We start from the raw sequence: 55,694 nt of genomic DNA, 5'->3' as shown, positions 1-55,694 counted from the left end.
TCTGGTGCTGCTGGTGTAGCGTTTTGGGAAGGTGATGTGTCCGACGACCCGGAAACCCGCGGCCTTCCAAGCTGCATAAAACTCATCGGTTTTGCTCCATCCATAAAACGACACACAAAGGGTGTCAGGTTTGAGAGCACGAAACATCTGTCTGAAAGCCGGTCTGAGCCATTCGCCGGATCGGTCACCCGCAAGGCTGCGGCCGCTGCGGTCTTCATAGTTCACCAGATAAGGCGGGTCGGTGAGAATGAAATCAACGGACGCGGCCGGTAAGGCCTGCATGAGTTCGCAACAGTCGCCTAGATGAATTTGATTGAACATAACAACTCCTGAGATGCCTGCGGCGGAGCCTTAAGGCGTGTCCACCGTGCGCCCGCTGCCGGCGGGAAGTGATTGAGCGCACCCCCGGAGTAGCCCCAGCCCTTCAGGGACGGGGAAACCGTGGAATAAAAAGCGAGTGGGGCCCCAAAGACGTGAGTCTGGGGACGACAGGAGCGGCTTTATGCCGCGAAAGTCCCCTGAGGCGCCGGTGACATGGCGTTGAGCGTCGAAAGGAATTGGTAATGATGGCCATGCCATCCAATTCCGAGCGCCGCGCATCGACGTGACGCGCGTGGTGGAACCATGCGCACCGGTAGGCCGACTAAACTCCGTTTTGTCGGCCACGCGCCGTGCCCGCAAAGGGATGGGGACAATTCGGGGGTGCGCTCTCGGCGGAGTACTACAAACATCACACCTGCGCCGGTGGCGGAGACACAGGGCGCATACCTGAACAACTTTGGCGATCAGCCAAAGTCATTGCACAGCGCATGCGCGCAAGCGCACAGCACCATCCCTTGAAGGCAAGGCCTTCAATCAATTTGCGAGCTGGCCAACTCCACGGCAGCACGCAGTGCCTTGCCTGGTTTGAAATGGATTGAACTTCTAGGCGGCACACGAACAGCCGCACCGGTGCGTGGATTGCGACCTGTGCGAGCGAGATGCTCCCGAATCTTGAATGTCCCGAATCCACGCAACTCTACGCGGTGTCTGCGTGCTGCAGCGGCGCCTATCGCCTCCAGAATGACATCGGTCGCATGTTCGACGTCTTTGAGCAAGAGTTGCGGGAATCGTTCTGCGAGGCTAGCGACAATGTCAGATCGGTTCATGTAACACTCGATGCGAAAAAAATCAAGAAAAAAGCCCTGACTTTTGAAGATCAGGGCTTAAAGGGAGGAGCGAAGCGTATGAAAGACGCTTCACATGCCAGGTTGGAGCTGGCGTGCAAATTTTATCAATCCCGCAATGGATTTGGCAACCATCCTGTACCTGCCAGTGCTTCGGCGGCGAAGGCCACGGCCTCCTGCTTCTTCATCTTAGGCAAGTCTTTGGCCCAATCAGGACCCTTGGCCTCCGTAACCGCTTCAACGAGCTTGGCTTTAGGTACCAGATCCAAATAGTTCTCGGGAGTGGGTTCCCACCATGTTTTCATATCCAGATCGAGCCCCTTCGCCAGAGCCGCTCCTACATCACGGCCCTCGTGTCGACCTCGCACAGCGTTCACTGTTTCGGCAGTACTGAAGACCAACATCGAGAGCGATGTCTCCAGAGGCTGATCAATGAACCATTGCAACCATACTTTTTTGTCTTGGGGCAGTAAGGACTCCCACCGGGTACGTTCATCTCCCATCACCCCGGCTGCTCGGCTGGTTCCGACAGTAGGCGAAGCTTTCTCAAGCGAATGCCACGCGTTAACGCGGCTGATCTTTATGGCCTCATCGCCTCCGAGATAATCATTAAAGGCTGCCATTGCCAAACGGTGCGCCAATGCTGCCAATGCCACTTTCTGGTTGGTGATCATGCAGGCCTGAATGGCGGCTGTACGCTGAGCAGTCAGATTCATCATCAGTCGCTCGGGGATAGTGGCGTCATTCTTTACATGCGTTTCATCACCTGCAGGTTCTTCAGTGGGCTTGCCGCCAGCGTCAGATCCGCCATCTATTTCCTGATGTCTTTTTTGACGCGCCGCAATCTCAGCCATTATTTGTTTACGCTCAGAGACTCGCGCTTGGTTTTCGATTCGCTTGATCTTTCCGTCCTCGAGCGTCAACACCACACCGATCAGGTCTTTGTCGTGCCCAGCCGAACTCACCAGTTCGCCTGACAGTGCTGCGAGCTTCTCGTCCACAGCATCAATTTTTGTCTGCAGTTCCTCAAGTTCTGAATCATCATCACAAGCGTCGAATTGCGCTTCCAACGCCTCTTGCTCAGCTTCCAAGGTCATTCGCTTCGCCTTATGAATCGGAGACTCCGGCAGAGTCACCGCAGGTAACGTGAAATACAACTGGCGTTCCGTGTAAGTCCACTCCGCATGGACATCGATAAAGCGCAATCCTTGTTCACGCAGTTCTGCCGCATGGACTTCAAACGCTTCCCCCACCAGCATTTCCAGCAACAAGGGGTCTGTCAGAAAACGCTCATTCTTTTCTGCAAACAAGTCTGCACGGATACCGCCACCGGCATTCAAATACGTCGTCAAACCGACAACCTTCACACGGGGATCACTCGCTGGCACCTCGTCTTGGGCGATCAATCGGCGAATCGTGCTCGCACTGCGGTTGTGGGTCGACAGTCCTTTCCACAGCGCCACTTGACGCGTTTGATCATCCAGTTGAACCAAGGCCATGACCTGGTCAAGTTGGATTTCACCCTTGCGGTACAACACCATCAAAGCTGGGGCGAGACTGGCGAGCTTGAGCCGACGTTGTACATGCAACGGAGTGACACCAAATTGGGTGGCAATACTGTCGATGCTTCGTCCTTGATCCGTCAAAGTTTTGAAGGCCTCAAATTGATCCGCTGGATGCATGGCTTCCTGACTGATGTTTTCTGTCAAGCCGATTGCAGTGGCGTCCTGGTCATCCACCTCTTTGCACTCCACTGGAAAATCCGGCATGATTTTTCCGTCAGATGCCAGCTTTTGGAAGCCACGCAAGCGTCGACCACCGGCATGCACCGCGTACAAACCAGTGTCACGATCATGGGACACCTGCAATGCATGGAGTTGCCCTTGCGCCAAGAGCATCGCGGCCATTTCACTGATGCCCTGCTCAGTAGGTGGTGTTTTACGAACCTGATCTTCTGCCAGTACGAGCTTGTTCAGGGGAACAAAAATTGAGTTGCGGACTTGCGGCATAACCATTGCATTGGCAATGTCTGCTGTTTGCTGACTCACTGTAGCTTTCATATGTAGCTTTCATATTGCGGCCTGAAAGGCCATCCGGTAACCGACCGGCTCGGACGTAATCGCTGCCGATTACATGCCCATATTATAGTCCGGTTTCCGGTCTATATGCAAGCATTATTTGCAACGTATCCAAACAAAATTACGTCGATTTCGGTGGTGTATCTCTAGGGGGTATGGGGGCCGTGGCCCCCATGATGGCCACGGTCCATGCCTTCCATTCATTCCACCCACGTGCTATTCCCCCAGCACTCCAGTTGCGCCTCTTCCGCGCTCTGAAAGACAAGCCAGCGTGGCAGTTAGCCACGCTACGGGCAACGCCCGTTCCCTCCCCTGCCCTACGGGTGCTTTGCACCCGTCTGTCATTGCCCCCGCATCCACCGCAAGCGTCAGCGTGCAGCGCCGCCAGGCGCGAAGGCGTCAGGCCCGAAGGGTGGCGAAGCCAGATCGTTAGCCCGCAAGGGGCGAGACAAGCGCAGCGCAGGCTCGATGCGCAGCACCAGAGCCCGGCCCCGAAGAGGAGATGCACTGCTACTTGTCGCCAAGCTGATTTTCTTTACGAAAACGCTCTAACCGAGCTGAACCCAGAGATTCCCAAACAAGCTCACGAGGGGGCGCCTTTTTATCGAACTCTAGAACTTGAATGCCACCGCGGACCATGCAAACCATGGTGAATTTCCCTTGAGGCAATACAGCACCTTCACTGTACGACTCACCGGCGTAGATGCACGCAGGAGAAGAAGATACGTAAACAGCATCAGACGGCACGGTCTGAGCAAAAGCAATCGATGGGGCAACGCCAAGACAGACCAGAAGACAGGACCAAACGTCGATTTTCATATAGCTCTCCCAAATAACGGAACATTGCTTTTAATATAAAACTTCAAACAGAATCGCTCTAAATGTTCCTAGAGAAACAAAAGGTAAAACAATAAAATTTGATAGCGAACCTAAGAAGTGGCGATGGAGTGGATTAAATCTATGAATGTCGAACGACCAATCGTTCTTCGGTATACCCTGGCGCACGCCGACACAAAACATGCGATGCGCTGTAACTGTTATGTGCTCGTGATAGATTTATCAGCGGAGACACCACCCACTAAAAGTAAAAAGGTACGCATGGAGTGGAGCGAGCGGTAAAATTCATTCATGACTCAAGCCAAAAAATCAGAGGTTTCAGGTGATGGTTTGCGCTTTAAACACAAAGCAAAGACTGGCTCGCCGTTTACTGCACCACAGTCCTTCAGCGATGCTTCGAGAACTTGTTTTTTATGCGGCAAAAGAAGCGCTCAATCCGACATGACCACTCGGAAAATTTTAGGACGCGCTCACCTAGTGTGTTCACCCAGTTGCAAATAGCATAAGCATTTGTGAGCTGGCATTACATATACGTAACCAGAGAGGATAGTGCGAATAGCCGCGTCGGGATTAACAGCCTTTCGCCGAGGAAAACATCATCCTATTCACTTGATTGGATTGGATTGTTGTGTTTCTCCTACCGACTGTGACCCAATGCACTAGCGATGCCTTGTGCTGATCCAAGGTGAAGCTATCTAACTAAGCCCGAGTGACGAGGTAAGTTCTCTATCCCAACAGCGGACAAAACAAATACTCCTGCCCCAAGAATTGGACTATCACGTATGAAAACGCCTAAAAAGAAGGCCGGAGTAGCTTGGTATCGTGCAGAGCAATACGAGAGAATCCGCAGGACCTTCCTTGATGGACACAAATTGCCCGTTCAATATGCTGACTGGCTCGCCTCAACACATAGCGTATGCGATCAGATCATCGAGGAAGGTCGAGAGGTCATCCGCGTTGAGATAGATCCTGATAAATTTTTAGATTGGTGCCGTACCAACCATTTCAGGGCCGATAGTCGTGGCCGCGAGTGCTATGTGAAACTTATGACCTTCCGAATTGCAACGGAGCAGGCAATGCCGTTTTCTGATTCTCTTGATTAAACATTAATGCCTGTCGGCAGAATCACGTCATGTGTCGTTACCTGCGGCACAAGCCGTCTGGCAGCAGCCTCAAGGTCCGACATCGAAAAGTTATCCGGCAGTGGCTCCGCCGCCAGGATAACACCTTGCCTCCCGGAAACCTCACTGTAAGAAACGATGACTGCCACCATAGGCGTCCTGCGCCGTTTAACAGTGAGCATAGCTTTAGGCTTCATGAGGCCTCCCAACCCATATGTCCACTATCAACGTGAATACCATGGCAGCAAAGGGGCAGACAACCCAACCGAAAGCCCCCAAGAACATAGATCATTCCGAAATACAGTGGTCGTTGCATGTATCTTCTTTCCCTGCAGTAATAAATCTATTTTTCATTCCAGGGCCGAATGCCGCGCTCGATGGCTGCACAGGCCAACGCTGTTCGCAGATCTATACGAGATTTGTGACGTGGATTGTTTACATTGTCTGCAATCATGGCGGAGTACGAAGAACGCGCCATACCTAGGGCAGCCGCAGCTGTGTCATAGGTAAATCCCATTCGTTCTTGCCAGGCGCGCAACGCCCTCGGGTCACCCACGAACTTTGTTTCAACGCTCATCCGTCTTCTCCAAGATCTGCTGCTCCAAGTGTCTCAGGCCTTCTTCCAACAAGTCCTCCGGGTCAAACGCCTCGGGAACATGATCGATCCAGGCAATCACCAACTGGCGATAGCCAGTGCGTTCATCCATCAAAAATACCGGCATATCTGTTTTCTTGAACCGCCATTGCTCCGGATGCAGCTCAACATCAAACGCACGTCCCACAAAACGTGGCCACTCATTGTGATGAATGGTGCACGCACGACCAGGGCCTTGGTTAACTACCGTCCACCGTGGAATCTCCAATAGCCGTGTTGCAGCCCAGCTGCTGCGATTTAGGAATTCATAAACGCGCAGCACTGAACCTTTTACTGGACGATGTCCGGTTTCGAACTCCCTAACAATCTGCATAGCATTGGGACCCTCAATACCCAGGATCTCTGCCATTTGTTCCGTGGATAGATCTCTTTTTTCTCGTTCCTCAAGAGCGACCCCCTGGTTGATCGTTGATTTTTTGATCATCAAAATACGGTCGTAGACCGCCTCGGTTAAAGCCATATTGGCCAAATAAATTCGTTGTTGGCACGTAATAGCAACCGAAGTTTAGATTCATATCGCTCCTCGCAAAATCCAACCAAGAATAAATGCGAGTACGGTTATGCAGGCAGTCCGAGCAAAGCGAGAACCCAGTATTTTCTTCTTTGTTGGTGGCCGGGTGGCATGCAATTCTGCGTAGTAAAGGGAATGTGCACTCATGGGCCTTATCCTTCAATAGCTGGGATGCTGCCGGTACTAGCATCTTGTTTGAAGAATTCAAGGATCTCGCGCCACATAACCACCGTGACAACTAAACAGTCGTCGCAGCAAAGACCCTGCGACAGAAGCGACAAAACAGACACAAAGTGTTGTGCTTGTTGTGCCGCCTTGTGAGCTCTCAAATAAGTGGAACTATTTTCAAGAGCCAAGCTTTTATCTGTAGCTCTGAAGAAGCTCACTCGATTGGCACGCGCTTTGGCCATTGCTTGAGCGATTGGAAGTAAGGCATTTGCTTTTTCGAGAATGACTCCATTGACAACAAGAGCTGCGTTTTGATGGAGCCCATCTGATGGCCCCAAGGTTTCAACTGCAAATATGCAGCCATCTTCCAAAATGACTGAACTACGAACGTTATCAGGCATGGGAACTCCATGTAAGTGGCGCCCAAAAGGGCTATCCAGTAACCGACTGGCTCGGATGCACCTAGCATTGGATACATGTGCAAATTATAAACCGGAATCCGGTTCATTGCAAATCTTTTTTTAAACGGCTCTTTGCGCTGACGCCGTTCGCTCAAAGTCCACGTCCAAAGCCTTTTTCCTTCTGCTGAACAGTGCCCGCGGTTCTTTGGAGTGCCATCGCCGTCTGTTCCACAGCGAGCCGAGCCTGCGCGAGTCTGGTGTCAATGTTCGTAACCTGTCCAGCATCGACGCCTACTCGCTGTACGGCATAGTCTTTGATTGTCGTAAGCGCGTTTAAGTATTGGACGCTCTCGGAATGGCTCAGCGGACGATTTCTTTCCGTTGTTAACGCATCAGAGGCTTTAGGGGCACGTTCCCATTGCGCATTGACTTGCCTGTTTTGGTAGATCACCGTATGCATTGCATTGAAGACCTTGATGGAGTCCACCAGTTTGAGTTTCTCAATTGCCACTACCGAATCAACGACTCCAGCATAGGCCTTGTCATGCTGTTCGGCATTGACGAAGCGCCCCACGCCCCTGGCCGCCATTTCGGTTTCAAAGCGCAGTTGCGCCCTTATCATTGAGATCACTGGGTTGACGGCAAGCACGCGCGCCTCTGTTTTGTAGCCGTTGGCCGTGAGCTGCTGTGCGATTGAGCGCAAGTTATCGGCGCTGCGTAGAGTTCCATCGATGATGAGGTTGCGACGGTTCTCGATAGCGCTGTCACGCAACCGGACTGCCCATTCGACTGCAAGGCTGTGCGTGCTGTCGGCAGCGCTTTTAGGGTCTATCCTGCTGAGAATGTTGTACTGCGGGTTTTGCTCGCGCATGCGGTCAGCATCGATGTGGACCGCACCGCCAGCATCCTTGAATTCTCGATGGGCCATACCGGCGAGGACTGATTTTCCAGATCCTGGTTGCCCACCAAGAAAAATAGCCCGTGGGGCCGCTTGCTGGACAGTAGTACCGATCTCCATTTTTTCGATAGCCCGATATATTCTGTCCAAATCGGTGTCCAGCTGTTGTGGCCGGGTCCGCTGTACCCCCCCGGGATCGATGATCACAAGCTTGCCTTGCATCCGGCCGAGGTTGTCGGTTGCGGCATCGCTCCATTCATAGCCTTGCGCCTTCAACGAAGCCGCTACTGCAGCGACATCTGCCTGGGAAATTCCGCTGGTTTGCACCATGGGAAGAACCTCGTAGCGCAGATGTCCAACACCACCATGCGTTTCTGGTTGCAGCATCTCTGGAATACTTGGCCGTGTCGTATCCTCTCCCACGCCAATTCGAACAACCTTATCCCCGGCCTGCAGAACGACAGAAGATGCGCCACCATTTAAGGGGGTTAAGCCGCGAATCCCCAGATCAGTAAGCTTCTTTTCGAGCGCAACCAGACTGCGTGAGCCCAGTATGTCCCGGGCAACCGGATCGGGGACATGTCCAACAAGTCGTGTGTACCTGGTCGAGGCCTTCAACGCAGCGGTCAGCCCTGAAACTTCTTCTTTCGCCATAGCCAAGCCGGGGTCTACAAGTCGGAGCTTGCGCCTGCCTGCTGTGGTCGCCCGTATTTCAGAATGATCCCATCGATACCCTGGCGGTCGTCCGGACTCAAATCGTTTCGCAGACGCCAAAGGCTTTTGAGCAACATGCTGGCCATGAGTATGGTCTCTGGAGTATTGCTGGTGTCACCCTCTATTGCGAATTGCTCGGCAATGCTTGCACCCAGGATCTGCAGCGCCACTTCATAGCGGATGTGGTTCTCGTTAAACAAGGTACTGTGACTCATGTCGGTTCCGTAGATCGGCATACCTCTGACTGGTAAAACGAACATCTCCGTAAAGGACTGACTGAGATATTCAACAGGGTCGGGGTGGTTCGAAGTGGGCAGTGTGCGCATTCTATTTGTTATGTTGGTCTGGTTGTGATGAAGGGTGTATCTGGTTCGGGGTATGGGGGCGATTGCCCCCATGGTGACAAAGGTCCATAGGCACCCAACGCAATCGACGCGAGCTAAGGAGTTGAAGATCCATCAACGTCTCTTTCGCGCCCTGTAAAACAGCCCCTGGCGGCGGCTAGCCGCTCAACGCATTGGGTCCCATAGCGACGGTGCACCAGCGGTTGCAAGGCACGGAACCCAAAAGTGCCAAAATGCGCAACTGAACCATCAAAGGTCATTGAATCCGGATACCCAAAAATTAAACACGGGTTTCACGCGACTCGGCCATGGCTTGTGCGGATGGAAGTAGCGCGTTTGCTTTTTTGTCGTATGGCTTCGTTGAAGGCTATTGCCATGTTGACTTAATCAGAGCCGAATAAACGGATGGATTCCACTTCAAATACAGTGCCGTCATCCAGGGTGACAAGTTTTCTGTTTGGATTTTCCATGAGTAACTCCATGTAAGCGGGTCCGTGTAGACCATCCAGTAACCGACTGGCTCGGAGGTGCAATTGAATTACACGTGTTAATTATAGACCGGAAAACGGACTAAAGGCAACTGGTCTTTAAATTTCAATTTATTGAAAGGAAGCCGCGGGGGTCCCGCTTGCGGGGGGCCGGCTACAGGCCCTCTTCAGCTTGTCCCCATTGAGCGCGCGGATGCGCATACCCCGAAGGGGGCGATTGGGGTCAAGGTGCGGATGCTACAAATGCCCCCACTCTTTTTGTAGAGTTTCATCAGCTTCAGCTTTAGCAATCCGTTGAAGGATTGCCCTGCAACCGACCTCGTCACTAGCGTAGTACCCGACATCGAGGCCGTACGGGTTGCTGACCCACAAAGTATTGTCATCCGCAGTGATAGACCATCCTGCTATCCGCACACGTCGCTCGACGCGCACTAGTTCAATAAGCCCAACCGGCGTGATAGCGTAAATATCGATGTTCAACTTTCAGATCTCACAATTGCATCCACAATGAAGTTTTGAATGCTTGGCCAAGCTCCGGAATTGACAACCAGGAGCAGTACAAACAGTGTCAGAAGACAAGCAGCGAGTCTACCGATCGACATATGTATCGTCCCCCAGCATATATTGCCATTTCCGCATAGAACCTCCAAGTAACCAGAAACTATTGCTGGTGCGAGTTTGATCAAACTGATAAAGTTGAATTCAGCCGATTTGTACCCAAAAATACAATGTTAGTGACATCAAGTCGCGCGAAATACTGGAGGAAAGTCCAACGTGAGAAAGCTGAGAATTTCTTGCTTTCGACATGGGACTGCTACGGAACGGAACAGACCACGCCGGAATTGGGGCATCAAGGTGCGAATCGGCGTGGAAGTGCTGAAATGGGCATTGATTGACCGACACTTACATCAGAGGATGCTGTTAACTCAGGACAGGTTGATAAAGCAAAGGGTGAAGTCGGGCAACTCTGAAGCGCTTGCAATCGTCTTCGCGATGTACAAGGCTTTAATTCGGTACAAATCTTGTATCCAGCATGCTCCCAATGCATCAATGAGCCCGAAATTGCTTGCCCAGCAAAAAAATCTTCAGGCGTTATGCAAACGACTGGAATTAGCTTGCCAGCACGTAACCTTATCAAGGAGAGACAGAGATAAAGCCTTGAAAGTGCTGAGACTTTATGTAGTGCTTGAAGAGTGGGCACTATTGCGTGCTGTTGAAACTCTATAGCTATATCAACGGACGATTCACACAGCAAACATTGCACTCTCTGCGGTGCATACGTTAAATCGTTGCGTTTTAATTCTTTGTCAAATGGGGATAAATGTACGCAATGCTGCCGAGTATTGGAATAGTTGAAGCGACCCACGTAAGCCAGGAATTGCCAAAAACGACGTAATAAACCGACCATCCAATAATCGCACTCAACAAAGTTAGAGGCGCATGTATCCGCCAAAATTGTTTGCGCATTTTCTGCAATAGAACTTTATTCTGCATCTGTGTGCTTTCCTCGGCTTAGCGCAAGATCAATACAAAAGCCGATCCAGTGATAACCGCAGCGCTGATGAATCGCACCACTTTCGAGGACACCGTATCTACCTGTATGCTACGAAAGCCCGTCAAAACACTACCAAGAATTGCAAATGCCAAGATAAATGAGCTGGGCAACAGGGTTTGCACATAAAACACCTTCCCTAATAATAGCGGTGCCGTAACGATGATAAATGTCATTACTGCTGGGTAAAGCCATGGTGAATTTCGGTCCAAGTACGAATCGTCTTTTGCAACAAAAGTTCGGGTGTTCATATATGAAATCCTTTATTAAATAGCGTTCGCAATATCATCCAGAGACGCAAGTAGCCCTTGCAATCGAATTTGATCATTGATTAGCTGGTCGTATTTTTCGGTTGACGGGTCTTGGGCGTCCAGCTGGTGCATAACTGCAATCAGCTTGTACTTTAATGCTTTAAAAAAGAAATCATAGGCCTGTTGTTTCATGAAGGTTTCCTTGGTCAGTGGTGTGCCGGCGTATAAGGGTGAATGTCACTCATGTTGACACCGCGAATGAAGTCAATAGCCCGTTCTTTTGGGTAGCTCATCTTGGCGTCCTCCATTACTGCCAAGCCGTTCAGGATGAAAGCTGCACTCAACGCCGCCGCGTCAACGACCTTTCCGTCAAATGCCTTATGGATCGCTCCCATCAAGACGTCAGTTATGTCGTGGAGAGTATCCAGTGACACTTCCTCTCCAGTGTGCTCAATTTGAACCATGTGATGATTTCCTTCGTTCATTTATGATGGAGTCTCTATAACTTGGTCGGAAGGTCTACATGCATCACCGCGTCAGGCAAGTACAATTTAGTAAATTTTGCGATAGCGTCGATGCCCGAAAATGTGGCTTTTTCGAGAGAGATGCCGCTAGGTGTTTTTTGAAGGGCCTGCCCGGTAAATGCATTCGTAATTTGGAGGCCTCCAGTTGAGACCAACTCAACATCAACAAACCCATCTGTTACCTCTGAGATAACCAACACTCTACAAATTGGGCAAAAACCATCTTCTCTTTCTTTACCTCCCGGTACGCCCATCCCGCGAACGCGAGTTTGTAGACGAACAGCACAATTCGGGCATTCAGCTTGATTCCAGCGCATGACGGCTCTTTCAGTTTGTTTGCACCTTGTGTTGTTGTGCGCCAGAATTTTTTTTCGTAGTCATAGGTTTCCTAAAAGTCCGCTGACAAAAGCAAGCCTCTGCCCGCTGCAATCCGCACTGGCAATTTGACTCGCGCAACTGCTTCAATTGCTGTACGGTTGGCTTTGAAGGCACGAATCAGCTCGGTACCGGCCTGCGTGGTTGCTCCAAAATGATCTTGAAGTGCCTCGGCTGAGATTTCACTTGATATCAAAACGCCGTCCACCACCGCCTCAAAGGCAACGGTGGTAGATGGCGTGTACAAGGGCTCCGACTGTGGGAAGTGGATAGTTGACATGATTTCCTTGATGTTTCAGCCTACGTGATTCGTTTCATTTGGCAACACCCACTGTTTAATGGCATCCAACGAATAGGCAGCGTCTTCACGAATGGTCGACGCTGACGCCATCGCAATAGCTGCAAATATCAGTTGCCCAACAATTGCCGATTCAAAAAATAATGCAACACATGAAAACACGCAAATGAGTGTTGATAACAGTAGTGAAATTAGACGCTCGCCCAATGGCCAAAGTTTTAAAGAGATGGACTGGTAATGCATCGCTCTTTTGTTGACCGACAAAATAGTTTGACACATGCTTCCCTCTGGGCACTACCAATTTTCATACTAGCGCCCCATAATAAAGTTCGACACAAGCACCTCAATTTGCAGAACTTGCCGCCAAACGTGAGACAAAAAAGATTGACACAAGGTTTGCAACAAGCCGTTGGGCTGATTATAGATGCACATGTGCATATTCGCAAGCCCTGCAACTCCGTCTTTTGATGCCCCCAGTTCTGCCATTCTTCCCTGAGTCCCACCCAGATGAAACCTTTCTGTCGAGGGTGTCGCGGTATCACCTGCTGTCCGGCAACGCGATCAAGGCGGTGACGGACCAGGAACTGTTTGGCAAGCGCGTGGTGCTGGACTTCGTTCTACCGGCCCAAGCGCTCGGTTCGTTGGTGGCCAGGTTGCCCGGAGATCCTGAGCTGGTGATGCAGGCCCTTGTGCAGGAAAACACCCTTTTGCCCGCATTCTCCCCATTCCTGGGGACGGAAGCCGACCCAGCAAGGCAAGAAATCCCACTTGGCCAGCATTACAGCGGACTGGGCCGCCTACCGCAGCGAGCCGCAAGGATGTTCGATGGACACAGCCTGTGCGTTGAATGCTTACGGGAGGATGTTTCTGGTCGCGGTACGGGGTACTGGCACCGTGGGCATCAACTCCCCGGTGTGCAGGCCTGCTGGCGGCACCAAAGGCCATTGCTGCAGGGATGCCCGGTATGCCGCCGTCCCTTTGCGCGTGCTCAACACCTGTTGTCCCTGCCTTGGTCAAATTGCCCGTGTGGATGGCGACCAGCGGAGCACGCCAGTCCGGTTAAGGCCAAGGACCTCGAAGTGCGCTATGCAGAGTTCGCGGCCAAGCTGCTCGAATCCAATTTACCGCCGCTCAAGCCGGGGCAGTTGATCCGGGCCTACCGTCAAAAGATAGCTGCCCACGGCTTGGTGCGCAAGACATCGATTTCTTGGGCTGCCGTGCTGGAGGCACTGCAGACTGAGTTTGGCGAGGAATTTCTGACCTCCACTGATGCTGCCTACCGGGCTGGCCAGCTCCGGTGGTGGTTGCGATTGAGCCTTCTTGAAGGGCAACTTGAACTGCCCTTCACCAGGCATGTGATCTTGGCCATGTACCTGTTCGGTGACTTCGAGAGTTTCAAGGCCTCCCTGCTGGCCCAGAGCGGGGAGCCCGTGGACAAGCTCCGCGTGCCCAAAAAGGACACCGCGCAGGAAGAAGCGAACCCGAAGCTGCAGGCGATGCGCAACAAGGTTCGGCACCTGCAAGCGCAGTGGCCCACGCTCACACTGAATGACCTCTGGAAGAAGTCCTACGCCACGGCAGACTGGCTGTACCAGAAAGATCGGGCCTGGTTGCTGCAGACGCTTCAGGCGCAACCCACGCAAGCAGTTGATGTCGAAGGCTATGCTGAGCAGGATGCAGCGTTTGTGGAGGCCATCTCTGCCGGACTGGATGGCCTGTACGAGGCAAATGGCAAACCCCGGCGCGTGACCAAAGATAGGTTGCGCGGCCTGCTGCCAAAGGTGATCCCAATCGCCCAAATGAAGGAGCGCTATCCACGGTCGTCTGACCTGGTGGACTCATCGAAGGAGTCCTATTGGCATTTCATTCTGCGCAGGGTGGTCTTTGGGGTAGTGGAAACCAGGCGGTTGCAGGCATCTCCCGCCAATACGGCCATCCGCAAACTGAGTGGCGTTCACTCCGTGGCCTTTGATGCGGTTTTGTCGCATTTCAATTGGGAGCCGGAGCAGATGGTGCTGCCATCGTTCGATGCCCGGTCGGAGCTCGTGCGGCTCGGTGTCAACCGGCAATGGGCCGGGCCGGTCAATCAGGAGCAGTACCTGAGTGGGCGACGGTACAAAAAGCGTGCGTCTAAAGCCTGAGTGCGGTCAAACCACGTTCACGGTTTTGCTTGTCATTCGCAAGTCTTTGGATCTCACTGAGGTAACACTTCGCAATACACGCGGCTCAAAAAATCTCCATATCCAGTGGCGTTCCATGCGGGGCCAGGAAGAAGCCAATCGACGTGCACGATTCGGGTTCGCTTGGATGTTTGAACTATCGAAGTCACCACAGCAACCTGATCGCTTGGGCCTCCTTTAAATGGAGACCACATGTGATACGTGCGCCCAACAGCGATCTCTTTGGGCTTCTTTGGACTCATTGCCGATTACCCGAACCAACCAACTGATCGAACTGAGCCCAGTCTGCCTTCTTGCCCTGGTTGAGCTGCTGCATCAAAAAGTCAAATTCTGGTTGTGGCAATTGGAAATGCAAAACACTTTGCCCACGCGCACAGCAATCATCAGGCATTTGACAGTAGCCTTTTATGAGCCTCCCTGGAGTCTTAGATAGCGCGTTTAAAAGCCTTTTCGTTGTCCAAGGGCCTCCACGCTCCCAACCAAGACGTTCAGCGATTTCGTGACACAAACCCTCATCACCGTACATGACGGACGGGTTGCTGGTTTCCTTCAAAACCTGAATAGCCGCATCGCATGCACGCATTGTTTTCGTCATTTTTCGGCTGGCTGGGTATAGCAATTAGCTTTGGTTGTGACACTGACGCCATTCGCAGCGGCCTCCTGCAGATTCACCGGATTTCCAGCCAGGTCTCGCGGATCGCATCGTTGCTCCGGGTTGTCTGCCCCATCTTTCACGAAGATTACGATCAACCATACACTGACCATCAACAAGATTGCCATGGCGATCCAGCCGATAGCGCTAATCCGTTCATGCGCTAGATTTTTGACCATTCAGGCGCTTCCCTTCACAGAACCTGTTTTTACCCACCGCAGAATTCCAATGTGGCAAGCTGTCGTTAGACATACGCCATTGGCCATTCCCTTGTGTGTACGCTTGCCTTCGCAGCCACACCAGCACTTCTTGCGGGACTTTGGAACGATGGGTTCCGCATATCGGACATGTTCGGCTGCAGAGCCTACCCGGCCCCAGGCAGCCGTGCCACCTTGCATTGCAGCCTTTAGCGCCGTGGGGGACAGATTATTCAGGTCAGTCATGGCTTCGGCGTTGATGACACGTAGTCTTTTGGCACCAGCCAGATTGACCGCATTGGCCAGTATGTGCCGCACCGCACAAGGGCCATGTCAGTACCTTCCGGTTCCACCTCCAGCGGACTGCCGCATGCTTTCCATAGCGCGGTCAGATCATTGGCATTTGCAGGCGCAGCGCTCACGAGCCAACGCGGATAGCTTTGTCGTGCGTTATGCCACCAAAGCAGCTCGCCGATACATATACCTGCAATGACCAAAATGACGGCAAGAATGATGAGTTGAAATGGATGTTTTGACTTCAGCATGACTCCACCTCGCCATCAAGTATCCTGCGGATCATCGGCGGGGGAAGCCAGCCTCCAAGCTGCGCCAAGCAGCAGACACCAAAAGCGGCCACTGCGAGAACCAATAAAAATACCAGTCCAACGCCGCACAACATTGGCAGTGAGTCTGAGGCAAAAAGCCACGCCGTCGCTGGAGTAGGTTGGTCAGCAGCGTAACTCAGTGGCATACCAAACATGAGACTCGTACCCGCATCATGCTTTGGCTTAACCGAGTACAGGCACCACCCAAGTCCGTACAACATTTGAAGGACGGAAAGACATACCGCCGCAACCCCTGTGTAATCATTGAGCCCTTGAATAGAGCTGTGAGAAACGTTGGTTTTGATTGATGAGATTCCATGCTTTCCTTGAGTTCAGTTTGAGTCCTGCGACTCTGTTTGCAATTGCGCCAACATGGGTGTGCCTTCGTACCAGCCGCCGCCCTTATGAACAACCAGGCCCAGTTCCGCTAACCGCTTCATCACCGGTTTTGGAACGTCATAGCCCTCACCGTCTTCGCACGTCTCACAGAAGCGCAATGCTGCCTTCTTTTCTTCATCAGTAAGAGCTAGTGCAACAGCCCCTTTTAGGTGGGGAACGCCATCACGATCTGCCGCTGAGAGAAACTCTTTAATGAGCTGATTCGACATTGATGCTTGCCTTTACTTATTTGAAGGCAGAAGAATTGCCAACAAGGTTTTCCCGCCGTACCACAGTAAGGCAATCAATCCAAGCAGATCGATCACGAGAGGCCCATTACAAACCTCTCTGAATACGCGCAATATCAACGCGATTGCAATACCAAGAACCAAGTGACGCAATGGGCTTGCAGCCCAAAGCACTCGGCAAGCCTTCCATTCTTCACAAGCCAAGCGCGCCGTCGCGAATTGATCACCACGTCGAAAGGCGGCGATAAACGCTTCCTTGCGTAGCTCATCTTCATTGAAATCCGGGTTGCTCAAAACGTTGAGTTCCTTAATGATTTGGAGGCCGCTTAGGCGGCTTCCTTGAGGATGATTCTGGTGTTGGCATTTGAGATGATGGTTTGCGCCGATTCCCGGCTTGTCGCAGCCAGTACATCTGCCGCTGTTGCCGTCGAGCCAACCATCAATGAGATTCCCAACTTCCGCCCTTTTCGAGCGGCAAATTTCACAGCAGCGAGTTGGCCAGCATCAAGCTGCTTGCGATCGCCTTGCAAGGTTCGCAATACTTGACGCGGGTAGAAGTTTCTGATTTTCATGGCAATGATTTCCTTTACGTCGACAATAGTTTCCGTATGCATTGCTTCGGCAAAAAGGCAACGCCTCGGCGATGAAGTTCGATTGCGATAGTCTGTTTCATTGCAAGCAACCGCTCAGGCCCACGGGCAGCGCATTCAGCGCTGAAAAATATGCCACCGACAGAATCACCCCCACTGCGAATGTATGAAGTTCCTAACATCCGCTTCCCGCAGCAGTTGCAATTTGTGGCGTATAACGTGAATTCTTCATAGTGAACCGTCATGTGAATTCGACTCCACTCAAAAACTCGCGAGCCGCTTTGTCAGCAGCCTGTTGCTCGGCATGACTGCGGCAACCATTAAGCACTTTTTCGAGGTGAGCGCAGGCCACACGCAATGTCGCCTCAAAACGGTCTGCCGGATGCATGTGCGCGGGAAAATTCGGCAGTGTTCGGTTGTCAAGCGCCGCAGCAGTCGCGTCGTCGGAAATAGCGACAAGGGTCATAAAGCCTTCCATTGAAGAACGTTACGGTCATCATAGTCAAGGCCAAAACAGACCTTCACGCGATTGCAGATGGTCTCGGATTCCCCATTGATCACGATGGAGCCCTTCCCAATAAACTGTCCAAACAAAGAACGCTGTTCAACGGCGCTCAATTTGCCAGCCCAATTACCAAGGACGGTGCCGGTCTTCTCCAGGAGAAATAGGGCGAGATTTGCTGAATAATCCATGACTGCAATTATATATGCACATGTGCACAGTGTCAATGAATTATGCCGAGGGTCTTTAGTCTCGCTGTGAGGACCGTGATCGCCCAGTCCGGGCATGCCCTGGAGCTACCCAATTCAGGATCGGCCAGCCACGCCTGCACTGTGCGCCAACTGCACGGGCGCTTGGTTTCATCAGCGATGTGTTGAGCTGCCTCGGCGCGAGTAATGTTTGCCCGCTTGATCAAGGCTGCCAGCTTATCTCTATTCGTCACGAATTGGCCATGGTGAATTGCACATGTGCATATTTTATCAGGCGATGCGACTTCGGTACACCGTTTTGCGAACCTCTACGACCAAGACGCCTGTGTCTGTGGCAGTGCATTGCCCGGATCAAAAACTTCTAATTTGTCTGACGAAGACAGCATCTGGCTAAATATCACAAGGTTGGTTCCACCCTTTGCCAAGCGTGATGGAAATAGAATGCCCTTCGCGCCAGAGGCGATCACCACGTCTCCAATGACCCAACTCGGCGGCTCAATACGCTGGTTGAACCAGAGTTCCCGCCAGTCGCAGTAGAAGTCCTCCCAAATAGGCTCCCATTCTGATGCGCTGTACCCGAGAGTGAAATCAACCACCGGGCCTACCGTTAATTGGTAGCTGGTCAATGTACCGGGTGGAAGAAGCGTTGATACCTGCTGGTATTCGTGAATGGCGGTAGCAGTTTCCATGGCCAGATAAAGCGCCTCAACCCCCTGGCGGTTTGCTCTCCCGCCATGTTTTCCAGCACCGGCCCCACTGGTTGGCGCTACAGCCCAACGCGGCACATGCATCCGGTACGCCGTGGCATCGGTCAGTGCGGTCAACTTCATCCTGCGGCACCCGCTTCTAGCGAGCTTACATAGCGCAGTACATCTTCGGTGCGCCCTTCAGTTACCAATTGCTCAGCGGTTTTGTAGCCGAACGGCGGCAATGGTTCGTTGCGATACCAAAAAATGGCACGACCGACATCGCCCGATAGATCATGAGCAGCTCGCATTACGCGCAAGGCTTCCCGCAAGAATTTCTGGACACTCTCAGACGCAGGAGCACGACTGATAGTGTTTCGGTGAACGTGAGCCTGGGTGGCAAGTGTCTGGACATCGATGCTCAGCACGTCGCCGAATCGCTTGGGCGAAAGCGTGGATGCCCCCGCGTCCTGGTCACGCAGGTAATCAATAAAGCCATCAAAGCCGTGGCTCAACGCAGGGGAAAATTGAAGAGTGGCTGTTTGCATATATTGGCTTCCAGACGAAAAGGAATGCACTAATTATGCACCATCAGCGCACATTATGCGCACCTGCAATTTATCCTCGCAGACGGTATGTCGGAGAAAACTCCAATGCATCCACTGTCAGCCACCCTGCCTGGTCAAGTGCCTGCAAAGGGTTGTCCTGGCTGGCCAGATCCTTTGCTTGCTGACGTTGCTCCGTGGGAACCCTCCGCAATTCAGTCTCCGTCGCCTCGAAAGGTTCTATGCGTGCTACGGATGGTGCCGCCACAGGCGCATTCGCCGGGGCCCGCAGTTCCCGTAGGAATGACACCTCCGCCGTGGCACCAGACATCCGCATCATGGCTCCCAGATGTTCCTCGGACGGGAGAAGGTCATCAAAGTTGCGCATAACCTTGGGATCGCCACTGCGCAAGGCCGCCAGTGCGGGCTGCAGCAACTGCATCTTGGTGTTGGCCACATGGCGCAAGACAGTTTCTGTCAGCCGCTCAGTTCCAGACTGGATGGCGTACCGCTGTCCCAGGATAAGCAGCTTGGCCAGAAAGTCCGTCACCCCTTGCGTCAGCTCGTACAGGAGGTCGCGCATCTCTTGGGTCAGGGGATCGACGTTCCTTACCCACTGATACCTCCACAGGGCATCCACCAGCAGCGTCCAAGCCGCGTCCGTCGATGCAGGCTGGCGGAAGTTGTACAGGCCAACCCCACAGGCCCGACGCGCATTGCGCAGTACATCTGCAAACAGATCGATCATGGAATTTGTGCCGATGAACACCACGGGCACGCCGATGCTGTTGAGCAGGTTCACGAAGAAATTCAGCATGTTGTCCTTGCCGCCCGTCTTGGCGACTCGCAGGTGCTGCAATTCATCAATGAAGAGCGCACCCACATAGTAGGTGCTGGCCAACTGCTCCATCCTGTGGATGAGTCCCGCCACACCGCCACGCAAAGGCCCGCGATCACCATACCGGCGCTGGCCGATGGCCTGGTCTACCGCGCTGAAAAACGCATGGCAGAGACCGCTCAATGAACCGTCAAACGGGCATTCCAGCTTCAACCAGACAATCTGCGTCTGAACAAACTCCCTGCCCCGGTAGTTCCGGTGGATGATGGTTTGCGGATACAGCCGCAGGATGGCTTCCAGCGCGGTCGATTTTCCGATGCCACTCAGGCCCACCAGGCTGAAAGTCGTGGCGGTAGAGGTGAACCCTTCGGTCTTCTGCACGCCCGTGGACAGCCCATGCAGGTGCCGCACGGTCGCCGGTTGCATGGGATTGCGGCCCACATACCCACCGCGCAGGACAAGGGACACGGCTGCTTCCAGCTCCAGGTGGATGGGCAGCGGCTGGATTACGCTGCGCATGCGGTCAATGCAATGCAGGCGCACTGAGCCGTCCATGGTCTGGGCGCCAACGGGTTCTTCCGGGTAGCGTGCAATGGCCTCGGCTGCTGATCGCTCTGTCAATATGGGCGGCAAGGCCTCGATCAGGGGGTTGCCACGGTATTCCTCGACCGGAGAATCCTGGTAGGCCGCCGTGGCGATGGTGCCGGGGTTCATTTGCGTGCTCCTGGTCGAAGATGACCCAGCAGATCAATGACTTCTGCACTGCGTTCACCAGCGTACTCAGCCGCAGATCGAGAGGGCGCGGTAGAGGCGGCAGGCGTTGCGATGGGAGTTACTGTGGCCGAAACTGGCCGCACAGGTGTACTTTCGCGCTCGCGGGCCCGGTTTTCGCGGATGTTGCCGATGCGCTGGACCTTACTTGCCGGCTCGAAATTCGCCTTCTTCTCAGCGGACGCGGTCTGGATCTTGGCCTCAATAGTGGCATCCAGGCGCACCTTGCTGGTCAGATCCGCGTGTTGGATCTTGGGCGATGGCGTATCGATGATGGCCAGCATGTCCTCCACCTCCTCAAACCGCCGCCCCACGTAGCGCGATTCCGACTTGCGCAGGTGACAGGTCTCAAAGGAGCCATCCGCACTGCGCACCCAGACATTAGCAGTCGTATTGGGGTCATACCAGAGTGAAATGTCAGAACGTCCGTTCTTTCTGGCCCTGGCAAACCAGCGTTCGACCTCGGCCCGCTCACAGACGTAGAACATGCCTTTGAAATAAATGCCGCCCGCCTGGACCGTCCCCTGCCCAGTGGTCAGCAGATGGCGGTACACCGCTTCGACTGGCGGATTCTTGGGCTCTGCAATGCCAGTGGCAAAACCCCAGTTCCACAGCTCAATCGGCGTTGCGTTCACCACGCCCGACGCAATCATGTCGGCACTGAGGCGATCAGACTGCCGGTGGTGATGGTTGTAGTGGATGATGCTGGCCAGGATGATGTGAGTGAACTCAGCCAGATCCAGCGTGGCATCCAGTCGGTAGTCCCGCTCTCCGCGTTCTTTGTTGCGCTGGCGTACAGCACCAGGTGTCCAGTGGACCTGGGCAGTCCGGTTCAGCACCCGAAAACGGCTCTCCACAATGGATTTCCAGTCGGGTCGAAATGGCGGGGCAATCGCCAGCGTCACGCCCAGGCCGGAAACCATGGCATCTTCGGCACCTTGGCCGATCATCTCGCCACGGTCACACATGACTTCTTGTGCCAAGTAGTGGCTGGGCCAGTCCTCTGGGCTGATGTTCAGTCCATAGCCTGCGCAAAATGACACCTTGTCCATCGTGGCATTGAATAAGGCCTGCCGCGCACCGCTCCAGCTCGGGCCATCCAAACCTACATAGACCCCCACAATGAGCGCCGTAAACACGTCCACCACGACGTAGACCACCGGGCGACCTATGATCCAGTTGCGGTTGTATCGACTGACCAAGTAGATGTCGGCAATTGTGGCATCGATCTCGAAGCGATGACATGGGCCCCGCACGCCATCACTAACGCGTCCTACCAGGGCGCGATGGTCCTTGTTCCACTTTGTTTCGCCCTTGCGCCCACGCAGCACGTCCAGTTCGTCGAAGGCTTTCTGGCCCCAGTAGGTGAACTGACGTAGGGTGGGCAGCTCATGCAGAGGGCGCAACTCGATGTCGTCGTCACTGATGCCCGCTATCTTGCGTTCCGTGGCGTAGAACCGGCGCAAGGTCTTGATGTAGGCATCGGCTATGGATTCCACCGCATTTTTCTTGTAGAGGGCATATCCGAGCTTGATGCAGGACTTGTCGGCCTCGGTCAGCGCCTGGGGTGGCGTTTCCGGCGTGTGCTCCAGCAGCGGGGACCGCCGTCCGTTGCGCCTACCTTCCGCAAATTGCTTCACCTTTCCCGGTGCCCCGCTTTGCTCATAGTTGGGCAGAAGCGCATCGCGGACCTGACCGTTCATCCAGAAGCGGTAGAGGATGCGGTACAGCGACTTGCGGGGAATCTCCAGCTCAACAGCCCGCTTGGACACCATGCCACCCATAGCTTCCGGCTCGAAGATGGCTCCCGTGGCCACCAGAGGTGCAATCCGCTCCCAGTTGGCATCCCGGCTGGCCTTGGCCGCGTCAGGAAGTTCGGTGCGCAACATGTAGGCTGGCGGCTTGAGCTGGGTCTTGCGTGCTGTTCCTGCTTGAAGCCAACCTTCCAGAACAGACAGTTGCTTTGGAAATGGCTGCTTCGGTGCGGCCTCCATCACCATGAGCACCACCCTGTCATTGGCCCGGTCCACCCAAAGCACTCGGCACAGGCCTTCAAGGTCTGGCGGGTCTGTCAGCGACTCCACCAGGTCATTGATGGCCAACAGGGTTGTCATGCCGCTGCTCGCTCAAACGAGGTATCCAACCCTGTGAACTGGAACTGCTGCACCATCCCGGTGAGGCGCAGTGGCGCGGACTTGAGATCGAGGAGGATGCTTTTGTGCCAAACCAGATGCTTGAATAGCTGAATGGCGTCCTTGTAGTGCAAGCTGGCGGCCTGGCCTGCCATCCGAATGTTGGCCGACAAGACGCGATCCGCAGGGTTCAGGCGGTCCAGGGCATCCATGAAACGCTGCTGGATGCCTGGTTGCAGTAAGCCATTGTCCACCACCGCCGACTGGCGCAACCACTGGAGGTTTTCTGAGAGGGCCGCAGGGATGGCCCGTTCGGTCACGATGCCCCAATCCACACCCTGCTCCAGCCAGAAGCAGCGCTCGATCTCCAGCTTCTGCAGCGTGCGCTCCAGTGAGGTGGACGGCTGCAGCGCATCGCTGTATTTCACCGTCCTGGCCGCGAGCTGGGTGGTGCCGTTGGAGGCCTTGTAGGTAATCAGGAAGTCCGTGGTCAGCACATAGGGCAGATCGGTCCCGGCAAACTTGGGGTAACGGATAGACCTGGCATGGGCGATCTGCTGCATATCGCTGGTCGGCATCAGCGGGTATTGCTCCCTGATGTCCACCACGTCCTCGGAGAATTCCAGCACTACGAAGTAGGCAAACTCCAGATCGGACAGCAGGTGGTAGTTCCGATTGACCTTCAGGCCGGAGACTTTCCGGGAGCGGCCTTGGGATGGGACATCTTGCACCCGCAGCCATGGCCGATAGTCAGCACCCTGGCCTTGCCCATAACCTTGGGCGATGTAACGCTCGATGTCAGCCTGGGTTTTGAAGCGGCGACCGCGCATAGGTGGCTATGCCTCGGTGCTGTGATTGGGTGCGGGGCGCACCGTTTTGACCCGTTGCAGGGCTTTCCGCTGGAATTTCATGTGCTTCCCTGCTAATGCCATATCGGCACGTTACAGGTGTGCACTAGGTTGTGTCAATCTTTTTTGTACTGTGTCCAACTTATTTGTCAGTCAACAATCGCAGCGTGCACCATTTCTTGAGTGACTTCCATTCCGTTGTTTTCCTTCAATTCCTCTGCATTCCCAACAGGTCTTCAATTGCTGCTTCGTATCCAACCCCATAGACCCCTTCACGCTCACGAACTTCATTCCAGCCAATGGAGTCTTTAGGAACTGGTTTGCCAGGACGCCACCCCATCACCTCGACGACGAACCACAACATGTCTAAAGTGATCGATTCACCCAGAGAGCAAACCAAGGACCATTCTTCATCTGTGAGCTTCGTCGGCCCCTCATAGGGGAATGCCCCAGCTATTACGTTTTCCGCCCAGTTAAAATCGACTGCCCATGGCATGGGCTCGCCGTACTTACTAAGCCACAGTTCGCCTGCAGCTACTCTGCCAAGGTCAAGGTATGAAAGGTTTCCTGTTGAGTCTGCCTCTTGCACAGTCGAGCGCCGTTTAGACTGCCCTTTCTCGTGAACCGTTTTCACGAAGCGACTGCCATCATCAGTCGCATAAATCCGCACGTCATAAAACTCAACATCAAACGTATCCTGATTGATCGCTGCAATCAGTTGCTCGCTAAATGATGTTGCGATTTCGGCTTCAGTCGGAACCACATCAGGCCAACCAGGCGTCGGGTGATCCAAAACAGCAAAAATGCGCCCGTCCTTATTTCGGACCTCAACCTCAATTGAGGGCGGTGTTCCTGCTATCGACGTAGTGAAGATGCACCCGTGCCCAGCACATATGAAGCTGCGGCCAACTTCATCCCAAACAACCTTCATACCATTGACAATTGCAGCCATGTTGATTTCCTTGATCAGTTTTCAATATAGTCGCCACCACTATTGCGCTGGTTGCGTCCGACATTGATTTGGACACGGCCTGGTTGAAGGCGGCCTGAGTTTCGCTGTTCATCTCCGAAGTTCACCGTCACAGCGATGGGCGCTTGAGATTGAGCTATCTCGCCCCGAATGGTCTCAAGCTCTGCCTCGCATTCGGCTTCTAATTCAGTGTTTTTAGTGAGCGTCGAGAACATTAAAATTGCATGCACAAAGTTGCTTCGGTGATGAAGCTCTTTTGCATTGGCGTATCCCAAAATTCCAAGTGCTTGCGCAAGTTGCGACACGATGGCTTCCTTCGTTTATGGTTTATGCAGTCGTGTTATTCGGTGTCAAAACGCTTGGTATAGCGATATGAAGGCCGTTTAGAGACGCCATCCACAATTTCTTCTTTTCCCACAGCCAGCACTGACTCGGAAACACGTTGAGACGCTGTGTTTGTGACGTCAACGACAGTTTCAATGTAGACGGCCGAGTGGCCGGCTTTGCCCGCCTTATCCACCTGGTCTTGGATCACGTCACGCAAGATCTGTTTTGCTAGCCCTTGGTTACGCATTTCTTCTGGAACTGCATAGCCGAACGCGATGCACGGCGACCCTTCTATTTGCCCGTTCATGACGCAAGAAAGGAACGCCGTAACGGTCTTTCCGTCTTTGCTGAGGCGCACATATGTCAGACGGCCGACGCCAGGCGCAGGAATATCAAAATGCGAATAGAGATCATTGTGTGGTTTGACCAATGCTACATCGAGAATGCCTTCCAACAGGCACTGCTGGAAAGACTCCATACCAGCGTGTGGGTCCGCCATCTGTGTACTCATCTGAATACCTCTACTGAGCAACTGGTTGAAAGACTTCGCCTGCCACGTGCCCACCGAAAATCAAAAAGTCAGCAACATCTTCTGCACCCTTGAACCATGGCACGTAAACAAGCCCATTGAACTGATCACGGAATTTCTTCCAATGATGAGCCGCAAAGCACCAACTGGCCTTTGTCGCTGATGGCCAGCGCATTGGCTGTATAGCGCGTGGGCTTTGTTTGCGCGTCAGCAAGTGCGAACACATCGTAAAGCAAAGTACCAGGCTCACTTGGCAACGTGTGTTCGCCAAAGTGTGTAAGGACGTCGCCATTGGCAGCAAAGGCGGCCAGAAACATTTTGTCATTTGCCTGCCCAGCCAGATAGACAATCCCCTCGGGATAGGCGGCAACGGCTTCCACATGCACACTTTGCAGGCTTTGATAGGTCTGGGTGCGCTTGCCGTTGCCGCTAAAGTCGGTGTCCGCCTCGCCCTGCAGGGTGTGGCGGGCTAAGGCCACGGTTTGGGGCATCTTCGTAGCATTACCGGCCAGGTAAATGCCTTCTGGACCCACGTGCAATGCCGAAATGGCCACGGCCACGTTGAATTCATCCAGTACCAAGCCCTGCTGGCCAAAGCTGCTATCCAGTTGGCCAGTAGCATCCAGCTTTGCCAGAAAGTAGCCAATCGAGCCGTCCTCTAGGCTGTGGCCAGCAATATATAGATTGCCACCGTAGGTCACCAACTTTTTCGGCACCAGCTGGGCTTTGGTTGGCATGGGAACGGTCACAATTTGCAGGTGCTTTCCCGCGCGCAGCAGTTGCAAACTGTTGGAATTGGTTTGGAGTGGCACACCGGCAATGGCTTCACCATTGGGTATCAGCGCAAGGCCATACAGGCGCGGCGCATGTTGCGCTCCCAAAACCACTCCGTTGTCGCCAAAGCGATGGTCCAACGCACCCCTGTCGTCTAGCCGCATCAGGACCGGTGGCTGCGGGCCGCCACCGGCCGGCCGTACACTGCCGGCCAGGGTAACGGCACCATCCACTTGTAAGCACAGGGCCGCCACGTCGTAAACCGACATGCTGGGGTCTGGCAGTGGCTGTACGCATAAGCCGGAGTTACCATATGGCCGGTGCTCGCTGCCGTTCCAGGCGTTGAGCTGTAGGGCGTAAAAGTTGTTCCGTGGGCTCTGGTCGTCTTGCTGCTGACCACCGATGCAAATCAAATCCGGAGACAGTGCAATGTGCTGACCCCAGGTTTGTCCAAGACTCGAACCCAAGGTAAAACCCTGACCTTTGTTGAAGGTCGGGTCCGCATGACCCAGCCAGTCCAGACGTGCGACGATGGCGCGGTGTATGTAGTTTTTTAGCGTGATGGGTTCTGACTGCATGGGTTTGCTTCAGTTCAAAACAAACTTGGAGCGCTTGACAGCTGCGGCCAAGATCAAATCCAGCTCAAAGGCTTCAGACATTTGGGTTCCTTTACTTGGCGTCTGTTGCTTCAAACAGCGCCTCAATCTCAAGTGCCTCTCCCCTTGTAATGGCATCCACAGAATACCCCTCGCGCCAAAGCTCTTGCCTGGAGGTGAACGAGCAGTCCATAACAATCTTCGGACGGACTGGCCATTGATATCCGATCAAAACGAGATCCATGCTCTATCTCCTATCTTCCGGCCGCGTAACAGAACTTCAATTTTATCTGCGGACGCCCCCGAAAAGGGATTGAAGGTCAATGACGTGTTCATGAATTCCTATTTGCTGCCTGGCTGTGAAAACTTAGGCACATCGCCTGGCCCGGGCGCAACACCGCCGGGGGCCCCGCTTTCGCCATCGCCTGTCATCATCTTGTGATAATTGGGATTCAACCCTGTTGAGAGGGCAGGAGCAATTTGGCTTACTGGAACCAACCATACTGAACGCGTGGGCCAAAACGATCCACAACGAGCGAAGGCCATACCTGCGCTTGCCGGCGCTACCTGCAGTGGCTCACCACAAGCACTGCGCATGGCAGTCAAGTCATTAACCCCAACAGGGGCAGAGCTCGACAGGAACGCAGGATACTTATCTGGAGCGCTGTTCCACAACATAGCCTCACCGGCCGTAAGCGTGCCAGCCAGTATCAAGAGTGCGACGACAGTAAGTTGTATTGGGCGTTGAATTGTCATGATTTGCTAGTTATGAAGTCGTTGTAAGGCTAGTTGGTAGGTTGAATTCATTTAATAGAAGCCAGCGCCGATCGCTGCCTATTCACTGCCAACTCTTTATCCTTTTCGGCAATTTCGCGTTTTTCAGCTTCGCTGCAATAGCTGCGGATGGCTATCAATCTCCGATTAGTCACCGGTTCATCCCTTTCTATCCAATATTCAAGGCCTCGCTTGACGCATACGGACTCTCTTCCAGCATCGGAGATATCAGTGTTTGACACTGGCAAATTTGCACGAGCAATCAGCCAGACGACAACACCAACGATTCCAAGAAGCATTGCGACTAATAACCCAATTTCTATCGTCCAACGGTGAGCTTCCTTGGTGGGTTGCTCCGCAAATGCCATCTTCAATTCCTTATATGCTTTCCTTGATGTTTCAGCTAACGTGATTCGTTTCTTTTGGCAACACCCACTGTTTAATGGCATCCAACGAATAGGCAGCGTCTTCACGAATGGTCGACGCTGACGCCATCGCAATAACTGTAAATATCAGTCGCCCAATAATTGCCGGTTCAAAAAATAATGCAACACATGCGAACACGCAAATGAGTGTTGATAACAGTAGTGAAATTAGACGCTCGCCCAATGGCCAAAGTTTTAAAGAGATGGACTGGTAATGCATCGCTCTTTTTCCTGGGTTAGTGAAAGTTGATCGAACCGACCCCGGACACCCTTTGATCCTTCTCTGGTGGGTTCCCATAAACGTTGACATTGCCAGTTCCTGAAATGCGTGTCTTCAATGACCGAGCCACATTGACGGCGACATTTCCTGCGCCAGATACACGCAGTTTGGCGTTTTGGACCATTAGTGACTTGCCCTTGATGTTTCCAGCACCGGACACCTCCGCGTCGAGGCGGTCAGCTTTGATTAAGCGCGACAAGATCGAGTCGCTTTGATTGTTGTTGACCATGCTTTCCTTCACTTTTTATGACGCGCCAGAACTCGTCCAGAGCTTCTACTGATTGCCGCTACTGAGCGCTCGCAATCCCAACACTTGTAGCGTCCATTCCCCAGCGTTACTGGGCGAAATACAGGCTCGCCCCCATCAATCGAATTGCCAGATCCAAGGCACCAAGGCCATGACCTCTTTGCAGAAGCAGGAGCGTTTCGCACAGCGCTTGCATTGGCGGTAGACATATGTCCTTGATCTGGCTAGTGCCAAACGCCTTGTGCGCAGTAGGCCACCCGGCCATAGGACAGAACTTTCGTTTCAGAACCCATGCATGCGCCACCCACTGGGGCCTTGCGGTCCTCAAGTTGGCGCTCGATTTGCGTTTCCGAGATGTGCTCTAGTGCTCCAATGTGAGCCAACTCACCGGCAAGCGCGAACGTAATTTTGGGCTTTGTCATCATTGTTTTATTATAGTGCCCATTGGGCACTTTGCAAGTGCTATTTAACTTTCTTCTTCAACTTTTCATGATCAAGGATTTCGCGTACCAATTGCCAAGCAATCTCTGGCATTTCGCGGCAACTGCTTGAGTCATTCGGCATCAACCACTTGCGAAATGTCTCCCATGGTGCCGCCATGCGTGCGGCCAGTTCTTTCTGGGTCAAGTCCAGCTCAGCTGCTGCGTTTCTCAAGAATTCTTGTTGCGTTGTCATTGGAGGATTTAGTCTGGGATGAAAATGCCACCGAATTGTGCACGGCCGCCTATGCGTACTGGTTGATTAGCCTTTCCAACAAGCGAATAGTTTTTGCGCAAATCAGCCGGAGAAAGGGTGCCATTGGCTGGCATATGCCTCAGAGATCGGTACCGGCTTACGCCCCTGTCCGAGAGTAGGAAATTCAGCTCATTTCTCCAACTGGAATTGCTTAGGTCATTTGCCAAGTCAGCGCTTAGGCTTGCTATACCAGCATCAAGATTGGCAATAAAACTCCGAAAGCGTGCAATGGAGTCACCCTTGCTTAGGGACTCTGGAATAACAACTGTGGGCGGAGATTGGGATGTGTCCATCACTGCCGGAAACTTCCATAACGGTTCGTGGTGCGCAATTCTGTTGCGGACGTAGTTCACCTCGTAGATGTACTCTGTTGCCTGTTTACGGCTCACTCTGTTGTTCCATGCTGCCGGTGTCGCGTTCAACGGATGGTGAGGGAATACGTTTGGAAAAATCTGACTGCCATACCTTCGATCAATCACGGCCAAAATCGCCGGCCAGAATCCGAAGGTGAGTCTGGACACAACCTCATCAGGACTTGGTGCTGGATTTCGAACCACCACCGTTCCCCCAGGGCCGCGCTCAGTTCTGATCTTGTCAATGCTGCGCTGAGTTTCTGATTTCAGTTGCGCCCAGATTCGGTCGTACCAGTGGATACTGGTAGATGCACCATTGCTGTAAAAGGTAGACATGGCATGATGTAGCCGGTTGCGCAGGGCGATCTCGTAGTAAGCAATGATCGTCCCTAGACAAACTGAGACTGCTCCATTCCACATGTAGAGCCCGATCGCCTCATCCAGGCTGGCATGGAAGTAACCGCGGTAGCTGTCCAAACGTGGTTTCGAGATCAACTCTTCGAAGGCAATTGGATTGGGAAGCAATTTCTGTCTTTCAATAAACCTGTTGTACAATCGATCCCGAAGCGCTGGAAGGCATTACCCGAAAGGGCGCCCCTGCGTAAAGAGTGTAAAAGCCTCCCTTGTGGAGGCTTTTCGCTTTTTGATGCCTCAAAATGCCCCCGCCACAATGTCTGCCAGCCTAGCCGGATCGCCTTCAACCAGCCGCTTGGTGGTTGTCACGCTCTTGTGCCCGAGGATTTTAAAAACGCCCCGGACTGGGGCACGCTGTCAGGGACATTTGTGTAGGTCAATCAGCTGGGGTTTTGCAGTCTGATTTATACGGACCGCTTAATTTCCGCCAACCATCACCCGGCGAGGTTTGCGCGCAAGTAGTCTTTCCGTTGAGCTTGCTCTCCCAAAGCCACCAGGGTGCCGGACCGGCAATTGCACTACACGCAATAAACACAACAAACGTAGCTACGATTTTTGCTTTCATCTGTTCCCTCTCTATGGTTAGTACACCATGCATGAGCCACCAGAATCACCTGACGATCACGCCATGGCACCTCATTAGAGGGTGAAAGTCTTGGAAATAGCAAGTGTGTTGCGCACCATAGGAACCTTGAATGACGACCAAGAGCGACGGAGATGCCCTACTCCCCAGAGTTGCTACACTGCGCCCCTTTTCACAGAAGGATCAATTCCAATGACCACCGCCCCCAAGAAAGAGTCCGCATTTGCCAAGGCTTTGAAGCCCAGCGCTGAACTGGCCGCCATTGTCGGCACCACTGCGCTGCCACGTACCGAGGTGGTAAAGAAGCTCTGGGACTACATCAAAGCCCACAAGCTGCAGAACCCAGCCAACAAACGCAATATCTTGTGCGACGCCAAGCTCAAAGCCGTTATGGGCAAAGATGAAGTCACCATGTTTGAACTCACAGGACTTGCTGGTAAACACCTGAGCTGATCGATCACGCGGGCAAAGGGAACCAATCCCGAATGTCTGCGAACTGCTCGTGCTGGGTGAGGTACACGAAGTAGGCCTTCAATTGGGGTCCTTTCAACCACCGTGCGTTTTAGGACGTTTCAGAACCTAGTATCCATGCGGGCTCCAAGGGCATGATGCCCGGAAACCCGCATGGATGCTGGATTCCCTGACCCCCTTGAATTTCGCTTTTTACTTCGACTGTCCTTTCAAAGCAGCCTGACGACACCGGCCTAGCCTTGAAAACCACCTCTAAATCTCTGATAATAATAGTTATCAGATTTCATGCTATTTTTAAGAAATTATATATAGTTACATAACGTTATTTATAATCGTTAGTAAACTAGTTTTCTCTTGGAGTCCACTTGGCCCGCCCCACTATTGCCACCAGCGCCGATGTGCGCACTGCCGTCCTGGCTCTGCTGCGCGATGCAGGCGCAAGCGAATCCCCTTCCGGGCAAACCTTTCGGCGCGTGGTTTCCGTGCGCAAGGTGCGTGCCTACCTGGGTGGCGGCAATCCTTCCACGATCGGGCGCGAGATCAACGCGGTGGAGGCCGAACTGGTGCGGGATGGCGCGCCATTGCCTGCCCTTGCAGAGCTTCCGGCCGACATTGCGGCCCTGATGACACAACTGTGGCAAGCCGCCGTTGGTGTCCAATTGGATGAAGTGCTCGCGCTCAAATCCCAGGCCCAGGGGGTGGCCGATGCAGCCCGTACCGCCCTCACCGAAGCGCAGCTGCGTGGCGAAGTCCTGATGCAGGAACTGATGGAGTTGCGTGCGGGGATTGCAGAGCGGGATACACGCCTCGCTCAAGCCCTGGCCGCGCAGACAACACTGGAGACCCAGATCGCTACGCTCACCGCTGAATTGGAGATATCCCGCGCACGCGCGGAACACCTTGGGGCAGAGCTGGGGGCCAAGGAGGCATCGGCCTCCGCAGCTATTGCATCCGCCCGAGACCGCTACGATGGCTTGGCCAAGCAATTGATGCTGGAAACGGAGCAGCAGCGTCAGGCTGCCCAGATTGAGAACAGCCGCTTGGCCGGTCAGCTCAAGTTTGCCGAAAAACGGGAGGCCACCCAGCTAGCCCGGATTGCCCATGTGGAGAACGAACTGCAAGAGGTGCGGGCCCAGAAAGACCAAGCCATGGGCGAAATATCAGCTTTGAAGTACGTCAACACCGCATTGCGTACCCAAGTGGATGGTTTTCTGAGCGCATTGCCCAAATCCCAAGCCAAGGGGGCACCCCCAATCGCCAATCTGGCCAAAGGTCGCAAGCGTGCGGCCAAATCCGGCGCAAAGGTTGCGTCCACCAAGCCGCCTAAGCCCGAGTCCCTGTCGTGAAGCAGGCGCAGCCCATGTCCACCTCCCATGATGTTGCCCGCTGGGTCGATCACGGCGTATCGCCGCCCCAGTGGCTGCCGCAAGATCCTTGCGCCGCTGCGGTGTACCTGACCGAAGCCTTGGGCCACCCCGTGTTTGAAACCTGGACCTGGCAGCGCCTGGTGCAGGTCTATGGCGCTTTGCCTGACGCCAAACGCAGCAAGCCCAAGGTGTGCAGCCTGCTGATTGAGGTGGCGCAGGTCACCGAGGTCTGGCATCAGGGCAAATTGCAGACGCTGGCGTCCGAGCAGGCTCCGGATGTAGCGCGGGTTGTTCTCTCGCTGCTCAAAAGCCATAAGAAGCGGTTCCGGCAAGTGCCGGTCGGGCAGGACTTGGTGATGGATGCAGAAGCGCCAGCACCTGTCCAGCCTATCGTGGCACCCGGCTTGATCCCTTGGCTGCAGCGCACCGGGCGCCTGTACAACCCCCATCCCCAGACCAACACGCTGGGCGTGGGCGACGATTACGCAGCACTTTCCATGTTTCTGCGCGAGCGCGCGGCACGCTCCAAACACACCTGGCGTGCGTATTTGACGGAACTGGAAGGGTTGGTGCGCTGGTGTACCGCGCACGGTCTGGGCCCCCTGTCCGATTTGACACGCGCAAACTTGCTGCGCTATCAGGCCCATTTGCGTGGCCCCCAAGACGGGGGGATTGCCAAGGGGGACACGTCGCAAGCGCGTGCATTGGCCGTGGTGGCCAGTCTGTTTCGCTACTGGCACAGCACGGGGTATTTGTTGTGTAACCCGGCAGCTGGATTGACGACAGGTACGCGTGCCCAGGCGGGCTTTACCCCCAAGCGGTTTGTACCGACAAACCTTTTGCAGCACTGCGATGCCAGGGTGGCGCAAAGTGTGGCGGGCAGTCCGGACTTGACACGCTGGCGGCGGGCGGCGATCTGGACCTTGTTCCGCTATAGCGGAGCGCGTTTGGCCGAGTTGGCCTGGAATGCCGAGGCGAAGCTGCCACGCCTGGACATGGATAGCCATGGGGATGCCGTCCTGACGGTGATGGGTAAAGGCAGCAAGGAGCGTTGCATCCCTTTGCCGGCCATGGGCAATGCCGTCTTGGCGGGGTACCGACAGGCACGCGGCCTGTCGGCATCACCTGCTCACTTGGAGCAGCTGCCACTGATCCATGGCGACAAGGGGGGGGCGCTGGGCGCCCGGGGGCTGTATGACGAAATCTGCATGGTGCTGCAATCCGCAGCCCGTGCGATACAGGACACAGACCCTGCCGGGGCTACCCTGTTGCGGGAGGTTTCACCCCATTGGCTGCGCCACGCCTATGCCAGAACATTGGTGGTCGACAAACGGGTGCCACTGCCGGCGGCGCAGGCTTTGCTGGGTCATGCCAGTGTGCAGACAACGGCTTCCTATGCCAAAACTGATTTGCGGCAATTGCGGGAGTTTGTGGAAGTGGGGTTTGGCTCAGCAAAGTCGGCGTGAATGGAGGTATTTGCCCTTTTTTCGCCCACTTGGTATACTTCACACCGCTGGTTCTTGCAAGAACATTTGAGGGGCTGTACCGGAATCATTGGCCCACTCAGTTTGGCACGGCGCCGACCGGGGCGTCATGACAGTGGTGGTTGAAAGACCTATTCCCGAACTCTTCGAACTAAGGGATGTTCCGACTGTCGAATTCAGCACTCTAAAGGGATCCAATCACGGATCCCTTTGCTTTTGTGCTCGACATTGCCGTCACGACCGAGTAGTACGGACTATTGCTTTCGGTGCAGATACGGTATTCCAAGATGACGGTTCCTGCATAGGTTTTGATGATGATTGGCCTGTGGTTGCCAATCATTCCAGCAAACTCACAAGCGATATCTGCTTTTCTTGTGCAGATCGCAGCCACAAAGCGTGAGACGGCGAGGACCGCCTGTGGCGTAGGCCTCTTGGGGCACCGAGGCACCACCCGAGCAATCGACTTCACTAGCGGAATTTCGTTGGCGTGCTCTGCCAGGATGTGCACGACACCAAAGCCCTTGTGCTTACCCCAGTGTTTTCCATACAGGAGGAATACCGGCGCAGCTTGGAAAACATGGGCGCCAGACCTCACCATTGGAAAGTCACACATGTGAACAGTCCCGCTTGGATGCGAAATGACCGTCGCGTAGTGTGGCGCGGCTGGCTTTGGCCACCAAGGGCTCAGGACGCCCGAAGGCGGTATAGGTTTTGCCACTGTGTTCTGTGCAAGTCGACCGCATCAAGCCGCTTGAGGCTGATGTTGGGTTAGTTGCGACCGCCTGGGCAGATGGTCGAAATGGCGGATTTATTGACCAACTGCGGCGCGCTGCCTCCACGCGGATTCGTAATCAAGATCGTGTACTGGTCCACCGCCTGCAAAGTGCCGGAGAGCCGCACTCCATTGACCAAGAAACACGACAGCGGCGCGCGGTCGTTGATCAATTTTTCAAAAAAGCTGTCTTGCAAAGATTGCGCAGCCTTTTTGCCCGTAGTTTCGGGGTTGCTTGTCATTATCCGATCCCTTAAATTGCATGAACCCGAATCGGTTGGTCTGAGGTGCGTATTCGCGTTGACGGGGCGCCCAGTAGCAGAGTTCGGCAAATAGATGGATTTTATAGAAGGCCTTCTCTGTCCAGATAAACAAGCGCCAGAGCAGACATATCGCCGGCTGAGCCCTGCGCCGTATGCCGTATGCGGTGCAGAGGTAGCGCCTATACTTCCCGGCACCTTGGATGACCACAGCGCCCACTGCCACCACATCCCATCATGTTCACAAACCTTGCGAGCATCCGACGTCGCAACCTCGTAGCACTTAGCTTGAGCCCGAAGCAACTGGCCCAGAGCTGCGGAGGACAGTCTAAAAGCTGGGCAAACGTCCTGTCCTGCGCAGATAAACCTTTTGGCGAGAAAAAAGCCCGTCACATAGAGGCCTGCCTGAATCTGAAACCCGGACACCTGGACCGTCCAGTGGCAGGTGTCGAATTGACGACGCTGAACAAAGTGCAAAAGCGTGTCCAGCGTACCCGTACCCTGACGGTGGCGCGCAACAGCGCCCGCGGCATTATGACCCTTCGCCAGTTTGAGGCCATCGCCAACCTGCTTGGATCGGGTGAGCCGGTACGGACCGCCGCCTCGATGGTGTTGGTTGACGGTTGGCGAATTGTCGATGCGGCGCAGGCAGTGAGCTCATCGAGGTCCGTTCTCGGAGGATTGATCAGGCGCATGCAAGTGGCCCATATCCTGTTGGAAAAGGCCTACAAAGACACCGCATCCATCTGAAAAATCAATAAAACTAGCAAATTCACCCGAATGGGTGATACCCAAACGGACTATTGCTGTGTACAGTCGCGCGCATTCAAAGCAGTCCTCCGTTCGTTGGTGGGTGCATTACAACAATTCCCACCCATGACGGAACGTTCAATCGCTCGCAGCTACCCATACCCGCTTCGATCTACCCTTACAGCAGTCCTGCTATTTTCGGTAGTTATGAGCGCGGCAGCGCAAGCCCTCACGAATGCCCAGCGCGATGCCGCGGAGCAGCGTCGCATCCAGGAACGCGACGCCCAACTGCGCGAACAGCAAGAAAAATCTAGCGACGTTCGTCTGAAACCTGCCGCCCAGAACGAACCGATCCTTCCAGCTTCCGAGTCTCCCTGCTTTCCCATTCGCCAGCTCGAACTGCGTGGCGAGGCTGCAGCTCAGTTCAGCGAGGTATTGGACAGCTTGTCCGGCCCACAAAAAACCGATAGTCCTCTGCGCAAGTGTCTGGGTACCCAAGGCATCGGCATCTTGCTGGAGCGGGCACAGAATGCGTTGGTGGCCAAGGGCTTTGTCACGACCCGAGTGTTGACAGAGCCACAAGATCTATCCACGGGGAGTCTGGTGCTCACTGTGGTGCCTGGTCGTGTTCGTACGGTTCGCTTTGCGGACAAAGATGGCAAGACCATCGCAGCTCCCACATCACTGGCTACTGCCGTGCCGGCCTACCCCGGCGACATCCTGAACCTGCGCGACATCGAGCAAGCGCTGGAGAACTTCAAGCGCGTGCCCACAGCAGACGCAGATATCCAGATCACCCCGGCAGACCAGCCCGACCACAGCGATCTGGTCATTGCCTACCAAAGCACTACGCCTGTACGGCTGTCATTGGCGCTGGACGATAGCGGTGGCAAGAGCACCGGTCGTTACCAAACCAGCGCTACATTTTCTTGGGACAACCCGCTGGGTCTGAATGACCTGTTCTATGTATCCCAAAACCACGATGCCGGTGGTGGCGATCCCGGCCCCCGTGGCACCCAGGGCAGCACGGTGCATTACTCCATTCCCTACGGCTACTGGGCTCTGGGCGCCACGTTTAGCGAGAGCCGCTACCACCAGACCGTGATCGGCGCTACCCAAAACTACGTTTATAGCGGCACCAGCGGCAATGCAGAAGTCAAACTCTCACGCCTGTTCTACCGCGACGCTACCCGCAAAAGCACGGTGCACCTTAAAGCGTTTGAGCGGCACTCCAACAACTACGTGGACGACACCGAGGTGCAAATCCAGCGCCGCGTGGTGGGAGGCTGGGAGCTGGGCGTGGGCCACAAAGAGTTTCTGGGCAGCACCACGCTAGACGCCAACCTGGCCTACAAGCGTGGAACCCGAGACTTTGCGGCCATCGATGCCCCCGAGGAGTCCACTGGGCAAGGCACCGCTCGCTTCAACCTATGGGTGGCAGACGTCACGCTGAACCAGCCTTTCAAGTGGCTAGGCCAGTCGCTGCGCTACCAGGCCAATGTGCGCCTGCAGGGGAATGACACCGCACTGACTCCCCAAGACCGCTTCAGCATTGGCGGTCGCTACAGCGTGCGTGGCTTTGATGGCGAAAGCAGCCTCACTGGCGACAACGGCTGGCTGCTGCGTCAAGAACTGGGCTGGGCACTCGGCAACAGCGGACAAGAGCTGTACCTGGGCATTGATGCCGGTGGCGTGAGCGGCCAGAGCGCGGAGTTCCTGGCAGGCAAAGCCCTGAGTGGCGGGGTTATCGGCCTGCGGGGTAACTACCGCAAGTTGCAGTACGACCTTTTTGTCGGTGCGCCGCTGTACCAGCCCTCTGGCTTCAAAACGGCGGAGACCACGGCGGGCTTTAGTTTGAATTTGGCGTTTTGAGGACAAGTGCTTTGACCATGACCACCTCTGATTTTCATATCGTCGCGCCCGCATTCAACTTACCCGCTCAAAGCGATGCGGAATCGTTTGGTTCTGTTGTGTGGCTCTTTATGCATGGCGGGCGACACAACAGCCAACCGTTGTTTGCACTGGAGCACACATTGTTGCCCGTGATTCATCTGGGGCAATACATCCTGGTGCTGGATAAAAGCGCATCGAAGGGTGCTCCTCGCCCCGTGGGCTACTTGGGATGGGCCAACTTGAGCGCCGAGGCTGAGGCGCGGTATGTACAAAACCCAATCACGGGTTTGACCCGAGATGACTGGAACAGTGGCGACCGAATGTGGTTCACCGATTTTGTAGTCCCATTCGGTCAGGTCACCAAAGTCCATGCCAGCTGGACGCCTCTTCTTGCAAACATCAGCGGACGCTACATGTACCACCGCAGCAATGAAAGAGGTGTCCAAGTTCGCCAATTCGTTGGCGCAAGCGTCACGCAGGATGCCGCCCGTCAGTGGTGGGCAGAGCGCCCCATTTTGGCCGCGTAAACCGTTTAACCGTTTCACCTCAACCTTCTAAAAGGAACCCATATGAAATCCACCACTCTCGCTTTGACCGCAGCCACATTGCTGGCCAGCGCTGGCACTGCTTTTGCGCAGGGCGCTCAGCAAAACTTCGTAGGTCCAGCCATCGGCTTGACCGTTTCCGCCATCCAAAACAAAGTGGACTTTGAAAGCACCGTCACCTCCATCAACGGTCAAAGCACGCAAACCAACGACACAGAAGCCGCGTTGATCGCGTCCTACGGTTTTGCAATGTCGCCTGATTGGGTGGGAACGGTGGGGATTTCCTACAGCGTCAAATCAATGGACGCTGGCAAAGTGAACTACACCGTAGGAACCGCGCAATCTTTCTCCGGCACCTTCAAAGACCACTTGGCCATCTCTTTTGCGCCCGGCTATCGCGTAGGCCCCAATGCATTGGTCTACGGCAAGCTGGCGTTTCACCAAGTCAAGGCTGACTACACCGACACGGCGGCGGCAGGCGGAACCAACACACACAGCGGCACTGGCATCGGCCTGGGCGTTGCCTTTGCGCTTAGCCCCAAGGTAGAGCTTCGCACCGAGTATGAAATGGTCAATTTCTCCAGTGAAAAAGCCAATCTCACTACCGGCAAGCCCAAGATGTCTGGCCTGACAGTGGGCCTGCTTTACAAGTTCTAAGCGCCGTCCGTCGCCCCTGACCGTCCTCAATACCCGCCACCATTCTTTGCCTCGTTTGTTATGAACCAGAACCTATTCCGTCTTGTTTTTAATGCAGCCCGAGGCCAAGTTATGGCGGTGAGTGAGGTGGCCGTTGGCAAAGGTAAGGCGGCCAGTGGCGAACGCAGGGGGCGCAATGTGGCTCTGGCCCTGTTCGCCTTTGTGCTTTCCCCCTTGGCCTGGCCCCAAATCGTGGTCGATCCGAATGCTGCGGGCAACACTAAACCCCAACTTTTTCAAACCGCCAATGGCGTTACCCAGGTCAACATCCAGGCCCCTAGCGCAGCGGGGGTGAGCCGCAACGTCTACACCCAGTTTGATGTGAACGCCCAGGGCGTCATCCTCAACAATGCCACGGGCAATGTGCAAACCCAGCTGGGTGGCTGGGTGCAAAACAACGGCAACCTGGCGGCAGGTTCTGCCCGCGTCATCCTCAATGAAGTCAACTCCAACAGCCCTAGCCAACTGCGCGGCTATGTGGAAGTGGCAGGGCAGCGCGCCGAGGTCATTATTGCCAACCCGGCCGGTATTGCCGTCAATGGTGGCGGCTTTATCAACGCCAGCGGCGTTACCCTCACCACCGGCGCGCCCCTCATGAATGGCGGCAACCTCGATGGCTACCGCGTGCAACGCGGCACCATCACGGTAGAGGGTACAGGCCTTGACACCAATGCCGCCGACTACACCAACATCATCGCCCGCGCCGTACAAGTGAACGCCGGCGTCTGGGCCAAAGACCTCAAGGTCACCACAGGCTCCAACAACGTTAACGCCGCCAACACCAGCGCCACGTCCATTGCAGGCACAGGCACTGCCCCCACCGTAGCCCTGGACGTCGCCGCATTGGGTGGCATGTACGCAGGCAAGATCACCCTGGTGGGCACCGAGACCGGCGTGGGTGTCAATAACCGAGGGAACATCGTGGCTCGGGGTGGCGATCTGGTGCTCCAGGTTGATGGCACGCTCACCAACCGCGGCCTGATTGACGCAGGCAACGCGGGTGGTACAGCGCAATCACGCATCACCGCCACCACCATCGACAACGTAGGTACAGGCGCCATCTTTGGTGACAAAGTGGCTATCAGCGCCACCACACTCAACAACCAGGCCGAAAGCGTGAACGGCACCGTCACGGGCGCCACCATTGGCGCACGCACCAGCCTGAACCTTGGGGTACAGACTCTCAACAACTCCGACATGGGCCTGGACACCCCGGCCAACCCCTCGCAAAACACCACCGCCACTGCCAGCGTCAACATCCTGAGCCTTGGTGACATCAACATTGGTGGCAGCATCGATGCGACGGGCCAGGCCCAGGGCACTGCCGCCAGCATCAACAACACCTCGGCCACCATCCAGGCCGGCGGCAACGTCAGCATCAACGCCACGGCGGTAAATAACACTGACGCACACTTTGCATCCGTCAACGAAACCACCACCACCGCCGTCTCCGAAACCATTGGGTCCGCCGCTGCGGGCTACTACGTCAACGTGACCCAGAGGACGGTCAGCGGCCCAGTGGTGACCGCTGCATTGCCCGGCACCATCTCTGCGGCGGGTAATCTGACCATCCAGGCCAACACCATCGACAACGCCAACAGCCGCATGCTGGCTGGCGGCGCGGTCACCCTGCCGGTGGGTGTCAGTATCAACAATGCAGGCGTTACCGCCACCAAAACCACCACCACCACGGGCACTGCGTATTCCCTTAGCCAGGATCGAAGCTGTCAAGTGCTATTTAAGGGCAACTGTTTGGCCTGGGGCCCCTGGTACGACGTATGGACCCCATCGGGCTACTCCAGCCCGGTCAATGAAACCGTGACGGCAGGCGCCGGAACGACGACCAGCAACGCCGGTGCGACGGCCCCCAGTACCCCAGGTGCCAGCGTGGCCAACAGCAGCCTCTTCCAGATCAGCACCAATCCATCGGCCAACTACGTGGTAGCCACTAACCCCGCCTTTACCAATTACAAGACCTGGCTGGGCAGCGACTACATCACCAGCCGCATCAACCTGGACCCCAACGTCACCCAAAAGCGCCTGGGCGATGGCTTTTACGAGCAGCGCCTCATCAACGAACAAGTGGCCCAGCTCACCGGCCGCCGCTTCCTGGGCAACTTCACCAGCGACGACCAACAATTTCGCGCACTGATGGATGCTGGCGTCACCTTTGCCACCGCATTCAACCTGCGCCCCGGCATTGCCCTGACTGCAGAGCAAATCGCCCGCCTGACCAGCGACATCGTTTGGCTGCAACAAGAAACGGTGACCCTGCCCGATGGCACCCAAACGGTAGCCCTGGTACCCCAAATCTATTTGAAACCCCGCACTGGTGACCTCTCCCCCAGCGGCGGCCTGATCAGCGGCGCCAGTGTCAACATTAACACCGCAGACCTCAGCAACTCCGGCACCATCCTGGGCCGCAAAGTGGTGCAGATCAACGCCGACACCATCAATAACCTGGGCGGCAACATTCGGGGGGATGCCGTGGCCCTCACCGCCACGCAAGACATCAACAATACAGGCGGCACCATCACCGCCCAAGACAAGCTCACCCTGCAAGCCGGACGCGACATCAACAATACGTCCACCACGGCCACCGCCAGTTCGGGCGACAGCCGCAACGGCATCACCAACACCACGGTAGACCGCGTAGCCGGCTTGTACGTTACCGGTAACAACGGCGTCTTGCTTGCCAGTGCCGGGCGCGACATCAACCTGGTCGCCAGCCTCATCAAGAACGGCGGGGCCAACAGCCAAACCACGCTGGTCGCGCAAAACGACATCAACCTCACCACCCTGCAGACCCGCCAGACCAACAACCTGGAGCGAGACAGTGGCAACTTCCGCCGCGCCACCAGCACCGCAGAGGCCGGCAGCAGCATCGAAGGTGCGGGCAACGTCACGCTCTCTGCAGGCAACGATGTCAACGCCCGCGCAGCCAAGATCGGAGCTGGAAAAGAACTGGATGTAGCCGCCGCCAACAACATCATCCTGCAGGCCGGCCAGGCCACCACCAATGTGGACCAGATGGCCAGCGCGTCGGGCAAAGACCTGTTCTTCACCAGCAGCATCCAAACCCGCCGCCAGGAGCAAAGTGCGACCGCCCAGGTCAGCAGCTTGAGCGGCCAGAGCACCAAAGTCGTCGCAGATAACACGCTGGCCAGCATTGGCGCCAAGCTGGAGGCCACTGGCGTAGATACGGGCACGGGCACCCTGCGGGTAGAAGGCAAGAACAACACCCTGCTGTATGAAGTGCAAAACTTCAGCCAGACCAGCGTCACCACCCAGACCAAAACCGGCCTAGGCTTCATGTTCGACCCGCTGGGCATTGGTCCGGATTTGGAAAACAAGACAGTGACCGACGCCCGTGCCACCAGCACCGCCATTGGCACCAAGCTGGTTTCTACGCAGAAGATTGAGATTGGCGTGGGCAACAAGACCGAGCTGCGCGGCGCCGAGGTAGAAGCACCCCAGATTGCTTTCGTTCAGACGGACCCGAGCAAGGCCGGAGAGCTGATCCTGGGCGGCAGCACCAACACCACCCAGACCAGCCATACCGAGAAAACAGAAACCGCAGGGGTCTACCAGGAGATGAAGGGCAATGGCTCTACGGTGGAGACACTGAACCAGACCAGCCTAAAGGGCAATGTAGCGTTTGACAGTGCCTTGAAGATCACGGTGCAAATCCCCGACACCAAGGGCGGCCAGGCACTCAAGAGCCAGATCAATGCACTGGTGACCCAGGGCAATGGCGTTGGGCTGGATTACCTCAATGCACTGGCCAACAACCCTAATGTGAAGTGGGACCAGGTAGCCCTTGCACATGAAAAATGGAGCTGCGACCAGGCGGGCCTTACCGGGGCGGGGGCGGCACTGCTGACTATTGTGGTGACCTACTTCACTGCGGGCATGGGAACGGCTGCCGTGGGCGGCACCGCAGCCACGGCCACCAGTGCTGCCACCGTCATGGGCAGCACCACTCTGGCTACTGCTGTCAACGCCGGTTTCTCTGCCCTGGCCAGCCAAGCGGCAGTGGCCATGGTGAATAACAAGGGCGACATTGGCAAAACGCTGGAGCAGCTGGGCAAGGAAGAGAGCATCAAGGGCTTGTTGACCACCATGGTGACGGCAGGGGCGTTGGACAAGCTCAATGCCAACTACTTCAATGGGATGGATGCCAAGAGCAGCTTCTTCGACCAGCTCCAGAAGAACGTAACGAACAACCTGGCGACTGACATGGTGAACAGTGCGCTGGCGGGCAAGCCGTTTGATGAGAAGACGTTTGCCAACTCGCTGCAAAACGCGCTTATTACTACCGGGATGGCGCAAGGGGCGTTTGGGATTGGAGAAGGTCTCAAGAACGAAGACCTCAATGCTTTCACCCACAAACTAGCGCATGCAGTGCTGGGCTGTGCGGGAGGAGCGGCGACTGCGGGCAACGCATCGGGTTGTGCGCCGGGGGCGGTGGGGGCTGTGGTGGGGGAATTGGCTGCGGAGTATTACAACCCCACGAGTGACAAGCGCAAGACTGCGCAAACGGTGGGCTTTGCCAAAGTAATAGCGGCAGTAGCCGGACTCATTGCCGGTGGCGGTGGGGACAATGCGGCTGCGGTTAACATTGCAGCCACCGCCGGGGCTAATGCGGCGGAGAACAACAAGATGCTGCACCCCAAGGCCATGCAACGCATTCAAGACCTTGCCAAGGGTGATCCGCAAAAAGAAGCGCGCCTAGCGGCAGCGGCGTGTGCATTGGTCCGTTGTTCCGATGGGGTGCCCAAAGATGACCCCACCTATGCTTACCTCAAGAAGATGCAAGACGCGGGTGAAAACCTCTCGGACGAGAAGACGCTGCTGAGTAAGCAAACTGCTTATATTGCTCGCAACCCCAATGCGCCGCTGTTTAGCTATACCGGGGTGGATGAATACATCATTGATCCTTTCACACAAAGCAAGGGAGGAACCCGCTTGGCCGGTGCAACCCAAGCAACTGTGGGGGCGGTAGGTGTGGGCGCTAGTGGCACGCTGTGCACCACAGGCTTGGGCTGTGTATTAGGTGCGGTGACAGGAACAGTCAGTGCAGACTATATGGTAGCCGGTGTTAAGCAAACGGCAACGGGTAACGCAACGCTGCCCTATGGCGAGCAAGTGCTGCAAAGCTTGGGCTTGAGCCCGCAAGCGGCGGCTTATACGTATGCAGTGCTGGGCATGACTCCGGCGGTGATTGAGGGGGTGATGGTCAACAATGCGGCGAACCAAGCAGCTAAATTGAATTTAGCCACGCGGGAAGGTAATGCGACGTTAGCAGCGCAGGAAGCGAGTATCCCTGTAACCAACCCGTTTATTACCAAAGGAGTCGTATTCACCAATGATTTACTCACGACAAACCCCGCAGTAAAAGGGATTTACAACGACTATCTAGTGGCTTTTGCTGGGAATGTTGCTCGTGCAGAGGAATTTACTGCTCGAGCTGTACAGAGTGGACAGTCCCTTCCTGTTGCCCGGATTGTTGGCCGTAACGAAGAACTAGTCCGACTGGTTCCAGTGGGAAACGATGCAGGAATGAGTTCGTTCTACATGAGTCGTGTGCAATACGATATGTTGATAGGTACAGGCAAAAACGCGCAGCAAGTTGCCGAGGCACTAGGCTTGCCCGCACAAAGCTATTCAGCGGGTGGATTCAGAGGATTTCAGGCGGTGAGCATTCAGGCGCAGCCCGGAAAGATAGCGACTGCTTATGAAACGACAATTGCTCCCATTGAGCAAGGGGCATTCACAGCCACTGGTCAGCTCAAGCAATTAATCGTACCTAACCTAAAAGACTTCACTCCGCCTACGCCAATACCAGGTGGCATTATTCCAGTGGCGAGGAGTCGCTGAGATGCGTTACATCGATCAGTACGTTCGGATTGCCGCCGAAAAGTTCGAGAGAGAACTTGCTCGTGTTGCTCTTACTGATACACAAGCAAAGCATTACTTTGAGAACGCAGGTGTTAAAAGAATACTTGAAGATATTAAGTCAGGTAAATTGACACCACCCTCAAAGGCGTTTGAACCTTATGCTTGGTGGTTCTTCCCAGACAGCAAATATAGTGAATGGGCATCCCGCTTGATGTATGTAGAAGGTGAACAAGACTTGTTTGATGCGTCAGCAGGCTTGTCAAACATACTTCGATATCAGAATGATGTTGAATTCGCAGATTATTGCCAACGATTAGGGTATGTATTTCCTGACGGCTGGCCAAACGACCAAGCTTTGTACCAAAAAACAGTTACTCAAACAGACTTGGATGAATCGAAAAAGGTCAATCAATCCCACATGAGCTTGTTAAAGCGACTGTCTCAATTCTTGTCAAAAAAATAATTGCGGTTACCGGTCCCGTCGTATATAACCATTTGCACTATCCACAACCTGGTTGGCGCGATCGGGGGCGATGCTGTCGCCCTCAAAAACCTGTTCTGTTCGGGATCGAATCCGGGCAATCGACCTTCCAGATAGATCAACGGATTTGGAGCTACACACGACCCACGATAGTCTTCGTGTACTTTATGTAAATCAAGTTGAGGAAGCAGCCTAAGTGGCCGCTATAACCGAGATTCCAATGCCTATTCCTCCCGTTTTCTGGCAAACCATCTTACCGGAGCCGAGCTTGGACTTCTATGGTTCGCAGCCCACCCAATTCTTCATGCTCCGATCAAGCTCGCATAACTTCTGGCCGTATAAGCCCAAAGTCTCAGGCAGGATTCAAAGACACCAATTCGCCATCGAGATCCAGGTAGCTGTCATCGCCATGGCAGACCCATTTCAGGGTTGAATCCGCGCCAATTTCCCGTTTGAATGCGCTCAAGGATTGGCGGTACTGGGCATCTGATGTCGTGGATTGCTGGATGCGTGGCCAATTCGTTTGCAAACCAGCCAAGTCCTCCTCTCCGATATCCGATCGGAAAACAGTGACGGAGCCGCTGGGCTGTAGCAGGAGAAACAAGTAGTCGCAGCTCACCAACATGGTGCCCAGCACCCTCTGCACAATGGTGCTGGCGGGATTGACCAGCACATGGAATGTCTTGCATCCGTAGAACTCGAATGAGAACCGCACCACTTCAAAGTCATCGCGCCCCATGAGCTGGTGCCCAAACCGGAAGCCCGAGGCGGTCGCCGCATAGGGGATTTCCTGGTCCAAGCGCAAGGCCAGAAAGCCACGCGTACGCGCGTTCTCCCGCACCAACCCCATGGCAAAACATGGTTCTGACGTGCTGATCAGTTCCTCTGTGAACTGCACATTGAGGCCCAGTGGCAGAAGTTGATTGGCGTTCATGCCGTGCGCCTCTGGTTGGGTGCTTTCACAGGCACTGAGCTGGGCAAGATGCGCTGCGCAAACTTCTCCACCGGAAAATCAAAGGTCCCACGCAGGTTGATACCTTCAATGTTGATGGGTGCAATGCGGCGCAAGTCTTCGGACAAGGGGTTTTCTCCAGCAGCCTGAATGCGATTGAGGGCGTTTTGCATGTGGCCCGCGTTCCACGCCATCACCGAGTTGCTGAGCAGGCTCAACGAGGAAGAGACAGCAGCCACCGACTCCATGCGCTTGGACAGTGCAGCCGGGATCTTGCCCGTGTGAATAGCCCGGTACAGCGTATGCGTGGCCTCACCACGATTCAGGGCATGGCGCACTTCGCCCCGGAATGCCGGGTTCAAAAAATAGTCCACCAGGTAGATGGTGCGTTGCAGCAAGCCGTACTGCACCCCACCGTCATAGATGGCCTGACCACGCGCATCGGAGCCAAACCGGGTCAACACTTGTACGGCACTGCATTGACCACTGTGCACGGAGGCAGCAATCCGTACCAGATCATCGTAAACCGCCTCCATGTCGGCCATATTCAGATCGCAGACCAGAACACCGGCCAGACTGGCGGGACCAGCATATCCCTTGAAGGCGTGCAGTTTGCGGTGCTTGATATCGGCAAGATGCGGGCACAGGTCAAAGTGCAGGAGCTTGCCCAGTCCCATGGCAAAGTCGGTGTACCCGTGTGTATCCACGGCAAGTTGACCCACATCTTCCACCGCTGTCTGGCGCACCATGCCCTCCAGCGCCACACCGGCTTGGCGCTCATTGAGCAAAACAGGCTGGTCGTAGAAAATCCCCCAGCCATCCCGTTTGTGGCTGTAAACGCCAACAGATGCCGTTTTGCGCCGCGGATCAGCACGGGCCTGCCAAATGGAGCGTTCTGTTTCCAGGCTCATCATGTCGGAAGATGCCAGATTGGCGCGTCCCCAGTGTCCGGCAATGCCAAAACGGTGCAGATACTGGACTACAGCATCGCTGGCTTGGCGCAGCAGACGCTCATCGCACAGGCGTTTCATATTGCGGCGGATGGCTTCCGTCGGTACTTCTGGAATCATCCTTGACAGCTCGGCCGCCGACATCGAGGTGCCGTGCGCCAGTACGGCGGCATAGACCATGAGCAATTCACGTCGGTTGTGCGGCTCTCTGCCCAGCAATATCCAACTGAAGCGCACCGCGCTGTCGATTTCGAGGACGATTTCGGGGAGTTGCCCCAGGGGGCGGTCATTCAAGAGTGCGCGCCGCAGTTCTGCCACCCGCATGTCTTCCGGGCTCGCTGGTTGGCGTTCCAGAATCATGCCATCGGCTTCTACCTGGACCTGCCCGCTGGAAGCGGCTTCACCGAACTCCTGCAGCCTGGTTTCCAGGAGCTCCACCACGGGCTGTAGGTGCTCCTTCGGATCTCTGGACAGTTTCAAATGTCCGTAATGGACATTGCGATGGATGGCCCACTGCTCTTTAGCGATCAGCAAACTAGCCTGGCTGCGAAATGCAAAGGTATGAGACAGGTAGACAGAACCGTTGCGCAGTGCCACGCGCAGCGCGAACAAGGTGGCCCATTCGAATGCACACAAGGCCTTGCGGCGGTCGGCATCTGCAAAGGCTTCCCGCCAGCGGTTGCCCAGCTTGATCGTCGGGATGGCGACCAAGGTGTTGGCCTTGCGGTCATAGGTTTCCCGCAGCAGGGCCAAGGCTGCGATCACAGGGTGATCGCCATGTGCCTGCAGCGGCAGGATCAGCAGGCGGGCCAGGATGGCGCGTGCCTGCTTGGGGTTTTCTATCAAATAGGCCCGTGCCATGGCAGAACGACTCAGTTTGGTGTCCGTCAGGGTTGCAGTAACCAAGTCACACAGCTTGGTTTTGAGGTCTTCATGGGAGAGGTCGCTCTGGGTGGCCAGTCCTTTGACGTTCAGAGCGAATTCCCGAAATTTGGACTGCACGTCCGTGGCGCTGGGGGCGGTTTCACGCGAAGCCTCGTTAGTCGTGGCGCGAATCCAGCGGCGCAGCATCAGTAGCAACTGGTCAGAGGCGGTGCACAAGGCATACCGCAGAAAACAGGCCGTCTCCAAGGTGCGCCGTGTGCTGGTAATGCGTTTGCTTTGCGATGGGGAGCGCTGCGCACAGCGCCTTGCATAGTGGCGCACTGTTGCGTCATTGACCTGTTCGGGCCAGTGATCGGCCAAGCCCATGGCCCGCACATGGTCGATTTTTTCCAGCACCTCGTTAATTTGTACGGTGGACTGCTTGCGCGGCGGCGCCCATAGCCAGGTTTGGAGAATTTCACCGTCATCGACTGGGGTGGCCAGGGCGCGCTCCCAGTCTTGCAGCATCTGCGCCCCATAGGCCTGTGTCAGTTTGGCAACCAGTTGGGATTCGTGGTCTGCTTGGGCCTGGGCCACCAGGTGTTTGAGTTCCCGCTCCGCAATTTGCAATATCCGGTGTTCGTAAAACCAGCGCTTGAGCTCTGGCACCAGGGATCTGGTTTCCGCACGGCCAGTCAGCGTTTCACGCAACCAGCGCACGACGTAACGCCTTTGGTGCTCCGTCATCATCTGGAATCCCAGCGTTTGGTACGCCAACTTCTGATGGTCTGACAGCGTGCGGGGGCGTTCTACATACAAAGAACGCAAGGTACCGATTTCGGGGGCCTCCACGCCGGTTTGGCTTGCAAGCTGGCTCCACAGGTTCTTGGGAATGCGTTCAAATGCCCCAAGGGTACGTCCGGTCATACGGATAAACCCTATGTGCAGTGCCAGTCCAATACGGTGCAGGGGTTTGCGCAAGCCACGGATGGTGGCCAACTCAGAGGCGCTGAAGGAGAAGAAGGTGGTGAGCTCGAAATCATCCAGTCCGGGCGGGATTTCGCGCAATCCTAGATAAGGGGTTCGCCAATGTTCCACAACAGTCTCCTTGTCGCCGAATTCTTTGAAGGAGCATTATGTGTCGCCGAGGCGATGCGGCTTGACGCAAGGCACGAAGCAGGGTTTGACTGCAAATACCTGTCGATCTCCGCCGGCGAAGTTTTTAATGGAGGGGGTCAGGAAATACAGTATCCATGCGGGTTTCAAGAGCATGACCCTCGGGAACCCGCATGGATGCTAGGTTCTGAAACGTCCTAAAACGCACGATGGTTCAAAGGACCCCCAACTGGGACTCGAAGCGCCGGACCCGATCGCAAAAGCCTCGCTCGACATAGTGTTCGAGCGCCTGCCGGTACAGCGTGCGTTTGTCGCCAAACGTGTTGTACAGACTGGGGCCGGCGATACCCATCGCGTCGGCCAGGTCCCGCACCGAGGTGGCTTCGTAGCCCCTCGACCAGAAGCATTGAATCGCGGCATCGAGGGCCACTGCTTCGTCAAACTCTCTGGGGCGCGCCATGATCGTTCCTGGATCGGTTCGTGGTTGGCTTCGTGAGTGGATGCGGTGCTTGATGCCGCGTCGTCACAATGCGCTGTGGTCCTTGACCGCCTCTTCCAGCGCGCTCTTGAGCGTCAGGAATCTCGCATCGACCGCTACCGGATCGTTACGGTTGAGCGCAATCATCTGGGCTCTCGCCTCCCCGCCCCGGATGACCTCGAAAGCGTTCGCCTCGATCCCGGCGACGATGGCATCGGCCACCGCAGAAGCAGGCTCGCGCGAAAACCCCAGTTCGGGACCAGCGCGATTCGACTTCATCATCGGCGTGTCCGTGCCTCCAGGATAGGCCGTCAACACATGAATGCCTTCGCCCTTGAGCTCGCGCCTGAGCGCCTCGCCAAAGCGAGCCAGACCTGCTTTCACCGCGGCATACGTTGCATAGAAGGGTGCGCCGACCAGGGCAATGCCGGAGGCGACATTCACCACCATGGCATCTCCGCTGGCCCGCAGAGCGGGGAGCGCCGCGCGGGTCAACAAGACTGGCGCGAGCAAGTCGACGATCACCATCTGCTCGATATCGGCTTCCGTGGTGTTCTCCAGCCGGCCAGCCCGCACGCCGCCGGCGTTGTTGACGAGGATGTCGAGTCCGCCCAGCGTCTGTATCGCCTGGTCCAGCGTGGCCGCGCGTCCCTCGGGACTTCCCACGTCAGCGCAGACGCCCGTCGCCGAGTCAAGGCTGCGCAGTGCATCGTCCAGGACGCTTCTGCGCCTTCCGGTGATGACCACCCTGGCGCCTCGCGCGATCAGCGCATGGGCCAGCGCGAGGCCGATCCCGCTCGATCCGCCCGTGACGAGGACCCGCTTGTTCTTCAGTTCCATTTCAAACTCCTTGCGCCGATGCAGGGGGATAGTTCGACGGGAAGAGCGCACGCTTGGTCTCCTCGTCGTTGATCGCCTTGAACGCATGGCTCTTGGCGAGCGCCCGGGCGCGAGCGACCGCCGGACGCGCATCCACGCCTGCGAACCACCGCTTCAGTTCGGGAAAGGGCCCCAGAGGATCCTCGGCGCCCTTGCGCACGCGGGAAGCGCGATCGAGCCAGCCCCAGGCGGAGATGTCGGCGATCGTGAAACCGCTGCCGACGATGAACTCGCGTCCGGACAGGTGATCGTTGAGAACCTGATAGTGCCGCTCCGCCTCGCGGCGGTAACGATTGGCCGCGTAGTCCAAGCCCTCGGGCGCGGCGAACTGGAAGTGCACCGCCTGCCCGGAGAACGGCCCCAATCCCGAGGCGATGAAGAGCAGCCAGGACAGCAACTCCGGCCGATCCTCGGACGTGCCCAGAAGCTGGCCGGTCTTTTCCGCCAGATAGATCAGGATGGCGGTCGAGTCGAAGACCCTGACTTCGTTGCCGCCCGGCCCCTCGGTATCGACGATGGCCGGTACCTTGCCGTTCGGATTGATCGCACGAAAGGCGGGCGCATGCTGCTCGCCCTTGCTTGTGTCGACCGGCAAGGCTTCGTAGGCCAGACCGGTCTCCTCCAGAAAGAGCGCGATCTTTGCGGGGTTGGGGGTCGGATGAAAGTAGAACCGGATCATGGTGTATGCCTCGTGGTTGCGGAAATCGATGGCTTCGCTGCTTTACGGGCAGGACGTGCTGCCAAGAGCACGCCGCCAACAACGACGGCAAGTGCAACGCACTCTCCACCAGACGGCAGCTCTCCAAGTACGGGAATGGCGGCCAGCGAAGCAACGACCGGAATCAGGGCGATGATGGCTGTGGCCGCAGATGGGCCCAGAAGCGCGACAGAGCGATTGAAGGAAACGATCGCAACGCCGCTCATCAGGACGCCCTGATAGACGGCCTGCAAGCCGATCTCGCTGGGTGAGGCCATGGCGAGGCGACTGAGCCCGCCAAAAATATAGATCGGCAGGAAGAGGATGGCCGACCAGAAGCAGATCAGGGCTGCGGCCTGCACAGGTGTCAGGGCGCTGCGCCGAAAAAGCAGCGTGTAGACGGCCCACATGGCAGCGGCAGTCATCAGGGCGATGAGGCCCATCGGGTTCATGCCACCGTGAGCGGAAACACCGCCTGCAACCATGAACACCAGTCCGATGATGATGGCGAGGTAGCCACACCAGCGCGCGCGGCCCTGTTTCTCTTTCAGGAAAATCCACGCGAAGGCGCCGGCGAATACCGGCATCAGGGTCGGCGCTATCGCTGCCGCGCGGCCGGCCGACGTGAGCTGCAGGCCGAGCGCGACCGCCAGGACGAAGGGCAACCCCCAAAGGCAGGCATAGACCAGCCCCTCACGCCATTCCTTGGCTGATAGGCGTCTCTTTCCCCGCAACAGCACTGGAAGAAGAATGACGGCACCGATGCCGAACCGCAGCGCGGTCACATCCCACAGGCGAAGTTCGCGCGTGACACTGAAGCGCGTCACGACGAACCAGCCCGCAAAGATCGTGACGCTGAGCCCGGCCCAGCAGAATCCGCGCAAGACGTTCCGGGATGATCTCTGAGGCCACGACGCGGCAGCCGGTCCGACTACCGCTTCTTGCACCAAGTCGACGGCCTGCGTCACGTAACCGCCTGCTCTTGCAGCGCCGCAAGAAGTCGCTGCGGGGCCAATCGCTGCCGGTAATCGACCTCGATGAAAGCCAGCGAGATCCTCTGGTTCGGCGTGATCACATAGGTGGCGGGAACGGGCAGCTCCCAACTGGCGTCCCCATTTATGCTCGGCAGCGCCTTGTTGCTGGAACTCAAGGCATCGCGCAGTTCCTGCGGCAATGGATAGACCAGCCCGAATTGGCGAGCCACGTCATTGCCCAGATCGCTCAGGACGTTAAACGTCAACGCCTCGCGCTCCGCGGTTGACAGTGATGCGTCCGGAAGCTGAGGTGAGATGGCCAGCATGCTTGCGCCAAAGGATGCCAACTCGGGCAGCAAGGCCTGGTAGGACCGCAGTTGGAGGTTGCAGTACGGACACCAGCCACCTCGATAGAAGGTCACCACCACAGGACCTTGCTTGAGAGCAGCGGACAGCGACACCGTGCCGCCTTGGGCGTCCGGCAACGAAAAGTCGGGGGCCCTGTCTCCCTCCTTCAGCGCAGCGTGCCTCGCAAAGGTCGATCGCAGTTCCTCGATCCTGGACTCATAGAGCGCGACCCGGCCGGCTGGAGCGGTGCGGGCGAACTCCTTTCGCAATTCTTGCAGTTGTCGATCAAGATCAATAACGGCCACTTGGATCTCCCTTCGAGCAAGGCAGTCGCGGCGGGGATCGCAGCGGACTCCCGTTATTTTATATCAGTCGATAAAAAATGGCTTGTGTCAAGCGTTTTGCCTGAATGCAGGTCGCATCAGAAGCCTATACAGGTCAACGGTGTTGATTTCCACGCAGAAGTGACCCACTAACCCCCAGGATTTCCATCTAAATCTGACCCACGTACTAACCCTAACCTGCTGCTTTGTTGAGCAGCAGGAGACCAGGAGTGATAGACGTGGCAACACTGAGTGTCATCAGGCGCTGGGCCCTGCGAGAGCAGCTGTCCATCCGAGAGATCGCCCGCCGCACGGGCCTCTCGCGCAACACCATCCGCAAGTACCTGCGCGCAGGCGAGGCCGAGCCGCACTATGCCAAGCGGGTCAGCCCTTCCAAGCTCGATCCCTTCGCATCGAAGCTCTTGGGATGGCTCAAGACGGAAGCTGGCCGATCCCGCAAGCAGCGGCGTACCGTCAAGCAGATATACGCCGATCTGCAGGCGCTGGGCTATACCGGCTCCTACAACCGGGTCGCGGCCTTTGTCCGCCTCTGGCAAGAACAACGCCTGGTGGCCCAGCAGACCACCGGCCGCGGCACCTTTGTGCCTTTGGCCTTCGGCCCCGGCGAGGCGTTCCAATTCGATTGGAGCGAGGACTGGGCAGTGCTCGCAGGTGTGCGCACCAAGCTGCAGGTGGCTCACTTCAAACTCAGTCACAGCAGGGCGTTCTACCTGCGTGCCTATCTTCTGCAGACGCACGAGATGCTGTTCGATGCCCACAACCATGCGTTCGTCGTGCTGGGCGGTGTGCCCCGCCGAGGCATCTACGACAACATGCGCACCGCTGTAGACCGGGTGCGCCGTGGCAAGGAGCGCGACGTCAATGCGCGCTTTGCGGCCATGGTGAGTCACTTCCTGTTCGAGGCCGAGTTCTGCAACCCGGCCTCGGGCTGGGAGAAGGGCCAGGTGGAGAAGAACGTGCGCGATGCCCGCCATCGCCTGTGGCAGGTGGTGCCGCCATTCCCAAGCCTGCCCGATCTCAATGCCTGGCTTGAGGAGCGCTGCGTGGCGCTGTGGCACGAGATCGAGCATGGCAAGCTGGCTGGCACCGTCGCGGACGTCTGGGTCGAGGAGCGGGCAGCCTTGATGCCTGTGCCCCGGCCCTTCGATGGCTTTGTGGAGCACACCAAGCGCGTCTCACCCACCTGCTTGGTCCACTTCGAGCGCAATCGCTACAGCGTGCCAGCGCCGTATGCCAACCGGCCTGTGAGCCTGCGGGTCTACGCGGACCGCCTGGTGGTCGCTGCCGAAGGCCAGATCATCTGTGAACACCAGCGCCTGATCGAGCGCAACCACCATGGCGCTGGGCAGACCGTCTATGACTGGCGCCACTACCTGGCGGTGCTGCAGCGCAAGCCCGGGGCATTGCGCAATGGCGCTCCCTTCCAGGAACTGCCAGTGGCCTTCAAACGGCTGCAGACCGCCCTCTTGATGCAGCCAGGCGGCGACAGAGAGATGGTGGAGGTGCTGGCACTGGTGCTGCATCACGACGAGCAGGCCGTGCTCGCCGCAGTGGAACTGGCCCTGGAGTCTGGGGCTGCCAGCAAGACCCATATCCTGAACGTGCTGCACCGGCTGCTGGACGGCAAGCCCGCTCCAGCACCGGTCACCTCCCTCCAGGCCCTCAAGCTGGCGATGGAACCCCAGGCCAACGTGCTGCGCTATGACCAATTGAGGGAGGTGCGCTATGCGTCATGACCCCGCCATCGCTTCCATCGTGATCATGCTGCGCGAGCTCAAGATGCACGGCATGGCCCAGGCAGTTGCGGAACTGGCTGAGCAAGGTGCGCCAGCCTTCGAGGCAGCACAGCCCATCCTGTCCCAACTGCTCAAGGCTGAGACCGCCGAGCGGGAGGTGCGCTCGGTGGCTTACCAATTGAAGGTGGCCAGGTTCCCCGCGTACCGGGACCTGGCAGGCTTCGACTTCAGCCACAGCGAGGTGAACGAAGCCCTGGTGCGCCAGTTGCACCGGTGTGAGTTCTTGGAGGATGCCAACAACGTGGTGCTGGTGGGCGGGCCGGGCACAGGCAAGACCCACATCGCCACAGCCCTCGGAGTGCAAGCCATTGAACACCATCACCGAAGGGTGCGGTTCTTCTCCACGGTAGAGTTGGTCAATGCGCTGGAAGAAGAGAAGGCCCAAGGCAAGACAGGGCAGATGGCCCACCGGCTTGCATATGTGGATCTGGTGATTCTGGACGAGTTGGGCTACCTGCCGTTCAGTGCATCAGGAGGCGCCTTGCTGTTCCACCTGCTGTCCAAACTCTACGAGCGCACCAGCGTCGTGATCACCACCAACCTGAGCTTCAGCGAGTGGGCCAGTGTGTTCGGGGATGCCAAGATGACCACGGCATTGCTCGACCGGCTCACGCATCACTGCCATATTCTTGAGACCGGCAATGACAGCTACCGGTTCAAGAATAGCTCCGCACAGCAACCACCACAGACCACCAAGAAGGAGAAGGCGACCAAGAACTTATCCACAACGTGAGCGTGAAGTTCACGAATCAGGGTGGGTCAAGATTCGATGGAAATGGTGGGGGTGCGGCGTAAAACTTGAACTGGTTAAACACTGATTCCAAGCCTTGCCCGGTATTCGATGGGGCTCAGTGAACCCAAGGATATCTTGATCCTCTTCTCGTTGTACCAGCGGATGTAAGAGTCG

At 55.8% G+C, this 55,694-nt stretch carries 60 protein-coding genes and 1 pseudogene (1 of these 61 running past the window's edge); 14 read left to right on the top strand and 47 right to left on the bottom strand.

Annotated features, from left to right (window positions below):
• The 4 genes from ACOAP0_RS19520 to ACOAP0_RS19505 form a co-directional block, all read right to left on the bottom strand.
• Positions 1-321 carry the beginning of a DNA methyltransferase gene (locus ACOAP0_RS19520; protein WP_498374647.1) on the bottom strand. Its footprint begins 387 nt before the window's first position, so only the first 321 of its 708 coding nucleotides appear in the window; the start codon lies at positions 319-321; the stop codon falls past the left edge of the window.
• Between the two features lie 530 nt (positions 322-851).
• Positions 852-1,148, bottom strand: coding sequence for an HU family DNA-binding protein (locus ACOAP0_RS19515; protein ID WP_498374648.1), 297 nt, complete (start codon positions 1,146-1,148; stop codon positions 852-854).
• Positions 1,149-1,273: 125 nt separating this feature from the next.
• Positions 1,274-3,226: a ParB/RepB/Spo0J family partition protein gene (locus ACOAP0_RS19510; RefSeq protein WP_498374649.1), complete on the bottom strand. Its 1,953-nt coding sequence runs from the start codon at positions 3,224-3,226 to the stop codon at positions 1,274-1,276.
• 528 nt (positions 3,227-3,754) lie between these two features.
• Positions 3,755-4,063: a DUF1496 domain-containing protein gene (locus ACOAP0_RS19505; RefSeq protein WP_498374650.1), complete on the bottom strand. Its 309-nt coding sequence runs from the start codon at positions 4,061-4,063 to the stop codon at positions 3,755-3,757.
• Positions 4,064-4,863: 800 nt separating this feature from the next.
• Between ACOAP0_RS19505 and ACOAP0_RS19500 the strand changes: the two genes are divergently transcribed.
• Complete coding sequence (locus tag ACOAP0_RS19500; RefSeq protein ID WP_498374651.1) at positions 4,864-5,184, top strand: hypothetical protein; 321 nt, start codon at positions 4,864-4,866, stop codon at positions 5,182-5,184.
• 361 nt (positions 5,185-5,545) lie between these two features.
• On the opposite strand, the gene ACOAP0_RS19495 is transcribed toward ACOAP0_RS19500, so the two are convergent.
• The 5 genes from ACOAP0_RS19495 to ACOAP0_RS19475 all read right to left on the bottom strand — a co-directional run bounded on the left by ACOAP0_RS19495 (position 5,546) and on the right by ACOAP0_RS19475 (position 8,764).
• Positions 5,546-5,779, bottom strand: coding sequence for a hypothetical protein (locus tag ACOAP0_RS19495; protein ID WP_498374652.1), 234 nt, complete (start codon positions 5,777-5,779; stop codon positions 5,546-5,548).
• Entirely contained in the window at positions 5,769-6,317 is a 549-nt protein-coding gene (locus tag ACOAP0_RS19490; RefSeq protein ID WP_498374653.1) for a hypothetical protein, read from the bottom strand. The genes ACOAP0_RS19495 and ACOAP0_RS19490 overlap by 11 nt, the downstream gene beginning before the upstream one ends.
• 203 nt (positions 6,318-6,520) lie before the next feature.
• Complete coding sequence (locus tag ACOAP0_RS19485; RefSeq protein WP_498374654.1) at positions 6,521-6,937, bottom strand: hypothetical protein; 417 nt, start codon at positions 6,935-6,937, stop codon at positions 6,521-6,523.
• Between the two features lie 151 nt (positions 6,938-7,088).
• The gene (locus ACOAP0_RS19480) at positions 7,089-8,489 is read right to left on the bottom strand and encodes a zeta toxin family protein (RefSeq protein ID WP_498374655.1); all 1,401 of its coding nucleotides are present in this window, start codon (positions 8,487-8,489) and stop codon (positions 7,089-7,091) included.
• Positions 8,490-8,503: 14 nt separating this feature from the next.
• On the bottom strand, positions 8,504-8,764 hold the full coding sequence (locus tag ACOAP0_RS19475) for a hypothetical protein (RefSeq protein ID WP_498374656.1): 261 nt from the start codon (positions 8,762-8,764) through the stop codon (positions 8,504-8,506).
• A gap of 1,484 nt (positions 8,765-10,248) precedes the next feature.
• On the opposite strand from ACOAP0_RS19475, the gene ACOAP0_RS19470 reads away from it, so the two are divergent.
• Positions 10,249-10,608, top strand: a complete 360-nt coding sequence (locus tag ACOAP0_RS19470; protein WP_498374657.1) for a hypothetical protein — start codon at positions 10,249-10,251, stop codon at positions 10,606-10,608.
• A gap of 285 nt (positions 10,609-10,893) precedes the next feature.
• Here ACOAP0_RS19470 and ACOAP0_RS19465 read toward each other — a convergent pair whose 3' ends face one another.
• The 6 genes from ACOAP0_RS19465 to ACOAP0_RS19440 form a co-directional block, all read right to left on the bottom strand.
• Positions 10,894-11,184 carry a hypothetical protein gene (locus ACOAP0_RS19465; protein ID WP_498374658.1) on the bottom strand — a complete coding sequence of 97 codons (291 nt, stop codon included), beginning with the start codon at positions 11,182-11,184 and terminating at the stop codon, positions 10,894-10,896.
• Between the two features lie 15 nt (positions 11,185-11,199).
• On the bottom strand, positions 11,200-11,376 hold the full coding sequence (locus tag ACOAP0_RS19460; RefSeq protein WP_498374659.1) for a hypothetical protein: 177 nt from the start codon (positions 11,374-11,376) through the stop codon (positions 11,200-11,202).
• A 14-nt stretch (positions 11,377-11,390) separates the two neighbouring features.
• Complete coding sequence (locus tag ACOAP0_RS19455) at positions 11,391-11,669, bottom strand: hypothetical protein (RefSeq protein ID WP_498391532.1); 279 nt, start codon at positions 11,667-11,669, stop codon at positions 11,391-11,393.
• Positions 11,670-11,683: 14 nt separating this feature from the next.
• Entirely contained in the window at positions 11,684-12,025 is a 342-nt protein-coding gene (locus ACOAP0_RS19450) for a hypothetical protein (protein ID WP_498374661.1), read from the bottom strand.
• A gap of 71 nt (positions 12,026-12,096) precedes the next feature.
• Positions 12,097-12,363, bottom strand: coding sequence for a DUF1488 family protein (locus tag ACOAP0_RS19445; protein ID WP_498374662.1), 267 nt, complete (start codon positions 12,361-12,363; stop codon positions 12,097-12,099).
• A 15-nt stretch (positions 12,364-12,378) separates the two neighbouring features.
• Positions 12,379-12,660: a hypothetical protein gene (locus ACOAP0_RS19440; protein WP_498374663.1), complete on the bottom strand. Its 282-nt coding sequence runs from the start codon at positions 12,658-12,660 to the stop codon at positions 12,379-12,381.
• Positions 12,661-12,848: 188 nt separating this feature from the next.
• Between ACOAP0_RS19440 and ACOAP0_RS19435 the strand changes: the two genes are divergently transcribed.
• Positions 12,849-14,522: a TniQ family protein gene (locus ACOAP0_RS19435; RefSeq protein WP_498374664.1), complete on the top strand. Its 1,674-nt coding sequence runs from the start codon at positions 12,849-12,851 to the stop codon at positions 14,520-14,522.
• A 277-nt stretch (positions 14,523-14,799) separates the two neighbouring features.
• Here ACOAP0_RS19435 and ACOAP0_RS19430 read toward each other — a convergent pair whose 3' ends face one another.
• The 22 genes from ACOAP0_RS19430 to ACOAP0_RS19325 all read right to left on the bottom strand — a co-directional run bounded on the left by ACOAP0_RS19430 (position 14,800) and on the right by ACOAP0_RS19325 (position 30,297).
• Complete coding sequence (locus ACOAP0_RS19430; protein WP_498374665.1) at positions 14,800-15,156, bottom strand: hypothetical protein; 357 nt, start codon at positions 15,154-15,156, stop codon at positions 14,800-14,802.
• Positions 15,153-15,392 carry a hypothetical protein gene (locus ACOAP0_RS19425; RefSeq protein ID WP_498374666.1) on the bottom strand — a complete coding sequence of 80 codons (240 nt, stop codon included), beginning with the start codon at positions 15,390-15,392 and terminating at the stop codon, positions 15,153-15,155. Before ACOAP0_RS19425 ends, ACOAP0_RS19430 begins: the two co-directional genes overlap by 4 nt.
• Before the next feature lie 260 nt (positions 15,393-15,652).
• The gene (locus tag ACOAP0_RS19420; protein WP_498374667.1) at positions 15,653-15,955 is read right to left on the bottom strand and encodes a hypothetical protein; all 303 of its coding nucleotides are present in this window, start codon (positions 15,953-15,955) and stop codon (positions 15,653-15,655) included.
• 392 nt (positions 15,956-16,347) lie between these two features.
• On the bottom strand, positions 16,348-16,623 hold the full coding sequence (locus ACOAP0_RS19415) for a hypothetical protein (protein WP_498374668.1): 276 nt from the start codon (positions 16,621-16,623) through the stop codon (positions 16,348-16,350).
• A 12-nt stretch (positions 16,624-16,635) separates the two neighbouring features.
• Complete coding sequence (locus ACOAP0_RS19410) at positions 16,636-16,935, bottom strand: hypothetical protein (protein WP_498374669.1); 300 nt, start codon at positions 16,933-16,935, stop codon at positions 16,636-16,638.
• Positions 16,936-16,967: 32 nt separating this feature from the next.
• On the bottom strand, positions 16,968-17,213 hold the full coding sequence (locus tag ACOAP0_RS19405; protein WP_498374670.1) for a hypothetical protein: 246 nt from the start codon (positions 17,211-17,213) through the stop codon (positions 16,968-16,970).
• Positions 17,214-17,472: 259 nt separating this feature from the next.
• Complete coding sequence (locus tag ACOAP0_RS19400; RefSeq protein ID WP_498374671.1) at positions 17,473-17,709, bottom strand: hypothetical protein; 237 nt, start codon at positions 17,707-17,709, stop codon at positions 17,473-17,475.
• Entirely contained in the window at positions 17,694-17,924 is a 231-nt protein-coding gene (locus ACOAP0_RS19395) for a hypothetical protein (protein WP_498374672.1), read from the bottom strand. Before ACOAP0_RS19395 ends, ACOAP0_RS19400 begins: the two co-directional genes overlap by 16 nt.
• A gap of 326 nt (positions 17,925-18,250) precedes the next feature.
• On the bottom strand, positions 18,251-18,772 hold the full coding sequence (locus ACOAP0_RS19390) for an RES family NAD+ phosphorylase (RefSeq protein WP_498374673.1): 522 nt from the start codon (positions 18,770-18,772) through the stop codon (positions 18,251-18,253).
• Positions 18,769-19,176 carry a DUF2384 domain-containing protein gene (locus ACOAP0_RS19385; protein ID WP_498374674.1) on the bottom strand — a complete coding sequence of 136 codons (408 nt, stop codon included), beginning with the start codon at positions 19,174-19,176 and terminating at the stop codon, positions 18,769-18,771. Before ACOAP0_RS19385 ends, ACOAP0_RS19390 begins: the two co-directional genes overlap by 4 nt.
• Before the next feature lie 70 nt (positions 19,177-19,246).
• Positions 19,247-20,725, bottom strand: a complete 1,479-nt coding sequence (locus ACOAP0_RS19380; RefSeq protein ID WP_498374675.1) for an ATP-binding protein — start codon at positions 20,723-20,725, stop codon at positions 19,247-19,249.
• The gene (locus ACOAP0_RS19375; RefSeq protein WP_498374676.1) at positions 20,722-22,896 is read right to left on the bottom strand and encodes a TnsB C-terminal domain-containing protein; all 2,175 of its coding nucleotides are present in this window, start codon (positions 22,894-22,896) and stop codon (positions 20,722-20,724) included. The genes ACOAP0_RS19380 and ACOAP0_RS19375 overlap by 4 nt, the downstream gene beginning before the upstream one ends.
• The gene (locus tag ACOAP0_RS19370; protein WP_498374677.1) at positions 22,893-23,744 is read right to left on the bottom strand and encodes a TnsA endonuclease N-terminal domain-containing protein; all 852 of its coding nucleotides are present in this window, start codon (positions 23,742-23,744) and stop codon (positions 22,893-22,895) included. The genes ACOAP0_RS19375 and ACOAP0_RS19370 overlap by 4 nt, the downstream gene beginning before the upstream one ends.
• Before the next feature lie 226 nt (positions 23,745-23,970).
• The gene (locus ACOAP0_RS19365) at positions 23,971-24,714 is read right to left on the bottom strand and encodes a hypothetical protein (RefSeq protein WP_498374678.1); all 744 of its coding nucleotides are present in this window, start codon (positions 24,712-24,714) and stop codon (positions 23,971-23,973) included.
• Between the two features lie 14 nt (positions 24,715-24,728).
• On the bottom strand, positions 24,729-25,037 hold the full coding sequence (locus ACOAP0_RS19360; protein ID WP_498374679.1) for a hypothetical protein: 309 nt from the start codon (positions 25,035-25,037) through the stop codon (positions 24,729-24,731).
• Positions 25,038-25,072: 35 nt separating this feature from the next.
• On the bottom strand, positions 25,073-25,570 hold the full coding sequence (locus tag ACOAP0_RS19355) for a GNAT family N-acetyltransferase (RefSeq protein WP_498374680.1): 498 nt from the start codon (positions 25,568-25,570) through the stop codon (positions 25,073-25,075).
• Positions 25,571-25,695: 125 nt separating this feature from the next.
• The gene (locus tag ACOAP0_RS19350; RefSeq protein WP_498374681.1) at positions 25,696-26,940 is read right to left on the bottom strand and encodes an NHL repeat-containing protein; all 1,245 of its coding nucleotides are present in this window, start codon (positions 26,938-26,940) and stop codon (positions 25,696-25,698) included.
• Positions 26,941-27,031: 91 nt separating this feature from the next.
• A complete protein-coding gene (locus ACOAP0_RS19345; RefSeq protein WP_498374682.1) occupies positions 27,032-27,202 on the bottom strand; it encodes a hypothetical protein in 171 nt (56 codons plus the stop codon).
• Between the two features lie 559 nt (positions 27,203-27,761).
• Positions 27,762-28,205, bottom strand: coding sequence for a hypothetical protein (locus ACOAP0_RS19340; protein WP_498391531.1), 444 nt, complete (start codon positions 28,203-28,205; stop codon positions 27,762-27,764).
• A gap of 188 nt (positions 28,206-28,393) precedes the next feature.
• The gene (locus ACOAP0_RS19335; RefSeq protein ID WP_498374685.1) at positions 28,394-28,666 is read right to left on the bottom strand and encodes a GIN domain-containing protein; all 273 of its coding nucleotides are present in this window, start codon (positions 28,664-28,666) and stop codon (positions 28,394-28,396) included.
• A gap of 480 nt (positions 28,667-29,146) precedes the next feature.
• On the bottom strand, positions 29,147-29,359 hold the full coding sequence (locus ACOAP0_RS19330) for a transcriptional regulator (protein ID WP_498374686.1): 213 nt from the start codon (positions 29,357-29,359) through the stop codon (positions 29,147-29,149).
• An 8-nt stretch (positions 29,360-29,367) separates the two neighbouring features.
• Positions 29,368-30,297, bottom strand: a complete 930-nt coding sequence (locus ACOAP0_RS19325) for an Abi family protein (RefSeq protein WP_498374687.1) — start codon at positions 30,295-30,297, stop codon at positions 29,368-29,370.
• A gap of 664 nt (positions 30,298-30,961) precedes the next feature.
• On the opposite strand from ACOAP0_RS19325, the gene ACOAP0_RS19320 reads away from it, so the two are divergent.
• From ACOAP0_RS19320 to ACOAP0_RS19310, 3 genes are all read left to right on the top strand, one after another.
• Positions 30,962-31,222, top strand: a complete 261-nt coding sequence (locus ACOAP0_RS19320) for an SWIB/MDM2 domain-containing protein (protein ID WP_498374688.1) — start codon at positions 30,962-30,964, stop codon at positions 31,220-31,222.
• Positions 31,223-31,605: 383 nt separating this feature from the next.
• Positions 31,606-32,586, top strand: coding sequence for a DNA-binding protein (locus ACOAP0_RS19315; RefSeq protein WP_498374689.1), 981 nt, complete (start codon positions 31,606-31,608; stop codon positions 32,584-32,586).
• Positions 32,587-32,600: 14 nt separating this feature from the next.
• Positions 32,601-34,073, top strand: coding sequence for a tyrosine-type recombinase/integrase (locus ACOAP0_RS19310; RefSeq protein ID WP_498374690.1), 1,473 nt, complete (start codon positions 32,601-32,603; stop codon positions 34,071-34,073).
• A 202-nt stretch (positions 34,074-34,275) separates the two neighbouring features.
• Here the strand turns inward: ACOAP0_RS19310 and ACOAP0_RS19305 are convergent, their stop codons facing one another.
• Together ACOAP0_RS19305 and ACOAP0_RS19300 are read right to left on the bottom strand one after the other, a co-directional pair.
• The gene (locus ACOAP0_RS19305) at positions 34,276-34,704 is read right to left on the bottom strand and encodes a hypothetical protein (RefSeq protein WP_498391530.1); all 429 of its coding nucleotides are present in this window, start codon (positions 34,702-34,704) and stop codon (positions 34,276-34,278) included.
• Between the two features lie 155 nt (positions 34,705-34,859).
• Entirely contained in the window at positions 34,860-35,105 is a 246-nt protein-coding gene (locus tag ACOAP0_RS19300) for an RNA chaperone Hfq (RefSeq protein WP_498374691.1), read from the bottom strand.
• A 255-nt stretch (positions 35,106-35,360) separates the two neighbouring features.
• Here ACOAP0_RS19300 and ACOAP0_RS19295 point away from each other — a divergent pair, with 255 nt between their 5' ends.
• The 6 genes from ACOAP0_RS19295 (at position 35,361) to ACOAP0_RS19270 (ending at position 45,371) form a co-directional block, all read left to right on the top strand.
• Positions 35,361-35,873, top strand: a complete 513-nt coding sequence (locus ACOAP0_RS19295) for a hypothetical protein (RefSeq protein WP_498374692.1) — start codon at positions 35,361-35,363, stop codon at positions 35,871-35,873.
• Positions 35,874-36,080: 207 nt separating this feature from the next.
• Positions 36,081-37,745 carry a ShlB/FhaC/HecB family hemolysin secretion/activation protein gene (locus ACOAP0_RS19290; protein ID WP_498374693.1) on the top strand — a complete coding sequence of 555 codons (1,665 nt, stop codon included), beginning with the start codon at positions 36,081-36,083 and terminating at the stop codon, positions 37,743-37,745.
• Positions 37,746-37,762: 17 nt separating this feature from the next.
• Positions 37,763-38,293 (top strand): toxin-activating lysine-acyltransferase, encoded by a 531-nt coding sequence (locus tag ACOAP0_RS19285; protein WP_498374694.1) that lies wholly within the window; start codon positions 37,763-37,765, stop codon positions 38,291-38,293.
• A gap of 42 nt (positions 38,294-38,335) precedes the next feature.
• A complete protein-coding gene (locus tag ACOAP0_RS19280; protein ID WP_498374695.1) occupies positions 38,336-38,968 on the top strand; it encodes an outer membrane protein in 633 nt (210 codons plus the stop codon).
• Between the two features lie 60 nt (positions 38,969-39,028).
• Positions 39,029-44,887, top strand: a complete 5,859-nt coding sequence (locus tag ACOAP0_RS19275) for a two-partner secretion domain-containing protein (protein WP_498374696.1) — start codon at positions 39,029-39,031, stop codon at positions 44,885-44,887.
• A 1-nt stretch (position 44,888) separates the two neighbouring features.
• Positions 44,889-45,371, top strand: a complete 483-nt coding sequence (locus ACOAP0_RS19270; RefSeq protein ID WP_498374697.1) for a hypothetical protein — start codon at positions 44,889-44,891, stop codon at positions 45,369-45,371.
• A 370-nt stretch (positions 45,372-45,741) separates the two neighbouring features.
• On the opposite strand, the gene ACOAP0_RS19265 is transcribed toward ACOAP0_RS19270, so the two are convergent.
• The 7 genes and pseudogenes from ACOAP0_RS19265 to ACOAP0_RS19235 all read right to left on the bottom strand — a co-directional run bounded on the left by ACOAP0_RS19265 (position 45,742) and on the right by ACOAP0_RS19235 (position 52,952).
• A complete protein-coding gene (locus ACOAP0_RS19265; RefSeq protein WP_498374698.1) occupies positions 45,742-46,323 on the bottom strand; it encodes a hypothetical protein in 582 nt (193 codons plus the stop codon).
• The gene (locus ACOAP0_RS19260) at positions 46,320-49,253 is read right to left on the bottom strand and encodes a Tn3 family transposase (RefSeq protein WP_498374699.1); all 2,934 of its coding nucleotides are present in this window, start codon (positions 49,251-49,253) and stop codon (positions 46,320-46,322) included. Before ACOAP0_RS19260 ends, ACOAP0_RS19265 begins: the two co-directional genes overlap by 4 nt.
• 244 nt (positions 49,254-49,497) lie before the next feature.
• Positions 49,498-49,731 (bottom strand): annotated as a pseudogene (locus tag ACOAP0_RS19255) (TetR/AcrR family transcriptional regulator); the annotation flags it as partial.
• A 63-nt stretch (positions 49,732-49,794) separates the two neighbouring features.
• Positions 49,795-50,589 (bottom strand): SDR family NAD(P)-dependent oxidoreductase, encoded by a 795-nt coding sequence (locus tag ACOAP0_RS19250; RefSeq protein WP_013521172.1) that lies wholly within the window; start codon positions 50,587-50,589, stop codon positions 49,795-49,797.
• A gap of 1 nt (position 50,590) precedes the next feature.
• Positions 50,591-51,307, bottom strand: a complete 717-nt coding sequence (locus ACOAP0_RS19245) for a glutathione S-transferase family protein (protein WP_013521173.1) — start codon at positions 51,305-51,307, stop codon at positions 50,591-50,593.
• Positions 51,304-52,293: a DMT family transporter gene (locus ACOAP0_RS19240; protein ID WP_013521174.1), complete on the bottom strand. Its 990-nt coding sequence runs from the start codon at positions 52,291-52,293 to the stop codon at positions 51,304-51,306. Before ACOAP0_RS19240 ends, ACOAP0_RS19245 begins: the two co-directional genes overlap by 4 nt.
• Positions 52,290-52,952 (bottom strand): peroxiredoxin-like family protein, encoded by a 663-nt coding sequence (locus ACOAP0_RS19235; RefSeq protein ID WP_013521175.1) that lies wholly within the window; start codon positions 52,950-52,952, stop codon positions 52,290-52,292. The genes ACOAP0_RS19240 and ACOAP0_RS19235 overlap by 4 nt, the downstream gene beginning before the upstream one ends.
• Positions 52,953-53,200: 248 nt before the next feature.
• On the opposite strand from ACOAP0_RS19235, the gene istA reads away from it, so the two are divergent.
• Together istA and istB are read left to right on the top strand one after the other, a co-directional pair.
• On the top strand, positions 53,201-54,727 hold the full coding sequence (istA, locus tag ACOAP0_RS19230; protein ID WP_498374544.1) for an IS21 family transposase: 1,527 nt from the start codon (positions 53,201-53,203) through the stop codon (positions 54,725-54,727).
• Positions 54,717-55,520 carry an IS21-like element ISThsp10 family helper ATPase IstB gene (istB, locus tag ACOAP0_RS19225; protein WP_013516261.1) on the top strand — a complete coding sequence of 268 codons (804 nt, stop codon included), beginning with the start codon at positions 54,717-54,719 and terminating at the stop codon, positions 55,518-55,520. The genes istA and istB overlap by 11 nt, the downstream gene beginning before the upstream one ends.
• A gap of 74 nt (positions 55,521-55,594) precedes the next feature.
• On the opposite strand, the gene ACOAP0_RS19220 is transcribed toward istB, so the two are convergent.
• The coding region (locus tag ACOAP0_RS19220) for an IS3 family transposase (RefSeq protein WP_498391545.1) at positions 55,595-55,694 on the bottom strand (100 nt) is incomplete at its 5' end.

Source organism: Curvibacter sp. Hmag1.1, from assembly GCF_059769165.1.
The sequence above is the reverse complement of the archived record's forward strand: the minus strand, read 5'-3'. Positions and strand labels throughout refer to the sequence as shown.

Excerpts from the sequence above, each read along its gene's own strand:
- istB (WP_013516261.1), top strand. The coding sequence starts at position 54,717 with ATGCGTCATGACCCCGCCATCGCTTCCATCGTGATCATGCTGCGCGAG.
- ACOAP0_RS19415 (WP_498374668.1), bottom strand. The coding sequence starts at position 16,623 with ATGTCGAATCAGCTCATTAAAGAGTTTCTCTCAGCGGCAGATCGTGAT.
- ACOAP0_RS19490 (WP_498374653.1), bottom strand. The coding sequence starts at position 6,317 with ATGGCTTTAACCGAGGCGGTCTACGACCGTATTTTGATGATCAAAAAA.
- ACOAP0_RS19460 (WP_498374659.1), bottom strand. The coding sequence starts at position 11,376 with ATGAAACAACAGGCCTATGATTTCTTTTTTAAAGCATTAAAGTACAAG.
- ACOAP0_RS19270 (WP_498374697.1), top strand. The coding sequence starts at position 44,889 with ATGCGTTACATCGATCAGTACGTTCGGATTGCCGCCGAAAAGTTCGAG.
- ACOAP0_RS19250 (WP_013521172.1), bottom strand. The coding sequence starts at position 50,589 with ATGGAACTGAAGAACAAGCGGGTCCTCGTCACGGGCGGATCGAGCGGG.
- ACOAP0_RS19345 (WP_498374682.1), bottom strand. The coding sequence starts at position 27,202 with ATGGATCTCGTTTTGATCGGATATCAATGGCCAGTCCGTCCGAAGATT.
- ACOAP0_RS19245 (WP_013521173.1), bottom strand. The coding sequence starts at position 51,307 with ATGATCCGGTTCTACTTTCATCCGACCCCCAACCCCGCAAAGATCGCG.
- ACOAP0_RS19435 (WP_498374664.1), top strand. The coding sequence starts at position 12,849 with ATGCCCCCAGTTCTGCCATTCTTCCCTGAGTCCCACCCAGATGAAACC.
- ACOAP0_RS19455 (WP_498391532.1), bottom strand. The coding sequence starts at position 11,669 with ATGAACGAAGGAAATCATCACATGGTTCAAATTGAGCACACTGGAGAG.
- ACOAP0_RS19505 (WP_498374650.1), bottom strand. The coding sequence starts at position 4,063 with ATGAAAATCGACGTTTGGTCCTGTCTTCTGGTCTGTCTTGGCGTTGCC.
- ACOAP0_RS19375 (WP_498374676.1), bottom strand. The coding sequence starts at position 22,896 with ATGACAACCCTGTTGGCCATCAATGACCTGGTGGAGTCGCTGACAGAC.
- ACOAP0_RS19480 (WP_498374655.1), bottom strand. The coding sequence starts at position 8,489 with ATGGCGAAAGAAGAAGTTTCAGGGCTGACCGCTGCGTTGAAGGCCTCG.
- ACOAP0_RS19420 (WP_498374667.1), bottom strand. The coding sequence starts at position 15,955 with ATGCTGAAGTCAAAACATCCATTTCAACTCATCATTCTTGCCGTCATT.
- ACOAP0_RS19265 (WP_498374698.1), bottom strand. The coding sequence starts at position 46,323 with ATGAACGCCAATCAACTTCTGCCACTGGGCCTCAATGTGCAGTTCACA.
- ACOAP0_RS19440 (WP_498374663.1), bottom strand. The coding sequence starts at position 12,660 with ATGTGTCAAACTATTTTGTCGGTCAACAAAAGAGCGATGCATTACCAG.
- ACOAP0_RS19495 (WP_498374652.1), bottom strand. The coding sequence starts at position 5,779 with ATGAGCGTTGAAACAAAGTTCGTGGGTGACCCGAGGGCGTTGCGCGCC.
- ACOAP0_RS19365 (WP_498374678.1), bottom strand. The coding sequence starts at position 24,714 with ATGGCTGCAATTGTCAATGGTATGAAGGTTGTTTGGGATGAAGTTGGC.
- ACOAP0_RS19300 (WP_498374691.1), bottom strand. The coding sequence starts at position 35,105 with ATGACAAGCAACCCCGAAACTACGGGCAAAAAGGCTGCGCAATCTTTG.
- ACOAP0_RS19500 (WP_498374651.1), top strand. The coding sequence starts at position 4,864 with ATGAAAACGCCTAAAAAGAAGGCCGGAGTAGCTTGGTATCGTGCAGAG.
- ACOAP0_RS19400 (WP_498374671.1), bottom strand. The coding sequence starts at position 17,709 with ATGGAAGGCTTTATGACCCTTGTCGCTATTTCCGACGACGCGACTGCT.
- ACOAP0_RS19275 (WP_498374696.1), top strand. The coding sequence starts at position 39,029 with ATGAACCAGAACCTATTCCGTCTTGTTTTTAATGCAGCCCGAGGCCAA.
- ACOAP0_RS19320 (WP_498374688.1), top strand. The coding sequence starts at position 30,962 with ATGACCACCGCCCCCAAGAAAGAGTCCGCATTTGCCAAGGCTTTGAAG.
- ACOAP0_RS19465 (WP_498374658.1), bottom strand. The coding sequence starts at position 11,184 with ATGAACACCCGAACTTTTGTTGCAAAAGACGATTCGTACTTGGACCGA.
- ACOAP0_RS19485 (WP_498374654.1), bottom strand. The coding sequence starts at position 6,937 with ATGCCTGATAACGTTCGTAGTTCAGTCATTTTGGAAGATGGCTGCATA.
- ACOAP0_RS19370 (WP_498374677.1), bottom strand. The coding sequence starts at position 23,744 with ATGCGCGGTCGCCGCTTCAAAACCCAGGCTGACATCGAGCGTTACATC.
- ACOAP0_RS19305 (WP_498391530.1), bottom strand. The coding sequence starts at position 34,704 with ATGTGTGACTTTCCAATGGTGAGGTCTGGCGCCCATGTTTTCCAAGCT.
- ACOAP0_RS19515 (WP_498374648.1), bottom strand. The coding sequence starts at position 1,148 with ATGAACCGATCTGACATTGTCGCTAGCCTCGCAGAACGATTCCCGCAA.
- ACOAP0_RS19405 (WP_498374670.1), bottom strand. The coding sequence starts at position 17,213 with ATGAAAATCAGAAACTTCTACCCGCGTCAAGTATTGCGAACCTTGCAA.
- ACOAP0_RS19290 (WP_498374693.1), top strand. The coding sequence starts at position 36,081 with ATGAGCGCGGCAGCGCAAGCCCTCACGAATGCCCAGCGCGATGCCGCG.
- ACOAP0_RS19390 (WP_498374673.1), bottom strand. The coding sequence starts at position 18,772 with ATGAAGTTGACCGCACTGACCGATGCCACGGCGTACCGGATGCATGTG.
- ACOAP0_RS19310 (WP_498374690.1), top strand. The coding sequence starts at position 32,601 with ATGTCCACCTCCCATGATGTTGCCCGCTGGGTCGATCACGGCGTATCG.
- ACOAP0_RS19330 (WP_498374686.1), bottom strand. The coding sequence starts at position 29,359 with ATGACAACGCAACAAGAATTCTTGAGAAACGCAGCAGCTGAGCTGGAC.
- ACOAP0_RS19335 (WP_498374685.1), bottom strand. The coding sequence starts at position 28,666 with ATGGTCAACAACAATCAAAGCGACTCGATCTTGTCGCGCTTAATCAAA.
- ACOAP0_RS19450 (WP_498374661.1), bottom strand. The coding sequence starts at position 12,025 with ATGCGCTGGAATCAAGCTGAATGCCCGAATTGTGCTGTTCGTCTACAA.
- ACOAP0_RS19430 (WP_498374665.1), bottom strand. The coding sequence starts at position 15,156 with ATGACGAAAACAATGCGTGCATGCGATGCGGCTATTCAGGTTTTGAAG.
- ACOAP0_RS19285 (WP_498374694.1), top strand. The coding sequence starts at position 37,763 with ATGACCACCTCTGATTTTCATATCGTCGCGCCCGCATTCAACTTACCC.
- ACOAP0_RS19380 (WP_498374675.1), bottom strand. The coding sequence starts at position 20,725 with ATGAACCCCGGCACCATCGCCACGGCGGCCTACCAGGATTCTCCGGTC.
- ACOAP0_RS19350 (WP_498374681.1), bottom strand. The coding sequence starts at position 26,940 with ATGCAGTCAGAACCCATCACGCTAAAAAACTACATACACCGCGCCATC.
- ACOAP0_RS19355 (WP_498374680.1), bottom strand. The coding sequence starts at position 25,570 with ATGAGTACACAGATGGCGGACCCACACGCTGGTATGGAGTCTTTCCAG.
- ACOAP0_RS19295 (WP_498374692.1), top strand. The coding sequence starts at position 35,361 with ATGTTCACAAACCTTGCGAGCATCCGACGTCGCAACCTCGTAGCACTT.
- ACOAP0_RS19385 (WP_498374674.1), bottom strand. The coding sequence starts at position 19,176 with ATGCAAACAGCCACTCTTCAATTTTCCCCTGCGTTGAGCCACGGCTTT.
- ACOAP0_RS19510 (WP_498374649.1), bottom strand. The coding sequence starts at position 3,226 with ATGAAAGCTACAGTGAGTCAGCAAACAGCAGACATTGCCAATGCAATG.
- ACOAP0_RS19445 (WP_498374662.1), bottom strand. The coding sequence starts at position 12,363 with ATGTCAACTATCCACTTCCCACAGTCGGAGCCCTTGTACACGCCATCT.
- ACOAP0_RS19425 (WP_498374666.1), bottom strand. The coding sequence starts at position 15,392 with ATGGTCAAAAATCTAGCGCATGAACGGATTAGCGCTATCGGCTGGATC.
- ACOAP0_RS19475 (WP_498374656.1), bottom strand. The coding sequence starts at position 8,764 with ATGAGTCACAGTACCTTGTTTAACGAGAACCACATCCGCTATGAAGTG.
- ACOAP0_RS19395 (WP_498374672.1), bottom strand. The coding sequence starts at position 17,924 with ATGGATTATTCAGCAAATCTCGCCCTATTTCTCCTGGAGAAGACCGGC.
- ACOAP0_RS19280 (WP_498374695.1), top strand. The coding sequence starts at position 38,336 with ATGAAATCCACCACTCTCGCTTTGACCGCAGCCACATTGCTGGCCAGC.